This window comes from Dyella sp. EPa41, from assembly GCF_016586165.1.
In the GTDB taxonomy this organism is placed as follows: domain Bacteria; phylum Pseudomonadota; class Gammaproteobacteria; order Xanthomonadales; family Rhodanobacteraceae; genus Dyella.
Genome location: NZ_BCPR01000032.1, coordinates 1 through 52,415 on the forward strand (window position 1 = coordinate 1; position 52,415 = coordinate 52,415).

44 protein-coding genes and 1 pseudogene are annotated in these 52,415 nt (G+C 67.4%); 16 read left to right on the forward strand and 29 right to left on the reverse strand.

The window, feature by feature from the left end:
* Nucleotides 1-165 (forward strand): annotated as a pseudogene (locus tag JMF82_RS11745) (7,8-dihydro-8-oxoguanine triphosphatase); the annotation flags it as partial.
* A complete protein-coding gene (locus JMF82_RS11750) occupies nucleotides 162-569 on the forward strand; it encodes an NUDIX domain-containing protein (RefSeq protein WP_201314767.1) in 408 nt (135 codons plus the stop codon). The pseudogene JMF82_RS11745 and the gene JMF82_RS11750, both read left to right, overlap by 4 nt.
* Nucleotides 570-1,052: 483 nt before the next feature.
* On the opposite strand, the gene JMF82_RS11755 is transcribed toward JMF82_RS11750, so the two are convergent.
* The 4 genes from JMF82_RS11755 to JMF82_RS11770 form a co-directional block, all read right to left on the reverse strand.
* A complete protein-coding gene (locus JMF82_RS11755) occupies nucleotides 1,053-3,137 on the reverse strand; it encodes an FUSC family protein (protein ID WP_201314768.1) in 2,085 nt (694 codons plus the stop codon).
* Nucleotides 3,138-3,218: 81 nt separating this feature from the next.
* Entirely contained in the window at nucleotides 3,219-3,971 is a 753-nt protein-coding gene (locus JMF82_RS11760) for an N-acetylmuramoyl-L-alanine amidase (protein WP_201314769.1), read from the reverse strand.
* A gap of 118 nt (nucleotides 3,972-4,089) precedes the next feature.
* On the reverse strand, nucleotides 4,090-4,653 hold the full coding sequence (gene yeiP, locus JMF82_RS11765) for an elongation factor P-like protein YeiP (RefSeq protein WP_201314770.1): 564 nt from the start codon (nucleotides 4,651-4,653) through the stop codon (nucleotides 4,090-4,092).
* A gap of 101 nt (nucleotides 4,654-4,754) precedes the next feature.
* The gene (locus JMF82_RS11770; RefSeq protein WP_201314771.1) at nucleotides 4,755-5,516 is read right to left on the reverse strand and encodes an SDR family NAD(P)-dependent oxidoreductase; all 762 of its coding nucleotides are present in this window, start codon (nucleotides 5,514-5,516) and stop codon (nucleotides 4,755-4,757) included.
* Between the two features lie 226 nt (nucleotides 5,517-5,742).
* Here JMF82_RS11770 and JMF82_RS11775 point away from each other — a divergent pair, with 226 nt between their 5' ends.
* Complete coding sequence (locus JMF82_RS11775) at nucleotides 5,743-8,940, forward strand: hypothetical protein (RefSeq protein WP_201314772.1); 3,198 nt, start codon at nucleotides 5,743-5,745, stop codon at nucleotides 8,938-8,940.
* A gap of 28 nt (nucleotides 8,941-8,968) precedes the next feature.
* On the opposite strand, the gene JMF82_RS11780 is transcribed toward JMF82_RS11775, so the two are convergent.
* The 15 genes from JMF82_RS11780 to JMF82_RS11850 form a co-directional block, all read right to left on the reverse strand.
* The gene (locus JMF82_RS11780) at nucleotides 8,969-9,535 is read right to left on the reverse strand and encodes a GNAT family N-acetyltransferase (protein WP_201314773.1); all 567 of its coding nucleotides are present in this window, start codon (nucleotides 9,533-9,535) and stop codon (nucleotides 8,969-8,971) included.
* Nucleotides 9,532-9,999 (reverse strand): GNAT family N-acetyltransferase, encoded by a 468-nt coding sequence (locus JMF82_RS11785; protein WP_201314774.1) that lies wholly within the window; start codon nucleotides 9,997-9,999, stop codon nucleotides 9,532-9,534. The genes JMF82_RS11780 and JMF82_RS11785 overlap by 4 nt, the downstream gene beginning before the upstream one ends.
* On the reverse strand, nucleotides 9,993-10,592 hold the full coding sequence (locus JMF82_RS11790) for a YdeI/OmpD-associated family protein (protein ID WP_201314775.1): 600 nt from the start codon (nucleotides 10,590-10,592) through the stop codon (nucleotides 9,993-9,995). Before JMF82_RS11790 ends, JMF82_RS11785 begins: the two co-directional genes overlap by 7 nt.
* Before the next feature lie 9 nt (nucleotides 10,593-10,601).
* Complete coding sequence (locus tag JMF82_RS11795) at nucleotides 10,602-11,087, reverse strand: GNAT family N-acetyltransferase (RefSeq protein ID WP_201314776.1); 486 nt, start codon at nucleotides 11,085-11,087, stop codon at nucleotides 10,602-10,604.
* Nucleotides 11,084-12,403, reverse strand: a complete 1,320-nt coding sequence (locus JMF82_RS11800) for an amidohydrolase family protein (RefSeq protein ID WP_201314777.1) — start codon at nucleotides 12,401-12,403, stop codon at nucleotides 11,084-11,086. Before JMF82_RS11800 ends, JMF82_RS11795 begins: the two co-directional genes overlap by 4 nt.
* Before the next feature lie 64 nt (nucleotides 12,404-12,467).
* Nucleotides 12,468-12,842, reverse strand: coding sequence for a hypothetical protein (locus JMF82_RS11805; protein WP_201314778.1), 375 nt, complete (start codon nucleotides 12,840-12,842; stop codon nucleotides 12,468-12,470).
* 41 nt (nucleotides 12,843-12,883) lie between these two features.
* A complete protein-coding gene (locus JMF82_RS11810; RefSeq protein WP_201314779.1) occupies nucleotides 12,884-13,645 on the reverse strand; it encodes a LytTR family DNA-binding domain-containing protein in 762 nt (253 codons plus the stop codon).
* On the reverse strand, nucleotides 13,642-14,943 hold the full coding sequence (locus JMF82_RS11815; RefSeq protein WP_201314780.1) for a histidine kinase: 1,302 nt from the start codon (nucleotides 14,941-14,943) through the stop codon (nucleotides 13,642-13,644). The genes JMF82_RS11810 and JMF82_RS11815 overlap by 4 nt, the downstream gene beginning before the upstream one ends.
* A gap of 100 nt (nucleotides 14,944-15,043) precedes the next feature.
* A complete protein-coding gene (locus tag JMF82_RS11820; RefSeq protein ID WP_201314781.1) occupies nucleotides 15,044-15,673 on the reverse strand; it encodes a GIY-YIG nuclease family protein in 630 nt (209 codons plus the stop codon).
* 81 nt (nucleotides 15,674-15,754) lie between these two features.
* Nucleotides 15,755-16,654: a hydroxymethylglutaryl-CoA lyase gene (locus JMF82_RS11825; RefSeq protein ID WP_201314782.1), complete on the reverse strand. Its 900-nt coding sequence runs from the start codon at nucleotides 16,652-16,654 to the stop codon at nucleotides 15,755-15,757.
* A 65-nt stretch (nucleotides 16,655-16,719) separates the two neighbouring features.
* Complete coding sequence (locus tag JMF82_RS11830; protein ID WP_201314783.1) at nucleotides 16,720-18,717, reverse strand: biotin carboxylase N-terminal domain-containing protein; 1,998 nt, start codon at nucleotides 18,715-18,717, stop codon at nucleotides 16,720-16,722.
* Between the two features lie 236 nt (nucleotides 18,718-18,953).
* Nucleotides 18,954-19,472, reverse strand: a complete 519-nt coding sequence (locus JMF82_RS11835; protein WP_201314784.1) for a cupin domain-containing protein — start codon at nucleotides 19,470-19,472, stop codon at nucleotides 18,954-18,956.
* 85 nt (nucleotides 19,473-19,557) lie between these two features.
* Nucleotides 19,558-19,950: a VOC family protein gene (locus tag JMF82_RS11840; protein WP_201314785.1), complete on the reverse strand. Its 393-nt coding sequence runs from the start codon at nucleotides 19,948-19,950 to the stop codon at nucleotides 19,558-19,560.
* A gap of 45 nt (nucleotides 19,951-19,995) precedes the next feature.
* The gene (locus tag JMF82_RS11845; RefSeq protein WP_201314786.1) at nucleotides 19,996-20,781 is read right to left on the reverse strand and encodes an enoyl-CoA hydratase-related protein; all 786 of its coding nucleotides are present in this window, start codon (nucleotides 20,779-20,781) and stop codon (nucleotides 19,996-19,998) included.
* A gap of 64 nt (nucleotides 20,782-20,845) precedes the next feature.
* Entirely contained in the window at nucleotides 20,846-21,892 is a 1,047-nt protein-coding gene (locus JMF82_RS11850; RefSeq protein ID WP_201314787.1) for an MBL fold metallo-hydrolase, read from the reverse strand.
* Between the two features lie 324 nt (nucleotides 21,893-22,216).
* Between JMF82_RS11850 and JMF82_RS11855 the strand changes: the two genes are divergently transcribed.
* Genes JMF82_RS11855 through JMF82_RS11865 form a run of 3 tightly spaced genes read left to right on the forward strand, consistent with a single transcriptional unit; the run spans nucleotide 22,217 to nucleotide 24,590 of the window.
* A complete protein-coding gene (locus tag JMF82_RS11855; protein WP_201314788.1) occupies nucleotides 22,217-22,462 on the forward strand; it encodes a FeoA family protein in 246 nt (81 codons plus the stop codon).
* Complete coding sequence (locus JMF82_RS11860) at nucleotides 22,459-24,294, forward strand: ferrous iron transporter B (RefSeq protein WP_201314789.1); 1,836 nt, start codon at nucleotides 22,459-22,461, stop codon at nucleotides 24,292-24,294. Before JMF82_RS11855 ends, JMF82_RS11860 begins: the two co-directional genes overlap by 4 nt.
* A complete protein-coding gene (locus tag JMF82_RS11865; protein ID WP_201314790.1) occupies nucleotides 24,291-24,590 on the forward strand; it encodes a DUF6587 family protein in 300 nt (99 codons plus the stop codon). Before JMF82_RS11860 ends, JMF82_RS11865 begins: the two co-directional genes overlap by 4 nt.
* A gap of 46 nt (nucleotides 24,591-24,636) precedes the next feature.
* Here the strand turns inward: JMF82_RS11865 and JMF82_RS11870 are convergent, their stop codons facing one another.
* From JMF82_RS11870 to JMF82_RS11885, 4 genes are read right to left on the reverse strand one after another with little or no spacing between them, the layout of a single operon-like run.
* Entirely contained in the window at nucleotides 24,637-25,593 is a 957-nt protein-coding gene (locus JMF82_RS11870) for an SRPBCC domain-containing protein (RefSeq protein ID WP_201314791.1), read from the reverse strand.
* Nucleotides 25,590-25,958: a metalloregulator ArsR/SmtB family transcription factor gene (locus JMF82_RS11875; RefSeq protein ID WP_201314792.1), complete on the reverse strand. Its 369-nt coding sequence runs from the start codon at nucleotides 25,956-25,958 to the stop codon at nucleotides 25,590-25,592. The genes JMF82_RS11870 and JMF82_RS11875 overlap by 4 nt, the downstream gene beginning before the upstream one ends.
* Before the next feature lie 54 nt (nucleotides 25,959-26,012).
* Nucleotides 26,013-27,431, reverse strand: a complete 1,419-nt coding sequence (locus JMF82_RS11880; protein WP_201314793.1) for a hypothetical protein — start codon at nucleotides 27,429-27,431, stop codon at nucleotides 26,013-26,015.
* Nucleotides 27,428-29,119 (reverse strand): molecular chaperone HscC, encoded by a 1,692-nt coding sequence (locus JMF82_RS11885; protein WP_201314794.1) that lies wholly within the window; start codon nucleotides 29,117-29,119, stop codon nucleotides 27,428-27,430. Before JMF82_RS11885 ends, JMF82_RS11880 begins: the two co-directional genes overlap by 4 nt.
* Nucleotides 29,120-29,226: 107 nt before the next feature.
* On the opposite strand from JMF82_RS11885, the gene JMF82_RS11890 reads away from it, so the two are divergent.
* Complete coding sequence (locus JMF82_RS11890) at nucleotides 29,227-29,400, forward strand: hypothetical protein (protein WP_201314795.1); 174 nt, start codon at nucleotides 29,227-29,229, stop codon at nucleotides 29,398-29,400.
* Nucleotides 29,401-29,405: 5 nt separating this feature from the next.
* On the opposite strand, the gene agaR is transcribed toward JMF82_RS11890, so the two are convergent.
* The 3 genes from agaR to JMF82_RS11905 are packed head-to-tail and all read right to left on the reverse strand — an operon-like array spanning nucleotide 29,406 to nucleotide 32,397.
* A complete protein-coding gene (gene agaR, locus JMF82_RS11895) occupies nucleotides 29,406-30,209 on the reverse strand; it encodes a transcriptional repressor AgaR (protein ID WP_201314796.1) in 804 nt (267 codons plus the stop codon).
* Nucleotides 30,206-31,465: an amidohydrolase family protein gene (locus JMF82_RS11900; RefSeq protein WP_236585436.1), complete on the reverse strand. Its 1,260-nt coding sequence runs from the start codon at nucleotides 31,463-31,465 to the stop codon at nucleotides 30,206-30,208. The genes agaR and JMF82_RS11900 overlap by 4 nt, the downstream gene beginning before the upstream one ends.
* Before the next feature lie 14 nt (nucleotides 31,466-31,479).
* Complete coding sequence (locus JMF82_RS11905) at nucleotides 31,480-32,397, reverse strand: fructose-bisphosphate aldolase (protein WP_201314797.1); 918 nt, start codon at nucleotides 32,395-32,397, stop codon at nucleotides 31,480-31,482.
* A gap of 94 nt (nucleotides 32,398-32,491) precedes the next feature.
* Between JMF82_RS11905 and JMF82_RS11910 the strand changes: the two genes are divergently transcribed.
* The 8 genes from JMF82_RS11910 to JMF82_RS11945 all read left to right on the forward strand — a co-directional run bounded on the left by JMF82_RS11910 (nucleotide 32,492) and on the right by JMF82_RS11945 (nucleotide 45,825).
* Complete coding sequence (locus tag JMF82_RS11910) at nucleotides 32,492-33,661, forward strand: tagatose-6-phosphate ketose isomerase (protein WP_236585437.1); 1,170 nt, start codon at nucleotides 32,492-32,494, stop codon at nucleotides 33,659-33,661.
* Nucleotides 33,658-34,584, forward strand: a complete 927-nt coding sequence (locus JMF82_RS11915; protein ID WP_201314799.1) for a carbohydrate kinase family protein — start codon at nucleotides 33,658-33,660, stop codon at nucleotides 34,582-34,584. The genes JMF82_RS11910 and JMF82_RS11915 overlap by 4 nt, the downstream gene beginning before the upstream one ends.
* A complete protein-coding gene (locus tag JMF82_RS11920; protein ID WP_201314800.1) occupies nucleotides 34,581-35,546 on the forward strand; it encodes a 1-phosphofructokinase family hexose kinase in 966 nt (321 codons plus the stop codon). Before JMF82_RS11915 ends, JMF82_RS11920 begins: the two co-directional genes overlap by 4 nt.
* Before the next feature lie 70 nt (nucleotides 35,547-35,616).
* Nucleotides 35,617-37,650, forward strand: a complete 2,034-nt coding sequence (locus JMF82_RS11925) for an enterotoxin (protein WP_236585438.1) — start codon at nucleotides 35,617-35,619, stop codon at nucleotides 37,648-37,650.
* Between the two features lie 57 nt (nucleotides 37,651-37,707).
* A complete protein-coding gene (locus tag JMF82_RS11930) occupies nucleotides 37,708-39,204 on the forward strand; it encodes a glycosyl hydrolase family 79 C-terminal domain-containing protein (RefSeq protein WP_201314801.1) in 1,497 nt (498 codons plus the stop codon).
* A 99-nt stretch (nucleotides 39,205-39,303) separates the two neighbouring features.
* Nucleotides 39,304-42,315 (forward strand): TonB-dependent receptor, encoded by a 3,012-nt coding sequence (locus JMF82_RS11935; protein WP_201314802.1) that lies wholly within the window; start codon nucleotides 39,304-39,306, stop codon nucleotides 42,313-42,315.
* Nucleotides 42,316-42,401: 86 nt separating this feature from the next.
* Nucleotides 42,402-43,604 carry a metallophosphoesterase gene (locus JMF82_RS11940; RefSeq protein ID WP_201314803.1) on the forward strand — a complete coding sequence of 401 codons (1,203 nt, stop codon included), beginning with the start codon at nucleotides 42,402-42,404 and terminating at the stop codon, nucleotides 43,602-43,604.
* A gap of 10 nt (nucleotides 43,605-43,614) precedes the next feature.
* Nucleotides 43,615-45,825, forward strand: a complete 2,211-nt coding sequence (locus JMF82_RS11945; RefSeq protein ID WP_236585439.1) for an alpha-N-acetylglucosaminidase — start codon at nucleotides 43,615-43,617, stop codon at nucleotides 45,823-45,825.
* A gap of 69 nt (nucleotides 45,826-45,894) precedes the next feature.
* Here the strand turns inward: JMF82_RS11945 and JMF82_RS11950 are convergent, their stop codons facing one another.
* The 3 genes from JMF82_RS11950 to JMF82_RS11960 form a co-directional block, all read right to left on the reverse strand.
* Nucleotides 45,895-47,502, reverse strand: a complete 1,608-nt coding sequence (locus JMF82_RS11950) for a carboxyl transferase domain-containing protein (RefSeq protein WP_201314805.1) — start codon at nucleotides 47,500-47,502, stop codon at nucleotides 45,895-45,897.
* Between the two features lie 141 nt (nucleotides 47,503-47,643).
* Nucleotides 47,644-47,904: a hypothetical protein gene (locus JMF82_RS11955; protein WP_236585440.1), complete on the reverse strand. Its 261-nt coding sequence runs from the start codon at nucleotides 47,902-47,904 to the stop codon at nucleotides 47,644-47,646.
* 146 nt (nucleotides 47,905-48,050) lie between these two features.
* Nucleotides 48,051-49,235 carry an acetyl-CoA C-acyltransferase gene (locus JMF82_RS11960; protein ID WP_201314806.1) on the reverse strand — a complete coding sequence of 395 codons (1,185 nt, stop codon included), beginning with the start codon at nucleotides 49,233-49,235 and terminating at the stop codon, nucleotides 48,051-48,053.
* A gap of 205 nt (nucleotides 49,236-49,440) precedes the next feature.
* Here JMF82_RS11960 and JMF82_RS11965 point away from each other — a divergent pair, with 205 nt between their 5' ends.
* Complete coding sequence (locus JMF82_RS11965; protein ID WP_201314807.1) at nucleotides 49,441-52,266, forward strand: autotransporter serine protease; 2,826 nt, start codon at nucleotides 49,441-49,443, stop codon at nucleotides 52,264-52,266.
* Nucleotides 52,267-52,415: the final 149 nt, after the last annotated feature.

Below are 52,415 nucleotides of genomic sequence, written 5' to 3' on the forward strand. Positions count from 1 at the left end.
GGCACGCTGGAATGGGTGCCGCTGGACCGCCTGATGGCACTGCCGATGTGGGAGGGCGACCGTCATTTCCTGCCGCTGGTATTCGACGAGGATCCGCGTCCCTTCCACGGCGTGATGCCGTACAAGGACGGCCGCATGCAGTCGTGGGCGTTCTCCCGGTTGTGAGCGCGGCCACCTTGATCCGCATCGTCGCCGCGGTGATCCGCGATGCGGATGGCCGCGTGCTGATGGTGCGCAAGCGTGGTGCCGAGGTGTTGCAACAGCCCGGTGGCAAGCGCGATGCAGGCGACCACGACGACCTGCATACGCTGGCGCGCGAGCTGCACGAGGAATTGGGTTGCACCATGCGGCGCGAGAGCGCGCGCTGGCTGGGACGTTTCAGTGCGCCTGCGGCCAATGAGCCGGGTCACCTGGTGGAGGCCGAGGTGTATCAGGTGTGCATCGAAGGATCGATCGAGGCGCGGGCGGAAATCGAGGAAGTCCGGTGGATCGACCCGGCAATGCCGGGCGATGTGTTGATCGCGCGGTTGAGCGGGGAGCAGATCCTGCCGCTGCTGGTGGATGCATAGTCATTCACCGCCGGGTGAAAGCGGTCATCTGCTCCCGCGCACGCCCCGAATTTCAATGTCGATTTCGCGCTGCCAATCGGCCCGTCAAAAGCCGGCTGACGAGGCGAAAGGTGGGGCCGTAGTCGCGCACAGGGTGCGCTCCCACAACACCAAAGTGCGCCGGTGCTTCGCAGGGCGATGAGCCGCGCAGCGGCTCGAGCCTGTAACGGGCCCCTTATGGCCCGAGCGGTCGGGAGGCGGAATAGCCCGAAGGGTGGCCGGCATGGAGGCCGGCCAGTGGATCGTCAGGGCAGGACGCCCTGTCGATCCACCCCGCCTCCCGGCCGCGCCCCCGAAGGGGCGGGACATCAGGGTCGCCTTTCTCTTGGTGACTTCTCTTTGGCGAGACAAAGAGAAGTTACCCGCTCGCCGGCAGGCGAGCGGAAGCCCGCGGCAGGCGAGCACACTGGCGGAATCATCGGACGGGACGAAGACAACAAACAGTCACACCGTCGCGGCCGACTTATGCCGGTTGCGACCCGTGATATGCGCCAACGTATTCACGTTGTCCACCAATCGATCGGTAATGCGCATCAGCAGGTCGGCCGCCTGCCGGTCCTCCCCCATGTTGAGCAGCGCGGCATACGTGCGTTGCAAGCCGCGCAGGTCGGGCAGGCGCTCGGGCGTGCGCTGCATGCGCAGGGCGGAGGCGATCTCGTGCAGTGCGGAAGATGCATGGTCGACGAAGGCGCACATTTCCGCCGTTTCCGGCAGGTTGTCGTGGTCGTCGATCAAGGCTTCCAGCGTCATCGCGGTGCGCGCCAGGCGATTGCCGTTGGCGAACAGGGCAGTGGCCAGTTCCAGCAGTGGTTGTGGCGTGCCCGGCTCCGAGCGCATGCGGTCCAGCGAGGCCTGCGCGTTGCTGCGGGCCGTGCGTGCCGCGGTGCGCGCCTCGCGGCGGCCATCGCGTCGCTCAGGACGCGCCAGAGCGTGCAGGTAGTCGGCGTACGCATCGAGCATGTCCGACAGCGCGGCGCGGGCGCGGCCGCGTTCCCAGGTGGGCCAGAGCACGTAGGCGAGCAGGGCGAAGCCGCTGCCGAGCGCGGTGTTGATCACGCGGTCGACCACGGCGTCGCTGGAATTCACGCCTTCCAAAGAGAGCAGGATGACCACCGTGCCGGTCAGCGCCGCTACCGCCACGCCATAGTGCGCGGTGGCAAGGTAGCGGAAGGACATGCACAGCACCGCCATCAGCGCGAGATGCGCCCAGGTCTCATGCGGCGTGACGTGCAGCAACGCCGTGGTGAGCACCAGGCCGAGCACGGTGCCGACCACGCGCAACAGGCCGAAGTTGAAGGTGGCCGCGAAGTCCGGGCGCAGCACGATGGCCGCGGTCATCGGCAACCAGTAGCCATGGGGCAGGGCGAGCTGTCGCGCGACGAACAAGGTGGCGCTCAGCGTGATGGCGCTGCGTACCGCATGGCGGAACGCCACCGAATGCGGCGTGAGATTGGCGCGCAGCGTGGCGCGCGCGGAACTGCTGCGCAGTGCGGCGGGCAGTGGGGTTTCGGCGGCGGCCGCGCGAAGTTCGCCGCGGCTGCCGGCCCAGTTCGCATTGCGCACCGCGGCGGCGAGCTGGCCGGATAGGGCATGGATATGCGTGGCCAGCCCGTCCGCGTTGCCACCATCGCCTAGCAAGGCGTTTTCGCTGGCCTGCAGCGTTTGCAGCGCGCGTTCGGCTTGCGTCGGCGGTTCGCCGGTTTCCAGCGCATCGGCGATGGCGGCGAGCACGCGCGCCGCATCGCCACGGAACATCGCGTGGATGGATGCGCTGGCGCGCAGTTCCGCCATCGCGGTGAGCTCCAGGCGAATGCGTTCGGCCAGTTCAAGCAGCACGCCGAACGCTTCCATGGCGCGGCCGCGGGCGTGATGGCGACCGAGCAGCGTGTGCTGCAGCGTGGTCATGGCGTCGGTGAGCGCGGGCACGTCGGCATCGTCGTGCGCCTGCTGTCGCGCCAGCGAGGACAAGCCGCGATACACGGCGGCCAGCGCATGGCGCTCCGGCCGGTAGCGCTGCAGCGGCCAGGCCGCGATGGAGAACATGGCCAGCAGCAGGCCGCCGGCGAAGATCAGGCTGGCCGCGCCGATCGCCTCGCTCCATGGTCGCGGCGTGGCGGCCGTGACCACGAGCAGGATCATGCTCGTCATGCCTACGCGGGTCATGTCCGGGCCGAACACCACCAACAGGCCACCCAGGAAGCCGAACACGGCGGTGGCGACCAGCATCGGCATCAGCTGGTCGCCGATCAGGAAGCCGATCAACGAGGCCAGCCCCGCGGCGAGCGAGGCGAGGAGAAGCCGGGCCAGGCGTTGGCGGTAGGGGCCCGGCTGGTCGGAAAACATGGTGTCGAGCGCACCGGCCGCGATGCCGAGGCCGATGCCCGGATGGCCGCTGGCGAGCCCGACGGCCAGTGGAAGTATCACCGCCGCCGTGTTGCGGACCACCACGCGCACGGGCACGTCCGGCCGCTTGGCCGTCAACAGGCTGTCGACGACCGTGGCGCGCAGGGAATATCCGCTCGTGGACATGACGCTTCGTTCGCTCCTAAACGGACGCCATTGTGCCGTACCATGCCTGAAGCCTGCGCTACGATTCCGGTGGCGGTGGTCTCAATCGGCGCCGGCACCAAGCTGCCGCGACAGCGCGTAGAGCACGCGCAGGTCCTGCGCATCCAGCTCATTGCCGTCCATGCCGCGGAAATGGTGGTGGAACGAGCGCACCGTGGCGGCCCGGTCGTCCAGCGGATAACCGATCAGGCCCAATGCCATCCACGGGTCGAAGCCCGGCGGCGGGTCGGCCAGCACGCCGCGCGGCCACAGGCCAAAGCCGGCGTCGGCCAGCAGCTGCCAGGGGAAGCGCGGTCCCGGGTCGTCCTTGCGTCCGGGGGCGAGATCCTCGTGGCCGATGATCTGGGTGCGCGGGATGCGCAGCCGGTCGGTGAGGTCGGCCAGCAGGCGCAACAGGCTGTCGATCTGCGGCTGGGTGAAAGGCGAGTGCCCGTCGTTGTCGAGCTCGATGCCGATCGATGCCGAGTTGACGTCGGTGATGGTGCCCCAATGCCCCGCACCGGCATGCCAGGCGCGCCTGTCATCGGACACCAGCTGATAGATGCGGCCGTCATGGCCCACCAGGTAATGCGAACTCACCGGGCCGCCGCTGTTCGCCGTGCGCAGCGTATGCAGCGCCTGTTCGGCGGATGCCTCGTCGGTGAAGTGCACCACGATCAGCACCGGGCGCCGCTGGTCGGCATTGGGCGAGGGTACCCATTGCGCGATGGGGTTGCGCACGGGTGCCGGCGCGCAGGCGCACAGCAGGAGCATCAGTGAGGACAGCAGCGCAAGCCGGGCATGGGTCGATGGCATGGCGGTCACGTCGCGACGGGATGGTGCGAAGCTGCCGCACCGCGCTGGCGAGGTCAAGCGAAACGAAAACGGCGCCCGGAACACCGGACGCCGTCGACGCTGCGAAACGAGTGAATGATCAGGCGCGGCCGGCGAATTCGCCCGTCAGCGTGTTCACCCACACCTTCTCGTCGTTGGTGATGTACTCGGGCACCTGGATCTCGACGCCGGTGTTGAGCTTGGCGGGCTTGGTGCGCTTGGTGGCGCTGGCGCCCTTCAGTTCCGGCGCGGTGTCGACCACGGTGAGCGCGACGCTCGTGGGCACCTGCAGGCCGACCGGTGCATCGTCGATCACCTGCACGTAATAGCCTTCGACGCCTTCCACGATGTAGCCGGCGTTGTCGCCCACCAGTTCAGGGCCCAGGGTGTACTGCGTGTAGTCCTCGTTGTCCATGAACACATAGGCGTCGCCGTCCATGTACGAGAAATTGGCCGCGCGGCGCAGCAGGTCCATTTCCTTGAGGTCGTCGTCGGCGCGCAGGCTCAGGTCGAACTTGCGACCGCCGGGAATCGAATACAGCGTGAAGCGGAAGGTGACGTTGCCGCCACGCGCGGTCGGCGAGCTGCGCTCGATGTCACGCACCTGGTACACGGTGCCTTCGTGTTCGATCACGTTGCCTTTCTTGACGTCGGAAGCTTTCATGGGAGTCAGGGAATAGAGAATGGTGAATAGGGAGGAGTAAAAGCAGGGAGCGAGGCACGGGCGGGGCTTTCGCTATTCCCCATTCCCGATTCTCTATTCCCTCACTTCGGCTGCAAACGCACCGCGCCGTCGAGACGGATGGTTTCGCCGTTGATGTAGCGGTTGCCCAGGATGAAGCCCACCGTGTTGGCGAATTCGTCGGGCTTGCCCAGGCGCGAGGGGAACGGGATGGAAGCCGACAGCGATTCCTGCACCTGAGGGGGCATGCCGTCCACCATCGGCGTCCAGAAGATGCCCGGCGCAATGGTCGCCACGCGGATGCCGAAACGCGACAGCTCGCGCGCCATCGGCAGCGTCATGCCGACCACGCCACCCTTGGAGGCGGAGTAGGCGGCCTGGCCGATCTGGCCTTCGAAGGCGGCCACGGAGGCGGTGTTGATGATGACGCCGCGTTCGCCGTCCTCGCCTGCATCGTTGTTCTGCATCAGCGAGGCGCCGGCCTTGGCGACATTGAAGCTGCCCACCAGGTTCACCATCACGGTGGTGGCGAAGGTGCCGAGCGGCATCGGGCCTTCCTTGCCCAGCATGCGGCCGGCACCCAGGATGCCCGCGCAGTTCACCACCACATTGAGGCCACCCATGGCCTCGCGCGCGGCGGCGACATTGGCGCTCACGCCTTCCTCGGAGGTGACGTCGGTGCGATGGAAGTGACCGCCCAGCGCCTTGGCCGCTTCCTGGCCCTTTTCTTCGTTCACATCGAACAGGGCGACCTTGCCGCCGTTGGCGACCAGATACTGCGCCACCGCGTGGCCGAGACCGGAGGCGCCGCCGGTGATGATCGCCTTGACCTGATTGAGCTGCACGGGAAGTCCGTAAAGCGGTTGGAAAACGCCAATGGTAGCCCAGCGGGCACCATCCGGTCCGCAAGGCCGCCGCAGGCGCCCGGGTGGGCGGCCGGCCTATCACCGATAGCCGTACTTAGAGCTTTTGTCGGCGCCGGTTATATCCATTTTCCGGGCTCTTTTTGCAGTGCAGCGGAGTAAAACCCAAAGAGTTGGCTACAGGCGCCGCCACGGGAGGAGGGCTGCCATGGAGCTGGGGGAAGACAAGCCGCGACACGGCAAGGGACTCGCCCGCATCTTGCCGGTGCTGGTCCTGTGGCATGCGCTGTCCGTTGCATGCCTGCTGCCCGCGGGCGTGGCACGGGCGACGGACGCGCCCCCGGGCTATTTCATGACCACCTCGCAATTGGCCGATCCGCTGAAGCCGTTTGCGCATCTGCCCAGCCATGCATCGGTGCGGGTGCAGGCCGCGGTCATCGCACTTCCCGATCCGCTGGAAACGCGCCTGGGGCGCGCCTTCGATGTCGAGGTCGGCGCCGTGATCAGCGCCTTCCAGGCCAGCGGTTACGCGCTGGACGGTTTCGCGCTGGCGTGGTCGCCGCGCAAGCCGGGCGATGGCGACAGCTACCCCGGCAGCGACGGCCCCGCACGCAACCTGCCCGGCGTGCTGTTGTTCCGGCATGACAACTGGCGTGGCTGCCATGCGCCGCCGGACCCCGAGGCCTTCTGCGGTTCGACCTACTACGCCTTGTTCGTGGTCGGCGAAACACCGACGTCCGGCGTGCATCCCGAGGCTTTCGACGTGGCCGCGCGCTGCGTGATGGCCGTGGACGGCATGCAGGACCTGGGGGCGGCTGCCGATGTCGCGTCGCTCGACTGCCACGCCATCGCCAAGGACGCCAAGTCGTCCGACGGGCTGATGAAAACGCTGGGCTGCGGGCGCCGGCTGGATGTCATTGGCCCATCCTTCTCCGGCTCGATGGAGTCGATGGCGGCGGCTCTCGGCAGGGTAGCTGCCGATGCCGCCGCCTGGACCTGCGCGGGTTCCGGGGCCCGCGGGCTCAAGATCCGCCTGGTGTCACCTTCGGCCAGCGTGGACGACAACGAGAACATCAACTCCCACGCGTACCTCAAGGCGGCGGACGTGCCCTCGTTCAAGGTGTCGTTCGAGTACCGCGCGCTGGCCTACAGCGTGGCCGACCAGATGGACACGGTGATGGACTACCTGGAGCCACGCCTCGGGCCCGATGGCAACGTGGTCGTGCTCAGCGAGGAGTCGAGCTTTGGCGAAGGCGCACGCCATCTCGCCACCGATCGTCTCGGCCCCCGCAATGCGATCTGCACGCGGCGCCACGAAGGAGAAAGCAGCGCCGGGCAGCATTGCTGGGGGCATCTGGTCAACGTGCAGTTTCCGCCCAATATCGCGGCGATCCGCGCCGAGCACGTGAAGGCCAGGCAGGACGAAGACGCGCAGCGCAAGCAATTCCTGCCCGATCGCCTGCTCGAACTCGACCTTACCGGCGTGGACAAGAGCGCGGACCAGCCGCCGACCTACCAGCCAAGCCTCACGTCGCGTTCGGACGAGCTCATGCTTTACCAGACGTTCGATGCGCTGAAGAAGTACATTCGTCCCGCCGCGGTGATCATCGTGGCGACCGACGTGCGCGACCGGTTGTTCCTGCTCAGCGAAGTCAGGGACCTGCTGCCGGGGTCGCTGCCCATCGTGCTCGAACAGGACAACCTGCTGGCGCATCCGGATTATCGCGACATCAGTCGCGGCAGCATCACCATGCCCGCCGGACAGAGCCTGATCTGCCTCAACAGCGACAACGAGCCGATGCCGTGCCCGCCGGGCGAAGGGAAACGGAGCCTGTCATCGACTGGCGAGGACACCTGGACATGTCCCCTGGTGCCGCGGCATTTCGCTTTCGCCACCGACTACGCCGCCAACATGTTTCGCGCCGCGGCGCGACTGGCGAGGCTGCAGTATCTGCCGGCGGAGAAGCAGGATACGTTCACCGCGGCCGATGAAACCTGGTTGGCGCCGCCGATGCTGGTGGCCACGCTCGCCGGCTTCCAGTACGTGGATATCCAGAGCAAGCCATCGGACACGGCCATCGCGACAAGTCCCTGCAAGGCGAAGCCGCTGCCGCAGGGGCGGCAGGACATCCTCATCGTGGCCGACGCGCGCATCCAGTTGCAGGAGCCGGTGTACCTGGCGATGACCCTGTTCTTCGCCGTGATGCTCGCGGTGGCTTCGTGGCTCGCATGGAACGGACGCGACGTTTCGCTGGTGGCGTTTCCCGTATGCCGCCACGCTTTGCGATGGATGCGCGTGACGCCGAACGCCGCGGAACCGCTCCGCCACACCTCGTCGGGATGGCTTCTCGCGTGGCTGGCGTTTGCTCTCGCAGGGCTGGTGATTGCCGGTGCCAAGGTCATCACGATGCTGCCGCCGCCTTCCTATGGCGACACCAACCTCGCCCATGGACGTGACCCGTGGGCGTTGCTGGCGTTGTGCCTGGGCTATGGGTGTTTCGTCGCGTTCGCGGCCCTGCGCCTGCTCGACTGGAACGCGCACAGCAACGTGCTCTCCCAGGCCATGGGCGAGGATTCGCGCTTTGGCGTGCGCCTCAGGCAGCAGGGGCATTGGCATGCCGTGGCGGGCGCGCTGATCTTGCTGGTATGCCTGCCGCTGAGCGTCAATGACATGACGCCCACCAACACCGATCACCCCTGGATTTCCGAGTTGAGCGGGATCTTCGCGTTGGGCGGAAGCGCCTTCTTCTTCGTGCTGCTGGGCGAGACCTTCGATCGCTGGCGGCGGACCTGCCTGGAACTGGCCAAGGTGATACCGCTGGTGCGCGAGAAGACGGGCCTGGCCGAGTGGCCCACGCCCTGCCTGCTCGATGAGCGCCCGCGCAGCCCGTTCAACATCGTCATGCGCAGCGACAACTACGATGCATGGCGCAGGCAACCGCAGTCGGCGTGGGCAGCGCAGACGCGAAGCCTGCTCGACCACGCGTGGCCGTTCGGCGCCGGTGGGCCGTCGTTCCCTGTCTGGCAGGCGCAACTGGTGTCGGAGATGAAACTGGCCGCGGCCGCCGTGCGTACATGCGCATGGTGCGCCGTGCTGGGCGCCACGCTGGCGTTGATGCTCATGCAGGTCTACCCGCCGGTCTACCCGCGGCTGCAGACCACCGCGGCCACCATCCTGCTGGGCCTGTCCTTCGCGGCCATCGTGTATGCCGTGCTGCAGTTGGAAAAGGACGCACTGCTGGGGCGCATGTTCACCGCCGACAAGGATCACCTCACGCTGGGCGGGGCGTTGTCGGCGTTGTGGCCCAAGCTGCTGGCCTTCGGCTCCATCCTGGTGATGGTCTTCCTTCCCAGCGCATGGGACTGGGTGGGCGGACTGGTGAAGGCGATCAATTCGCTGCATTGAGCCGTCGCGCATGGCGACGGCCGGCGCTTCATCGCGCGAGCCATTCGCGAAAGGCCTGCGTCCCGGCGAGCTCGGGGAAGGGCGTCACGGGTCGTGGCGGATGCTCCGGCGCCTGCAGCTGCTTCTGCCACACGCCCACGTCCCACCATTGGCCGAGCTTGTAACCGCAGCTGCGCCAGACACCCGCCGGGGTGAACCCCATGGCGTCGTGCATCGCCACGCTGCTTTCGCCGGGCAGGGTGATCACGCCCACGGCCTGGTTGATGCCCTGCAGCCGCATCACGTCAAGCAAGGCAGCATAAAGCCGGCGCGCGATGCCGCGGCGGCGCGCATCGGCATGGACGTAGATGGACGTCTCGGCGATCCAGTCGTAGGCGGCGCGCTCGCGAAAACGACTGGCATAGGCGTAGGCCAGCACGCGGCCGTCCTCCTCCCAGACCAGCCATGGATATTGCCGAAGCCGCGTCACGATGCGCTCGCGCATCGCATCGGCGCCGGGCAGGTCGGTCTCGAAGGTCTCCACGCCGCGCAGTACCGAGGGCGTGTAGATGTCGTGGACGGCCGCGGCGTCGTCGGGGCGGGCGGTGCGGATCATGCGAGCGACTTCTCCATGCAGATGCTGAGAGGGTTGGCGCGATGGTCGCCAAAGGGCGCGCAGCGGCGATAGCCCGCGCGTTCGTAGAGCTCGAGCGCTTCGGCCTGCGCCGTACCGGTTTCCAGGCGGACCACCGTGTTTCCGCTGCGCCGCACTTCGCGCTCCAGGGCCTCGAGCAGTTGTTTGCCCAGGCCGAGGCCGCGACAGGCGGGCAGCACGTACATGCGCTTCACTTCCACGTAGTCGTCGTGGCGCACGCAGGCGCCGCAGGCCACCGGCGTGCCGTCGACGCGCGCCGTGAGAAAGGTCACATTCGGCTGCGTGAGTTCGTCGACCGACACCGGATGGATGTTGCCGGTGGGATACAGCTCGGCGAGATAGCCGTCCAGTTGCTGGATCAGTGGCGCGACATCCACGGCCGTCGGGTCGTCGACTTCGAATTGCAGCACAGGCGGTTTCAGCATGATTCGTACTTCCAGTTGCGGCGCTTGCCTTCGGCCAGCCATTCCAGCGTGGTGGCCAGGCGCTTCTGGCGCGTGGCGTCCGTCTTCGCCTCGTTGATCCAGTCGATGTACTCGCGCTGGGCGCCCGGCGGAAGGCCTTCGAAGGCCTTGCGTGACGCTGCGTGCCCGCGCTGCGCAAAGGCCGCGGCGAGGTCATCGGGCACCACCGCCGGCGCCTTGGCCGATGCCGCGCGCTTTGGTTTCACGCCGCCGTCGACCAGTGCCATGGCCTTCTTCACGTGCGCGACCAGGGTCTTCTTCGCGGGCAGGTCCTTCAACGTGGCGATCTTGCCGAACTGGCCCATGCCGTCGTCGCCCGCCTCGCCCACCACGTCCTTGTGCAGCCAGAAGCCGAAGCTGCAGTGCTGCTTGAAAGCGGCCATGTTGCACAGGAGCGAGCCCTTGTAGCTGAAGAAGGGCATGCTCCACTTCAGGCCTTCCTCCACCTCGGGGCAAGCCTCGTGCACGACCTTGCGCAGATGCTCCAGGATCGGCTGCGCGAAGGGCGCCGCCTTGGCGATATAGGCATCGACGCGTGGATCATGGCTGGCCATGATGAAACCTCACAACTCGCGTAGATAGAACTGGTCGCAACTGAAATGACCGGTGCCGCCCATGGGAGCACACAAGGTGGTAAAGCCGTGTTTGCGATAGAGCGCCTGGGCCGCGTCCATGCCGGTCAGCGTTTCCAGATAGCAGCGGCGGAAGCCGTGCGCGCGTGCCGCGTCGAGACAGCGCAGCATCATCGCGCTGCCGGCGCCGATGCCGCGCGCCTCGGGCAGGAAATACATCTTGCGCAGCTCGCAGACGCCTTCGTCGCCGCCTTCCAGCGGCGCCACGCCGCCACCGCCGATGACCGCGCCGTCCCGTTCCACCACGAAATAGGCGCTGCGCGGTCGCGCGTACGCTTCGTACATGGTGTCCACTTCGGCGTCGTGGATGGCGAAACCCGGGCCGTCGGCGCCGAATTCAGGCATCACGGCGCGGATGATGCGGGCCATGGCGGCGTTGTCGCGCGCCTCGATGGGGCGTATCAGGTAAGGGCTCATGGCGTGTTCTGCGGGGTGCGGTAGACGGTGCCGTCCTTCATCACGAAGGCGGCCTGCTTGAGGTCGTCGATATGCGTGCTGGGGTCGCCGGTAAACGCGGCCAGGTCGGCACGCAAGCCCGGGGCGATACGGCCGAACTTGTCCTGCTGGCGCAGGATGCGCGCGGCCACGTCGGTGGCGGCATGCAGGGCCTGCGCCGCGCTCATGCCATCGCGCACCATGTTGGCCGGTTCGCGCCAGTTGTCGCCGTGGGTGAACACGCCCACGTCGCTGCCGTTGCCGATGGTGACGCCCAGCTTGAGCGCGGTGCGGAAGGCGCGCTCCGCTTCGCGCATGCGCGCGGTCGGCTCGCCCTGGCCCGGAACGTAGTGCTCGAAATACTGTGCGGTGGCTTCCACCGCGGTGAGCGTGGGCTCATACGCCACGCCGCGCTGCTTCATCAGGCGGAAGGTGGCCTCGCTGGCGCCGTAGCCGTGCTCGATGCTGTCCACGCCCGCTTCCACGGCCAGGCGCACGCCTTCGTCGCTGGAGGCATGCGCGGCCACCGGGCGCCCGGACAGGTGTGCGGTGTCGACTATGGCCTTCATTTCCGCCAGCGACAGCGTCGGTTGCGTGCTGCCGTCGGCACCGACGCGATAATCGGCGTAGAGCTTGATCCAGTCGGCGCCGTGGCCCGCCTGTTCGCGCGTGGCGCGGATCGCTTCATCCACGCCGCTCACTTCCTGGGCGCCACCGGGAAGATCGATATCGGGGCGGAACCCGCGCGGGCCCGGTCCATAGCTTGCCGTCGCCACGATCGCGCGTGTCGCCACGAACAGGCGTGGCCCGGGAATCATGCCTTCGTCGATGGCGCGCTTGACCGAGACATCGGCGAAACCCGCGCCCTCGGTGCCAAGGTCGCGCAGCGTGGTGAAGCCGGCCATGAGCGTGGCGCGCGCATGCGCGGCGGCCTCGAGCGTGCGGTAATCCTGCGGCTCCTTCAGTACCTGATCGTTCCACAAGGTTTCGTTGTAGGGATGCAGGAACACGTGGGAATGCAGGTCGATCAGGCCCGGCGTCAGCGTGGTGCCGGGGAGGGCGATGCGTTGGGCGCTGGCCGGGGCGTTGATGGTGCCGAGCGGACCGACGGCGGCAATCGCGCCGTCATGCACCAGTACGGCCCAGCCCGCATGGGCCGCATCGCCTTCAGCCGTCCAAACGCGGTCGGGAACCAGCAGGACGTCGCCCTTGGCGGTTGCCGCCGTGGCCGCCGCCGATCCCGCCAACAGCACGGTGGCCAGCGCGCCACGCCACACTTTCCAACGATTCCACCGCATCACGGGTCCCCATGCGTCGAAGGCCCGATTCTAGCCAGATGGGGTGGGACGGAGCGAGGTGACTTCAGGGGGAGGCGCTGGCGATGGCGGCGGCAAGGGGCGCGCAATCGCCATCGGGCGCCGCCGTGGCGGCCACGCAGCTGCGGAACCCGGACGGCAGCGAAGTGAAGCTCATGGTGTTGCCTTCGGCGACGGTGAAGCGCCTGGGCGGCGAGGGGCAGGCCGTGCTGGCCGGCGCGCAGTCGTCGGCGACGACGGTGTAGTGGCATTGGCCGGTTTCGCTGCGCAGGCAGCGGAAGGTGGCGAGCTGGCCGATGACGTTCACCTGGCTGTAGACCACGTCGTGGCCGTTGGCCATGGCGTGCACGACGACGGTGCGTCCTCGTTCGCAGCCGGTGAGGCAAAGCAGCAGGCAGATCGATGCAATGAACTTGTTCATGATCATCTCGTGCGCGGTGGGGTGCGCGTCGTGGACGGGGCTTACATGTTCCGGAACAAAGCCATGAACGGCTGGCTCACCACCAGCGTCTCGGGCCGCTGCTTGAGCCGCAGCGTGCCCTTGCCCGTGTCGTCGCGCACGATGGACGCCACGGCGCGCAGGTTGACGATGGTGGAGCGGTGAATCTGCTTGAACGTGTTGGGGTCGAGCACGCCGGCCAGCTCGCGGATCGGCGTGCGCAGCAGCGCTTCGCCATCGGCGGTCATGGCAACGGTGTACTTGTTGTCGGCGCGGAAATAAGCCACGTCGTCCACCATGATCAGGCGCGTTTCGCGGCCGTTGCTGGCGGTGATCCAGGTGAGCGGGGGGCGCCCCGGGCCACCGCCGGCGCTGAGGTCGCGCAGCAGTGCGGCGAGCGTCGCGGCGTCCGGTACGGGCGTGGCGCGTGCCTTGATGCGTTGCACGGTGGCGGCCAGGCGTTCCGCCGTGATGGGCTTGAGCAGGTAGTCGATCGCACCGCGTTCGAACGCGTCCACGGCGTACTGGTCGTAGGCCGTGGTGAACACCACCTGCGTACCCGGGCTGGCCTCGCCCGCGGCGGCGGCGACTTCCAGTCCGCTCAGGCCCGGCATGCGGATGTCGAGGAAGGCGATGTCGGGGCGATGCAGGTCGATGGCTTCGAGCGCGCTGGCGCCGTCTTCGCATTCGGCGACGATCTCCAGCTCGGGCCAGGTCGTCGTGAGCAGTTCGCGCAACGCCGTGCGCAACAGCACTTCGTCTTCGGCGATGAGGGCCGTGGTCATGACGTGGCCTCCGTGCTGTCCTTGGCGACGCGCACCGGCACGACGATGGTGCTGGCCACGCCTTCGGGCGCGTTGCTCACGACCGACAGCGAGGCTTCGGGGCCGTAGATCAGGCGCAGGCGTTCGCGCACGTTCTTAAGGCCGATGCCGGTGCCGCCACTGGCGCCGGTGAAGCCCAGGCCGTCATCCGCCACGGTGATCGCCACCTTGCCGTCGTCGCGGCGCGCGCGAATCCATACCGTGCCGCCACCGGGCTTGCGTTCCAGGCCGTGCTTGATCGAGTTCTCCACCAAGGTCTGCAGCATCATTGGCGGCAGCGAAATGGGGCGCAGCACGTCGGCCACGTCGATCTCCAGCGACAGGCGCGGGCCCATGCGCAGCTTCATGATCTCCAGATAGGCCCGCGTGCGTTCCAGTTCGTCGCCCACGGTCGACAACGCATCTTCGGTCAGCGGCAGCGAGTGGCGCAGGTAGTGGATCAAGTGGCCCAGCATCTGGTCGGCCTGGGCGGGGTCGGTGCGCGTGAGGTATTGCGCGCTGGCCAGCGTGTTGTAGAGGAAGTGCGGCTCGACCTGGGCGTGCAGCAGGTTCAGGCGGGCGACGGTGCGTTCCTTTTCGCTTTCCGACTGCGCGGCGCGCGCCTTCTCGTGGCGGCGCTTCTCGGCCACGCGGCGCGTGATGGCACGGGTGATCGCCTCGGCATTCTCCAGATTGGTGCCGTCGTCCACGCGGAACCAGTCGCTCCATGCGCCGGCTTCCGGCTCGCAGATGAGCGTCACGCTGCTGCTGCCGTCGCCCGGCGTCACCGTGGCGAAGATCTGGTTGCGCAGATGGCCGAACCAGGTGCCGGGATCCAGCTTTCCGAACGAACGATGGCCATAGGTGATCGGGCGCTGCACCTTGGCGCGGATCTGCAGGCTGTCGCGCGCGCTTTCCACTTCTTCCGTCCGTGGCAGTTCGCGGATGGCCGCGTCGAGCAGGTCGAACGACTCGTCGGCATCGAAGGGGATTTCCACGCGGCGGCGCTGGCGGTTGCCCAGCGTGTCGTCATCGACGCGGCCTGCCACCAGGCGTACGCGGCGCAGGTGCGATACCGCGCCGGTGGCCACCATCAACAGCGCGATGAAGATCAGCAGTACGACCATGCCGCCCACATCGTGATGGCGGAACGGCGGGCTGTCGGCGAGCACGAGGGCCACGAACAGGAGCACCAGGAACCACGCCACGACCAGTCGGGCAACGAATAGCAGGCTCTTCAACACGACACGACCCTGTGGAATGGTGTTGGGGTGGAGCATACCCAGCCTCGTCGCCACCGGAAGCCGTCTGGCGATGAAACGGGCCTCCGGGCGACGAAAGCGGGAAACGCCGGGACGAAATCCCCCGCGGGAAAGGGCGTTACGGACCGTAAAGCCCGCGGTGCGGGCCGTAGCGATACCACTCGGCGACGGCTTCAGGCAGCCGTTCGTCCAGGGGCAGGCCGATGGCTTCGCACATCGCCAGCGTGTCCAGCAGCGCAAGCTCCAGCGGGCCTTGCCCCGGCAAACCGGCATGTTCGCGCTCGAGCATCGCCTCGGCCAGCATCCGCTCGCTCCAGTCGTAAAGCGCGTCGGCCCGCTGGGACAGCTCGGCGACAAGCCAGGGGCGCAGCGGGTGATGGAGCACCAGGCCTTCGTCCTGCGCAAGCCGGCGTGCCAGCGCGGTGACTTCCGCGCCGATGCCGCGATACCACTCGGTATGTCCGGCGGCCGATGCAGGCACCACCAGCGGCGCGGGCGCGCGCTGGTCGATCCACGAGGTGAGAAACAGGCGTTCGATACGGCGTGCCTGCGCCACGCGATCCACTTCGATCAACAGTCCGCGTTCAAGGTCGAAGAACTCGAAGAAGCGGCGGTGCAGCGTGCGAAAGCGTTGCAGCGGTTCGCGCGAGAAGCCGATCTTCAGCAGGTCTTCGTCGCGGCAGGGAAGCACGTAGACATACGCGCGTCCACGCGGGGCGAAGCGCGGCTCGATGAATTCCTCATCCATGGCAGGGGGCGGAGCAGTCGTCGCGAGGCGCCGGCGAGGGCAGGATGAGCCCATGCCGTCTCATCGCACCGGACTCGCCCATCAGGCGGCAGTGCGGGCGCGCGTCACGCGGCTCGCCGTCTCCTTGTGCAATTGCCCGGCCAGCCACGCGCCGGTGGCGATCAGGATGTCCAGGTCGATGCCGGTGTGCAGTCCCAAGCCGTGCAGCATGTACACCACGTCTTCGCTGGCGACATTGCCGGTGGCGCCCTTGGCGTACGGACAACCACCGGTACCGGATACCGCGCTGTCCACCACGCGCACGCCTTCCTCGAGACAGGCAAGGATATTGGCGAGCGCCTGGCCGTAGGTGTCGTGGAAGTGCACGGCCAGCGCGGCCATCGGCACTTCCTGCGCCACGGCATGCAGCATCGCGCGCGCCTTGGCCGGCGTGCCGACGCCGATGGTGTCGCCCAGCGAGATCTCATGGCAGCCGAGCTCATGCAGGCGGCGCGCCACGCGCACCACGTCGTCCACCGGCACCTCGCCCTGGTAAGGGCAGCCAAGCACGGTGGAGACATAGCCACGCACTTTCACGCCGTCTTTCTTCGCGCGGTCGAGCACGGGCATGAAGCGCTCGATCGACTCGTCGATCGAAGCGTTGATGTTCTTGCGATTGAACGCTTCGGAGGCCGCGGTGAACACGGCGACTTCCGTCACGCCCACCGCCCGCGCCCGTTCGTAGCCCTGCTCGTTGGGCACCAGCACGGGAAAGCTCACGCCGAGCACCTTGCGGATGCCCAGGTAGACCTGTGCGGCGTCCGCCATCTGCGGCACCCATTTGGGGCTCACGAAGCTGGTGGCCTCGATGGAGCTGAGGCCGGTACTGGAGAGACGGTCGATCAACGCGATCTTCACGTCCGTCGGCAGCAGCGTCTTCTCGTTCTGCAGGCCGTCGCGTGCGCCGACTTCGACGATGCGTACGTGGTTGCTCGTGTTCATGGTCGGAGCCTAGCGCGTTGGAGGTGCTGACAATGTTGAGGGGGTGTGGACAGCAACGGCGAAACTCAGTCCGCGAACCGTACCAGCACGGCATCCGCTTCGACGAAATCTCCCTGCGCCGCGCCGATGCGGGCGATGGTGCCGGCGCGCGGTGCCTTGAGCGCCAGTTCCATCTTCATCGCTTCCATCACCAGCAGTTCCTGGCCTTCTTCCACCGCGTCGCCCGTGTTGGCCTTCACCAGCACGATGCGGCCGGGCATGGGCGCTACCACCTGGTTGCCGCCGCCGCTTTCCTTCGACTGCCAGGCAAAGGCGGGCGCACGTTCGAACGCGTGGCGGTTGCCGTCGGCGTCGTGCACGGTGATGCGCGAGGCATCGACGCGCACCTGCACGCGCAGCGATTCACCATCGAAACGCGCGCTGAGCGCCGCGTCGTCGCGGCGAGCACCGCGGACCTCGGCGGTGTCTTCGCCATGGCGGAGACGATAGTCGCCATCGTGGCCGTAAGCCTCGACTTCATGGCGCTGGCCGTGCAGCGACAACGCGACGATGCGCTTGCCGGCGTGCCCGACGCGCCAGGCATCCGCGCGTGCCCAGGGCGAATGCGGATCGACGCCGTGGGCGGAGCCGGCAACGACGGCCTGTTCCTCGTCCATCAGCGCGGACACCGCCGCGGCGAAAAGCACGCGCGCATCCGGCGTGGCATCGCCAGCGAGGAATTCCGCGAGATGGCGATCGAGGTAGCCGGTGTCGATGCGTCCTTCGACCACCACCGGGTGACGGGACAGCCGTTCGAGGAAGGCAATGTTGGATTTCGGTCCGACGATTTCGCTGGCCATCAGCGCATCGCGCAGGCGCTGCAGGGCCTGTGGGCGATCCTGGTCCCACACGATCAGCTTGGCGATCATCGGGTCGTAGAAGATCGTCACGGTATCGCCTTCGATCACGCCGCCGTCGATGCGCACGTGGCGCGACGATGCGGGGAGGCGAAGCTTCAGCAACTTGCCGGAACCGGGCAGAAAATTCTGGTCGGGATCTTCCGCGTACAGGCGCACTTCGATCGCGTGCCCGCGTGCCTGGATCTGCTCCTGCGCGAGCGGAAGCGCCTCGCCCGCGGCGATGCGCAGCTGCCATTCGACGAGATCGAGGCCGAGCGTTTCCTCGGTGACCGGATGCTCCACCTGCAGGCGGGTGTTCATCTCCATGAAGAAGAACTCGCCGTCCTGCCCCACGATGAATTCCACCGTGCCCGCGCCGACGTAATCCACGGCCTTGGCGGCGGCGACGGCGGCGGCGCCCATCGCCGCGCGGCGCGCATCATCGAGGAAAGGCGAGGGCGTTTCCTCCAGCACCTTCTGGTAGCGGCGCTGCGCCGAGCACTCGCGCTCGTTGAGATGGATGACGTTGCCGTGCGTGTCGCCGAATACCTGGAATTCGATATGGCGCGGATGATCCACGTAGCGCTCCAGGATCACGCGCGTGTCGCCGAAGGCGCTGGCCGCTTCGCGCTGCGCGGAGGCAAGGGCTTCGGCGAAGTCCTTTTCGCCGCGCACGATGCGCATGCCCTTGCCGCCGCCGCCTGCGGCGGCCTTGATCATCAGCGGGAAGCCGGTGCGACGCGCCTGCTCGGCGAGCACGTCGGCCGACTGGTCCTCGCCGTGGTAACCCGGCACCAGCGGCACGTCGTGCCGTTCCATCAGCGCCTTGGCAGCCGCCTTTGAACCCATCGCATCGATGCTTTCCGGGCGCGGGCCGATGAAGGCGATGCCGGCGTCGGTGCATGCACGCGCGAACGCGGTGTTTTCGGAAAGAAAGCCGTAACCGGGATGGATGGCCTGCGCGCCGCTCTTGCGCGCCACCTCGAGGATGGCATCGCCGCGCAGGTACGACTCGGTAGGGCGCGGGCCGCCGATGGGCCATGCTTCGTCCGCCAGGCGCACGTGCTGCGCGCCGGCGTCGGCCTCCGAATACACCGCGATGGTGTGGATGCCCAGGCGCCGGCAGGTGCGGATCACGCGGCAGGCGATCTCGCCGCGGTTGGCAATGAGTACGCGCTGGAACATGCGGCTTCCGGGGTGGATGCGAAGCTGCCAAAACTAGCAGATTGGCGTGCCGTAGCCGATGCGCGGCGCAGCATGACAAGCCGCTTTTCCTGTGGGAGCGCACCCTGTGCGCGACTGCGGCGAGGCGTAATTCAGCAGGGGCTGTCCAAAGCTCGGCCACCGGGGTACTGACGGCACGCCGCGGTCGCGCACAGGGTGCGCTCCCACAGAAGGGGAGAGGTCGGAGAGAGGATGGCTTACTCGCCCTCCCAATACCCCACCGCGAGCTCCGCCTTGCTCACGTGGCGAAAACCTTGCGGCTTGCCGTCGGCGGCCGGTGGGTATTCGGCCATGATGCCGAATTTGCCGGTATCGGGGTATTCGCAGATTTCCGGGGATTGCTTGGTACTGACGGCGAGATAACGCATTTCGGTGTCGCCGGTGTTGATGATCTGGTGCGCCGCCTCCGGGCCGCCCGGTGGGCAGGCGATCACGTCGCCTGCGCGGATGGCGTGGCGTTCCTCGCCGATGCGCACTTCGCCGGTGCCTTCGAGGATGAAGAACATCTCCTCGTTCACGCGATGGCAATGCAGCGGAAAGGCGCGCTTGCCCGGCGGCACGGCGGTGATGTTGTAGCCGAGTTTCTGTGCGCCGATCTGCGTGGAGAAGCGGCCCATGCGTGCTTCAAAGCGCTCGGCGGTCTCGCCCGTCGGGCCCATGCCGGGCGGAAAGGGCTGCAGTTCGACGTCGGCGATGTTCATGATCGGGCGTGGCATGGCGGATGTCCTCGGGGTGGGATCGCCAGTATCCCCCCAACGCGTCGAGGTTGCCGGTGCGGGAAGCCACGGGCTCCCGCACGCTTCATTCAGGACGGTGGCAGACCGCTTCGACGTTGTGGCCATCGGGATCGAGTACGAAGGCGCCGTAGTAGTGCTCGTGATAATGCGGTCGCAGGCCCGGCGCGCCGTTGTCCTTGGCGCCCGCCGCGAGGGCGATGCGATGGAAGGCGTCCACCGAGGCGCGATCGGGTGCCGTGAAGGCGACATGCACGGGGCTTGCCGGATGACCGTTATGCGAGGTGCCGATCCAGAAGCTCGGCTTGCCATCGGAGCCGAAGCCCGCATGATCGCCATCGCCGGTCTGTTCGGACGTCACTTCCATCACCAGCGTGGCGCCCAGGGGTTCCAGCACCTTTCGGTAGAACTCGCGGCTGCGTTCGAAGCCGGAAACATGCAGGCCGATGTGGTCAAGCATGGCGTCACTCCTTATGGGCGATCGAAGCGCAAAGCCGGGTTCCTCTCAGCACCAGCGCGGCGCGCGCTTGCCAAGGAAGGCGCCGAGGCCCTCCTGGCCTTCGTCCGAAACACGCAGGCGTGCGATCAGCGCGGCATTGTCGCGATCGATGCGTTCGGCGTCTTCCTCGGTGGCGCCCGCCATGCGCAGGGCCAGCTGCTTGGCTTCGGCCTGGGCAGCCGGGCCGGCCTTGGCGAGCAGGGCGAGCGTGGCATGGACGGTTTCGTCCAACTGCTCGACGGGCACGCAACGATGCAGCAGGCCGATCGCCTGTGCGGTGGCGGCATCGAACAACTCGCCGGTGAGGAACAGGCGGCGCGCGTGGCGCAAGCCGATCGCATGGATGACGTAAGGCGAGATGACGGCGGGCACCAGTCCCAGCTTCACCTCGGTAAGACCGAAGCGCGCGCTGTCCACGCCAATGGCGATATCACAGCAGGCGATGAGCCCCACGCCGCCGCCGTAGGCCGCGCCATTGACGCGCGCGATGGTCGGCTTGGGAAGAAATTGCAGCGTGCGCATGAGGCTGGCGAGCCGCAGCGAGTCTTCGCGATTCTCCGCTTCGCCGGCCGAGGCCATGCCGCGCATCCAGTTGAGATCGGCGCCTGCCGAGAAGCTGGCGCCCTCGCCGCTGAGCACCACGGCGCGTACCGCCGCGTCCTTGCCCGCGGCGGCCAGCGCATCGGAGAGTTCCGCGATCAGCGCGTCGTCGAACGCGTTGTGCACCTGCGGGCGGTTCAGGGTGATGCGGCGGACACCGGCGTGGTCGGCGATAAGGATGTTGTCGGTCATGGGGCCTCCATCGAATGACAACATCTTAGGGCCGAACCGCTCCCGGCGTGATCACCGCGATCCGTCAGTCCTTCGCGGGAAGCACCAGGAATTCAGCGGCTTCCAACGCGGAGCCCTGCCAGTGGCCTGGAGCCACTTCGCGCCACCACGGCTGCACGCTTTCGACGCGCACCGGTTCGATCGCTTCGCCGAGTCGCGGCATCAACAGGCCTTCCGGTGCCTTGGCCAGCAGCACTTCCGCCGGTTCCGCCCACGGATGCATGGCGAGATTGAAGGTGCCCCAATGCACCGGCAGCAAGCGTCCGCTGCCAAGCTGGCGCCATGCGTCGATGGCGTTGTCGGGACCCAGGTGCACGCTGCCCCAGGACGGATGGAACGCGCCCACTTCGATCATCACCAGGTCAAACGGACCCAGTCGCCGGCCGATCTCGGCGAAGTGCGGCGAGAGCCCGGTGTCACCGCTGAAGAACACGGCATGCCGCTCGCCGCGCAACACGAAGGACGACCACAGCGTGGCATTGCGATCGCCCAGGCTGCGACCGGAAAAGTGGTGCGAGGGCGCGGCCGTGATGGTGAGCCCGCGCGGCAGCGCAACGTGCTCCCACCAGTCGAGTTCGGTAATGCGCTCCGGCGGCACGCCCCAGGCTTCCAGGTGCACGCCGACGCCGAGCGAGGTGATGAAGGGCACGCGCAGCTTCGCCAGTTCACGAATGCTCGGGTAATCCAGGTGATCGTAGTGATCATGCGAGATCAGCACCGCATCGAGCGGCGGCAGCGCGCGGATGTCCACCGGCACGGGCTGGAAACGCTTGGGCCCGAGGAAAGAGAAGGGCGAGGCGCGTTCGCCCCACACGGGATCGGTGAGGATGCGCACGCCATCGATTTCCAGCAGCACGGTGGAATGGCCGAGCCAGGTGGCGCGCAGGCCGGTTTCGACCGGACGCGTCCAGGCGTTGCGTGGATCGAGCGCGGGCAACGGCCGGGCCGGCGTGCGTCCCTCGCCGCGGAACACGAAATCGACCAGCGACGGCTGCTCGTCCGTTGCACGGGGCGTGCTGGCGGGATACGTATTGACGAAGCCGCCGCCGGCGTATTGCGCGGAAGCCTGCATGCGTTCAAGTCGGAGACCTGTCGCGTGTCGGGAAAACCAAGCCATCGAAAGACCTCGTCGAGCGGAGGGGAGCCGGAGTCCGGCCGGACCATACGTGCGGAGCACGCCATGTCCCGGTACTGCGGCGGGGATGGTTCTGCTATCGGGGCCGCGCGGGGCTTTCCCAAGGCGTCGCCGCCATTACCGTGTCGTTGGTTGGGTTTGGCCCGGGCGCAAGTCGCTGCGCCAGCAGCCTGGCCCCGGAATCCAGCGGCAACCGGCCGCGCTGCGTTCGGTGGGCGACTCGGATACAATGCGAACCATTCTTATTTGAATGGGTGGCCAGTGCGCCTGTCCGACTTGCCGAAAGGGGCTACTGCCGTGGTGGACCGAGTGGACGATGCTCATGCTTCCGACCCGATCGCGCAGCGCCTGCGCGACCTGGGGTTCGTGGCGGGGGAGCCGGTGCGCCTGGTGGCGGTCGGCCCCATGGGCGCCGACCCGCTGCTGATCCAGATCGGCTCGACGCGTTTCGCGCTGCGCCGCAATGAAGCGGCGCGCGTGTGGGTGAGCGTGGAGGCCGCGGCATGAGCGCGGGTACGCTGCGCATCGCCCTGGTGGGCAATCCCAATTGCGGCAAGACGGCGTTGTTCAACCAGCTCACCGGCGGTCGCCAGAAGGTGGCGAACTATGCCGGCGTCACCGTCGAGCGCAAGGAAGGCCGCTTCACCGCGCCTTCGGGCCGCGTGCTGCAGGTGCTGGACCTGCCCGGCACCTACAGTTTCGACGCTGCCAGCCCGGACGAGCAGATCACCCGCGACGTGCTGGAAGGCAACTACCCGGGCGAAACGGCGCCGGACCTCATCGTCTGCGTGGCCGACGCCACCAACCTGCGCCTGCACCTGCGCTTCGTGCTCGAAGTGAAGCGGCTGGGCAGGCCGATCGTGCTGGCGCTGAACATGATGGATGCCGCGCGTCGTCGCGGCGTGGTCATTGATGTGCCCGAGCTGTCGCGCCGCCTGGGCATGCCGGTGGTGGAAACGGTGGCGGTGAAGCGCGATGGCGTGAAGGCCCTGATCGCTCGCGTGGACGGCGAGATTCCCGACGCCGCGCCGGCCCAGCCGGACGACCCCGCCAGCCGTGCCGACCTGCATGCGCAGGTGCGCGAACTGCTCGCCGCCACGGTGACCATGCCGCGCGCCACCGCCGAGCTCGACGACGCGCTGGACCATTGGGCGCTGCATCCGGTGTTCGGCCTGGCGATCCTGTCGGTGGTGATGTTCCTGGTATTCCAGGCGGTGTACGCGGCCGGCAAGCCGATGACCGACCTGATCGGCGACGGCTTCGGCTGGCTGGGCGAGCACGCCACCGCGTGGATGCCGGCCGGTCCGCTGCAGAGCCTGATCGTCGATGGCGTGTTCGGTGGCCTCGGCACGGTGGTGGGCTTTTTGCCGGAAATCCTGGTGCTGTTCTTCTTCATCCTCGTGCTGGAGGAATCGGGCTACCTGCCGCGCGCGGCGTTTTTGCTCGATCGGCTGATGGTGTCGGTGGGGCTTACCGGGCGTTCCTTCATCCCGTTGCTGTCCAGCTTCGCCTGCGCCATTCCCGGCATCATGGGCACGCGCAGCATCACCGATCCGCGCGACCGCCTCGCCACCATCCTGGTCGCGCCGCTGATGACGTGTTCGGCGCGCCTGCCGGTGTATGCGTTGCTGATCGGCGCGTTCATTCCCACGCGCAAGGTGTTCGGCATCTTCAACATGCAGGGCCTGGTGCTGTTCGCGCTGTATGCCGCGGGCATCATCGGCGCGATGGCCGTGGCCTGGGTGATGAAGAAGCTGCGTCGCGATCGCAGCGAGCACGCGCTGCTGATGGAGCTGCCGTCCTATCGCCTGCCCAAGGTGCGCGACGTCGCGATCGGCCTGTGGGAGCGCGGCATGATCTTCCTCAGGCGCCTCACCGGCATCATCCTGGGGCTGACCATCCTGATGTGGTTCCTCTCCACCTTTCCGGCGGCGCCGCAGGGTGCGACGGGCCCGGCCATCGACTACAGCGCGGCGGGCTACATCGGGCGCGGCCTGCAATACGTCTTTGCGCCGCTGGGCTTCAACTGGCAGATCTGCGTATCGCTGATTCCGGCGTTCGCCGCGCGCGAAACGGCCGTCGCCGCGCTCGCCACGGTGTATGCGGTGGGCGGCGAGGGCACCGGCCTGGAGCAGGCGCTGGCCGCCAACTTTTCGCTGGCCAGCGCGCTGTCGCTGCTGGTGTGGTTCGCGTTCGCGCCGCAGTGCATGTCCACGCTCGCGGTGATCCGCCGCGAGACCAACAGCTGGCGCAACGTGGGCATCTCGTTCGGCTACATGTTCGCGGTGGCGTACGCGGCCTCGTTCCTCACCTACCAGATCACGAGCCTGCTCACATGAGTACCGGGCTGCTCGTCCAATACGTGATCGTCGGCGTGGTCGTGCTTTGCGGCGCGCTGATCAGCTTGCGCAAGCTGGCGCCGCAGCTCACCAGCCGCTGGCTAGCATCGCTCGCATTGCACTTCGACCGCGCGGATCGTTCCGCCTGGCAGCGCTCGCTGGGCCGTCGCCTGCAACCGAAGCAGGCCACCGGTCATTGCAGCGATGGCTGCAGCACCTGCGGTGCCTGCGGTCCCAAGCCGCCGGCCGCCGCGCACGCTGCGCAGCCGCTGGAGTTCCGCCCGCGCGCCAAGTGATCCGCAGGGCGCCGCATGGCGCCTGCGTTTGCCGTTGCGGCGGGGATCAGGCGTCGCCGGCCTGTTCGTAGCGCGCGAGATGGCGGCTGAAGATCGGCCAGAACGGCTGCGGCTGCCGTCCCGCCAGTCGATCGGCCAGCACGTCCAGGTGCGTATGCCAGCCGCCGCTGGTGGTTGCCATGTCGCCTGGCTGCAGACGGCTGTGGGTAACCACGAGGCGTACCTCGTCGCCCTGCGGCGTCAGCTCGAAGCGGACTTCGGAAGGCTGCGCCGGATTGCCCCAGGTAAAGCCGAGCAGTCGCGGCGGATCGCATGCGGTGACCTGGTGCTGCGATGTCACCCCATCCGCGTGATCCTTGAAGCGCGCCGGTGCCGGCACCGGCGTGCGCGACAGCTGGATGTGGTGGAAATGCAGCTCGAACCGGCTGCCCACGCCGAGCTCCATCGCGCCGCTGGACAGCCACTGGCCCCGCTTTTCCGACTCGGTCAGGTAGGCCCAGACGCGTTCGATCGGTCCGGGCAGCAGGCGTTCGAAGCGCAGCGTGTCCGGCGCCACGAGCTGGCGGGTCGGCTGCTGGTGCAGGTTTTCCTCGAGGTGGCCAAGGATCATGCCCCAGCCCTGCTGCGAGGCATCGGCCCAATCCGGCAGCACGTCCTCGTGGGTCAGCACGAGCTCGCAGCCTTTGCCGACCGGCGTGATGTCGATGGTCACGCGGGTGACGGCGGGATCGAATTTCGGCACGGCGAAGGTGAACACCAGGCGGCGCGGACGATCGATCTCAAGGTATTCACCGACATGCTCCACATCCTCGCCATCGCGACGGGTAAAGCTGAAACGTCCGCCGACGCGGGGATCGATGTCCACCTTGACCATCTCGCCGCCGTCGGTGGCGAACAGCCATCGTCCGGCGGTGGAGGGATCGAGCCAGGCGTCGAAGACGCGCTCGGCGCTGGCGTCGAAGCGGCGCGTGAGGCGAAGGGAGCGGAGGGCTGTGGCGTTCATCGCGGCTTACCTTGGCTTGGAAGTGGGGGCTGGGCGAGATCCTCGGCCTTGAGCAGGGCGTCGAGTGCATCGAGCCGGCGGTTCCAGAACTGCTCGTAGAAGCGCAGCCATTCGTCGGCGGCTGCGAGTGGCGTGGGGTCCAGCCGGCAGACATGGGTGCGGCCGCGCACGGCACGCCGTACGAGGCCTGCGCGTTCCAGCACCTTCACGTGCTTGGAAGCGGCGGCCAGCGACATGTCGAAGGGCGCGGCCAGTTCGCCGATGTTGCGGTCGCCCGCCGCCAGGCTGCGCAGCATGGCGCGCCGGGTGGGATCGGTGAGGGCCTGGAAGACGGCGTCGAGGGCGGGAGCGGAAGATTCAACCATAAGGTTGAATATCTGCCCATCATGGTGAATTGTCAACCTTTTGGTTAAGCGTTCTCAGGCAGGCCGCCGATCGGCAATGCGAAGCACGGCGCGCTGGCGCCACAGGTCCCAGCACCAGGGGACCATCGCCAGCGCCAGCAGGAACGGGAGGGTCACGTCCTGCTGCACCACGGTGCGCAGCAGCGGCACCAAGAGAAAGATCCCGACGCGGAACACGTTGGGCGATACCCAGTCGCCGGTCGCCGAACGGCGCCAGAACCGCCGCAGGGCGAGCCAGGCGGCCGGCACCAGCGGCAGCAGGAAGACCAGGCTGTCGGGCTGCCATAGCTTGATGGCCGCGCCGGTCGCGCAGAGCAACGGCACCATCAACAGGTTCAGCCAGGGCCAGCGCACCGGCACGTGCTCAGGATGGCCGTGCCAGGCATCCAGCGGCAGGTACAGCATCCACAGTGCCCAGAGCAGTCCCGGGGCGAGCGCAAGGCCCAGCAGCACGAACAACGGCGTGAGATCGAACGATGCGGCCTGCCCGGTGAGGTCGTTGCCGTTGGCCGGCGCGATGGCGATCAGCAGGCCGACGATCGCCGCGACCAGCAGCGCGCTCAGCCAGCGCGTCGCGCCAAGCGCCAGTCGCGCACGCGTCACGCCGCCCTGCGTGGCATCGAGCCAGAACTGGACGCGACGGCGGTCGAAAGAGGCGGGCAGGTCGTTGAACTGCCCCTGGCAGAGGCGGGTGAGGAACCGGGCGCGCCGATGCACGGCCGATGGCATGAATCCCGCCATGAGCACCGACGGCCACGAGAACGGCTGCGAGCTTTCGCCCAGCAGCGAGCGGATCTTCCTCACCGTGAAAGACTCGATGCCCACGCGGCGGCGCAGCGTTTCGTGATGCGCCCGCTGCAGTTCCCACGCCAGCTGCATGCGCCGCGAAAGACGCGCGAGCGACGCGGCGTCGATGCGCGACTGCACGCGATCGAGGTCGAAGAAGCCGAGCAGCGCCTCCTGGGCATCGACCGGCATCGGCGGCACTTCCTGGAACAGGCGTTCCACGCAGCGCCAGCCGGTTCTTGCCTTTGCCTGCAGCGACCACAGCGCCGGCTGCGTGCGCAGCCATGCCAGCAAGGCATCGGCGTCGCCCTTCATGGCGAGTGCAATCGCTTCCTGCGCGATCGCATCGACGGCTTCCTGCGAGAGCAGCGGCTCGATCAGCGCGTTCTGCGCGGTGTCCTGCCCGTCTTCCTGCAGCGTGACGGGCTGCAGCGTTACGGGGGCATCCTGCTCCAGCGGGAACGCGGGTGCCTGACCGCCCTGCGAGCGGCACTGCGCCAGCGCGCGCTGGTACATCGCGTGCAGTTGCTGGAAACCTTCCGGATCCTCGTCGGGGCGCGTCGCGCGCAATCGCTGCGCGTAGGCCCGCTTGAGCGCGCGCTCGTCGGCGTCGCCCGCCAGGCCGAACCATTCCAGCGGTGAACTCACAGCGACTTCTCCAGGAGATCCATCGCATCGCCGAACAGGCGGCGATGCTCGCGTATCTGCAATTCATCCTGGCTGTCCAGCACGCTGCGGAACTGCATGATCCATTGCTGCAGCTGCTGGCGTGCCGATACGTATTCTTCGTACAGGCGCTCCGCACGCGCCAGCACGGCGAGGTTCTCCTGCTTGTCGCGCGGATGGATCTTGATGGCGTCGAGCGCCGCGAGGCGCGCGCGGATCTCGGTGGGATCGAGCACGCCGGGGTTCTGTTCCAGCACCAGTTCGTGGCGCGCACCGGTGGCCTGCAAGGTGGCTTCCACCTGCAGCACGCCGTTGATGTCGTAGGTGAAGCGCACTTCCACCGCATTCTCGATGGCGGTGCGTCGCGCCGGCAGGGTGATGTTGAGCGAGCCGAGCTTGATGTTGCGCTCGACCATCGGGTTCTCGCCCTGGTAGACGTTGAGTTCCAGCTGCGTCTGGTGGTCCTGCACCGGCTGGAAGCTCTCCGCGCGGCTCACCGGCACGGTGCTGTTGCGGTGGATGATGGGCGCGAAGTATCCCTGCTGGCGGCCGCCGGCCTCGTCGCGCCGCGATACTTCGATGCCGAGTGTGTAGGGACACACGTCGGTGAGGATGATTTCGTCCAGCCGTGCGTCGCGCGCCTTCAGCCCCGACGCCACGCAGGCGCCGAGCGCGATCGCCTCGTCGGGGTTCACGTGCCGCAAGGGCAGGCGGCCGAACATGCGCGAGACCAGGCGCGCCACCAGCGGCATGCGGCTGGCGCCGCCGACCAGCACGATCTCGTCCAGTTGCGCGGGTTGCAGGTTGGCGTCGCGCATCGCGCGTTCCAGCGGCGCGCGCAGGCGGTGCACCAACGGTTCGCTCAGGCGCGCGAAGCGTTCCTCGTCGATATCCCAGGCGATGGCCTGTTCGCCATGCTGCCATTCGATGCTCGTGGCGCCACCGTTGCCCAGCTGGCGCTTGGCGACTTCCAGGCGACGGCGGAGCTGGCCGCGCTCCTGCGGCGACAGCTTGGCCTGGTCGATCTGCCGTTCGCTGCAGACGGCCATTTCCAGCACGTCGAGGAAATCCTCGCCACCGAGGAAGTTGTCGCCCGCGCTGGCATGCACTTCCACCACGCCTTCGAACATCTCCAGCACCGACACGTCGAAGGTGCCGCCGCCGAGATCGAACACGAGGAAGCGCGAACCATCGGGTTTTTCCTGCAGGCCGTAGGCCAGGGCGGCGGCGGTGGGTTCGTTGATCAACCGTTCCACGCGGATGCCCGCGAGCTCGCCCGCCGCGCGCGTGGCCTTGCGTTGCGCATCGGAGAAGTAGGCGGGAACGCTGATGACCGCCTCGGTCACCGTCTCGCCGCTGGCGGCCTCGGCGTCCGCGATCAAGGCGCGAAGGATCAGCGCCGACAGTTCCTCCGGGCGAAACACGTGCGGGCCCAGTCGTGTTTCGCGCGGCGTGCCCATCCAGCGCTTGAAGGTGGCCACGCTGGCGGTGGGATGGCTCACCATCCGGTCGCGCGCGGCCTGACCCACGATCACGTGTCCGGCGTCGTCCACGCTCACCGCGGAAGGCGTGAGGTAGCCGCCCAGGGCATTGGGAAAGAGCACGGGGCCGTGTTCCCCATAGGTGCCGATGAGCGAATGCGTGGTGCCGAGATCGATGCCGACGATCATCCCTGACAGTTCCCCCTGTAGGTACGGGCCCAGTGTACCCAAGGTTCCGTCGCCTACACCGCGAGACGACAACGCCGATAGAATCTGCCGGTCCCCAAGGAGCCGCCATGCACCCGACCACGCCCGTCGACCCCTCCCTGCCCGCCGATGACGCCACGGCGAAGCACCCGCTGCGCCACCCGGCGGGCCACGGCCTGCTGAACAACGAAGAGGTCGCGGCGCAGGACGAGCTGCAGCACGAGGCGGCCTTGCGCGATTCGACCTTGCGCGTTCCGCGCTGACGCCGTTACACCAGCTGCGTCTTCACGCCCTTGGCGTCCAGCGCCTGCACGTATTCGGCGGGCGCGGCGGTATCGCTGATCACCAGATCCAGGTCGCTGACCGGCGCGATGACCGACAGGCTGCGCTGGCCGAACTTGCTCGCATCCAGCACCGCGACGGTCTGGCGCGAGACGCGGATCATCAGCGCATTGAGCGAGGCTTCCAGCGGATCGGGCGTGGTCACGCCCACGTCCGGGTCCAGGCCGTCCACGCCCAGGAACAGGCGATCGGCGGACAGCCGTGACAGCGCCTGCTCGGCGTCGGGGCCGGCCAGCGAATAGGAGGTCTGGCGCAACAGGCCGCCGAGCATCATCACGCGCACCGACGGCAGCGCGGAAAGCTCCATCGCGATGTTCAGCGCGTTGGTGATCACCGTGAGCGAGGTCCACTTCTGCTGGCGGATCTGCCGCGCGATTTCCACCGTGGTGGAGCCGGAGTCGAGGATGATGGTGTCGCCGTCCTCGATCAGTCGCGCGGCGGCCTGGCCGATGCGGCGCTTCTGCGCGTGGTGGCGCGTTTCCTTGATGTTGAGCGGCGTGTCCAGCGTGGTGGACGCGGCGGGCAGGGCGCCGCCGTGCGAACGGCTGATGGCGCCCGCGCGATCAAGCGCCTCCAGGTCGGCGCGGATGGTGACGGCGGAAATGTCGAACAGTGCCACCAGCTCGTCCACCGTGACGCGGCCGTGCTGGTTCACCATCTCCACGATGCGACGGCGACGCTCTTCCACCAGCAGTTTGGGCGGTGGTGCAGCCTTGCGTCGGGTCGTCATGGGTCCATTCCTAGGAGACGGGCGGCGTTGTCGTGGTACAGCTTGCGCAGGATCTCGCGCGGCAGGCCGACGCCGTAGATCGACCAGCGCCCCTGCGGCGGTACGGCGGCAGGAGCGTAATCGAAATATTCGTCTTCTGTCTCCAGGAAGCGGTAGTAGATCTCGTAGAGCTCATCGCCCAGCAGCTGCTGGGGCACGTCGTTGCCATAGGGCGCGGGCACGGCGTCGGTACCGAACAGGATGCGGTCCTGGTAGCGCTCGAAGAAGCGGCGCGCCATGCGCGGCTGGCGCCCCAGTTCGCTGATGCGCGCGCTGATGTCCACGTGCACGTTGGGATGGCGGTCCATGCAGGCGGCGATGGCGGCGAGGTCTTCCGCCTGGTTGCCAACATGCATCAGCACGAAGGTGGTGCCCGGGTGGCGCGCGATCACTCGGTCGCGCGCCCTGAGCAGGTCGCGGTGGCTGGGGTATTCGGGGCCATAGAACGACCAGTCCGGATGTTTCGAAAGCTCTTCGTAGCGCTCGTTGGTGCTGTCGCCCGGCAGGAAGAAGGCCTCCGGGTCGGAGGTGTGGATGAACACCGGCATCCGCAGCGCCGCGCAGGTTTCCCACATGGGATCGAAGCGCGCATCGTCCACGCCCACCCGTTCGCCCTGGTCGATGCCTTCGCGCAGGTACAGGCCCAGCGTCTTCAGCAGCTTCAGCCCGGCGGCGCCGATGCGATGGGCGTGCTCGATCGCTTCGGCCTGCAGGCGCGGGTAGTCCGCTTCGGCGAACAGCGCGAACGACGGTTCCGTCATGGTGCGGAAGCGGCCGGGCGCCACGGCGTCGAAGCGGGCGATGGTTTCCTCCAGCCCGCGGCCGGTGCCGCCGGTGAGGTTGACCATGGTGCGGATGCCCTTGCGATCCATCAGCGGCAGCAGCTCGGCGGGGTCGGCGAAATAGCTCATCGCCTCGCCCAGCGACACGCCGCTGCGCGTTTCGCTCATCCAGCTCAGGTGGGTGTGCACGTCGATCACCGGAAAGGCCGGCTTCTCCACCCGCGTCACCGGCACGTGCAGCATGCTGCGCGGCTGGAAGTCGCTGAGCGGGAGCTGCTCGCCCCGCGGAGCGGCGGCGGTCTGCAGCGGATTCTTGCCGCTGCCGCCGGCCAGCATCGGCGGCGCGCAACAACCACAACCGGTGCGCGTGGTGGTGAGGGTGCGGCGGCGCTCGGGGTCGAGGCGCCGCCGGTCGCGTGGGGTCGCGCGCAACATCGTCACGTCCTGCGTCAGCGCGGGTAGCGCGCCATGATCTCGTGCGCCTGGCGCGTCAACGCCACCGCCTGGTCGAACGGACGCAGCCACATGTTGCGGCCGAACATCACGCCGCTGGCGCCGCTCTGCATGTAGAACTCCACCTTGCGCAGCACGGCCTCGTCGTCGTCGTTCTTCTCGCCGCCGGAGAACAGCACCATGGTGCGGCCGGCCGAGCGCACCACGCGTGCGCAGCGCGCGCCGGCGTCTTCCTGCAGCTTGTCGTACGGCGCGGGCACGCTGGCCACGCTGTCATTGGGCTCGTGCAGCTTCACGATGTCGGCCCCCAGTTCCAGCGCCACGCGCGCGGCGTAGTCCTGCGCATACAGCGTATTGGTGCCGCCCTTGGCGTTCACCGCGCTGCCGCGCGGGTACGACCACAGCACCAGCGGCATGCCGAAGCGCTCGCAATCCTGGCGCACCTTCTCGAACTGGCGGAACTCGTCGTGCTGGCGCGGCGAGCCCACGTACATGGTGTAGCCCACCGCATCGGCGCCCAGGCGCACCGCATCTTCCACGGACGCGAACAGCGGCGAGGTCGCTTCCGCATCGCTGGGGATATTGGTCTTGCCGTTGAGCTTGAGGATCAGCGGCACGCGGCCGCAGTACTCGGTCATGTACTTCTCGGCCAGGCCGATGCCCAGCGCGATGGCGGAAAAGCCGCCGGCCGCCGCGAGCTCGAACTGGTAGCCCGGATCGACGGCCGGCGGGTGGGGGAAAAAGTCGGTCGGGCCGTGTTCCAGGCCCTGGTCCAGCGGCAGCACCAACAGCGAACCGTTACGCGGGCCGCTGCCGTACAGCAGGCGCCACAGGCGGGTGCGCTTGCCATGCGAAAGGGGCAGCGAAGCCAGCTGGGTTGACGAAAACGAAGGTGCTTGCAAGTTGTGTTTCATTTCGAATACCGTGATATTGAGGTTTCGTTAGATTTCGTTTTACATCATATTTCATCAGATGACCATGCCTGTCAAACCCGCCGCGAGTGTCTCGATGTTGGATTCCCTGCAAGCCGCCCCTGTCGCCGAACAGCAGAGGCGTGGCTACACCGACACGCTGCGCGAGATCCTCCAGCAGCCCGTTACCTGGCGTGATACGGCCGCGCGGCTCGCCGATACCGGCACGCGCTCGATGCTGACCTCGCTGCTCGCCGCGCAGCCCGCGCACATCGTGCTGACCGGTTCGGGCAGCTCGGTCTACGTGGGCGAGTGCGTGGCGCCGGTACTGCAGGCGGCGCTGGGCATTCCCTGCATGGCGATTCCCGCCGGCACGCTGCTGACCTCGCGCCGCGGCGTGCTGCCGGGCGGGCGCGGCCTGCTGGTGTCGATCGCGCGCTCGGGCGACAGCCCGGAAAGCACCGGCGTGGTCGACCAGGTGCTGGCGGCGGAGCCCGGCTATGCGCACCTCGCCGTGACCTGCAATGCGCGGGGCAAGCTGGCGACGCGCTACCGCGACGAGCCGCGCATGCATGTGCTGCAGCTGGACGAGCGCACCAACGACCGCAGCCTGGTGATGACCAGCAGCTTCACCAATCTGCTGCTGGGTTGCAGCGGACTGCGCCATGGCGCTTCGAGCGAAGGCGACGTGCGGCTGGCCGATGCCGCCGCGGCCGTTGCCGCCCAGCTGTTCGCGCGCTACGGCGATGCGCTGGGGCATGCCGCGGAACAGGCCGTGCCGGCAGCCGTCTATCTCGGCAGCGGCGCGGCGCTGGGTGCGGCGCGCGAATCGGCATTGAAGATGCTGGAGATGTCCGGCGGTGCCGTGCGCGTGTTGTCCGAAACCTTCCTCGGCCTGCGCCATGGCCCGATGTCGTGGCTCGACGAGCACTGCCTCGTCGTCGCGTTCCTCTCGGGCGAGCCCGGCGTGCGCGGTTACGAATACGACCTGCTGCGCGAGCTCCAGCGCAAGGGCCTGGGCGGCGCGCGCGTGGTGGTCGGCGAATCGATACCCGCGGACGTGGTCGGCCCCGGCGGCATCGCCATCGAATTGCCGGGGCTCTACGCGCTGGAGGAAGCACAGCAGCAGATGATCCACGTCGTCGTGGGTCAATTGCTGGCGTTCTTCCGCTGCCTGGCGCTGGACCAGCGCCCCGACGCGCCCTCGCAGGGCGTGCTCACGCGCGTGGTGGAGTCCTTCGCCATCCACGCGGAGGGCGGCGCATGAAATCCGTGCTGGTCGCCGGCGAGATCAATGCCGACCTGGTGTTCACCGGGTGCAACGAACTGCCGGCGTTCGGTCGCGAAGTGCTGGTGGAGGGCTTCCGGCAAGGGCCGGGCAGCTCGTCGATGATCTGCGCGATGGGCTTGGCGAAGCTGGGCGACGGCGTGCTGTTTGCCGGTGTCGCCGGGCAGGACGGCTGGGGCGATTACTGCATCGACGCACTGCGCGGTGCGGGCATCGATACCCAGGCCGTGCGCCGCGATGCAACCCTGCGAACGGGCCTCACGGTGGCACTGTCGGCGGCGCATGACCGCGCGCTGGTGACTTATCCCGGCGCGATCGATGCCTTGCGTGCCGAAGACATCGGTGACGATCTGCTGGACCGGGCAGGTCACCTGCATGTGTCCTCGTATTACCTGCAGCGGAGCCTGCAATCCGGACTGGGCGCCTTGCTCGCCCGCGCCCGCGACCGTGGCGTCACCACCTCGCTCGATCCCGGTTTCGACCCGGCGCGGCACTGGGGTAGCGCGCTGCGCGAACTGCTGCCGTTGCTGGACGTGTTCCTGCCCAATGCCCTGGAAGCCTGCGCGATCAGCGGCGCAGCCGCGCCGCGACAGGCCTTGCGAAACTTCGCCAACGGCGTGACTCGCACGGTGATCAAGTGCGGCGCGGAGGGTGCCATCACGCTGGGTGACGATGGCGCTGTCCTCTCCGTGCCGGCGATCCGCGTCGATGCGGCCGACAGCACCGGCGCGGGCGATTCCTTCGATGCCGGCTTCCTGCATGCGTGGCGGCGCGGACTGCCACTGCATGAATGCCTGCGCTGGGGCGCCGCGTGCGGCGGCCTCTCCACGCGAGGCGTCGGCGGCACCGCCACGCAGGCGGACGAAGCCGAAGTACGGCGGCTGCTGGCGGGCACGCCATGATCACGGTCGCCGGGTTCAACACCGCGATCGATCATCTGTTCCTGCTCGATGCCCTGGTGCCCGGCGCCGTCCAGCGCGCTTCGCGCGCGGAGCTGTATCCCGGCGGCAAAGGCTTGCATGTGGCGCAGACCATCGCGGCGCTGGGCGAACGCGTGCAGCTGGTGGGGCTTACCGATGCCGCGCATCGCAACCTGATCGCCCGCCGCATGGCGGAGCGCGGCGTGCTGTTCCATGGCGTCGAGATCGACCAGCCGCTGCGCACCTGCATGGCGGTGCGTGAGCGCGAGGGGCGCTTCACCGAGTTGCTCAGCCCGGGGCCGGAGATATCCACGTCCACGCGCGAGCAGTTGCTGCGCACGTGGTGGCGTTGCGCCGAGGAGAGCGAGCTGCTGGTGATGTCGGGCAGCCTGCCACGCGGTTTTGGCCCCGATACCTATGCGCTGATGGTGCGACAGGCGACCGCGGCGGGCCTGCCCAGCCTGGTGGATGCCAGCGGCGAGGCCCTGCAGCACGCGGCCGATTCCGGCGCGCACCTGTTGAAACCCAATCGGGACGAAGCCTCCGGCCTCGCGAGTGGCCCGGTGCGCACGCTTCGCGACGCGGCCGGGGTGGCGCGCGCGCTGCATGTGCGTGGCATCGCGCAGCCGGTGGTGACGATGGGCGCGGAAGGCGCGGTGGCCTTCGATGGCCACCAGGCCTGGCATGCCTCGATCGCCCTGGCGCACAGCGCGAACACCGTGGGTTCGGGCGATTGCCTGCTGGCGGGCTTGGCGGTCGCGCTCAAGCGCGGCGAGCCGATGGACGTGGCGCTGCGCCTGGGCGTGGCCTGCGGCGCGGCGAACGCGCTGGACGAGGAAACCGGCTACGTGCGGCGGGAGTGCGTCGATGCGCTGCTGGGCCAGGTGCAGGTGCGAAGGCTGGAAGGCTGGGGCGACGGCGGATCAAACCAAGGCCGCGGCTGATCCGCGGCATATCGATGATTTTCGTGCTGCGGTGCAGGCAGCAGGCAACGCGACAAGCGAGGTGGATGGCATGAACGAAGTGCTTGGGGAAGGCCGCGACAGCGGCGTCATGCAGGGCAGGCGCGCACGGAAACTGTCGTCGCGTGCGCGCCTTGGCGTTGTCCTGGCATCCGCACTCGGCGTGGCTGCCGGGGTCGCATCAGCCGCACCGGCAGGCACGAGCTTCGGCAACGCCTCCATCGGCGTGCGCTGGAACCTCGCCGACGGCAAGCTCGCCGACATGGTCGTAAGCGACCGCATCAATACGCTGGACATCCCGGTCAGCCAGCCGTTCGTGCTCACCTATCGCGATGGCCGCAAGCTCGACACCACGCAGCTGAAGCTGTTGTCGGCGCCGAAGGAGGGCAGGCTCAAGGCCGACCCCAAGGCATCGCGCGAAGCGGAACGCGTGCCAGGCCGCGCCATCAGCGCCACCTTCGGCGACGCCGAAGGTCGCCTGCGCATCGAATGGCAGTGGGTGCAGCGCGAGGGTTCGGACTACCTGCGCGAGATCGTGACGGTCACCGCGCTCAAGCAGGACGAGGACATCGCCCGCGTCGACCTGCTGCAGGCGAAGGCCGAGAGCACCGAAGTGGTGGGCTCGGTCTCCGGTTCGCCGGTGGTGGCCGGTCCCGACTACTTCGGCTTCGAGCATCCGCTCTCCTCCAGCGAGGCGTGGGGCAACCGCGTCAAGCTGTGGATCGACCGTGGCCTGCCGCTGCCCAAGGGCCAGTCGGTGACCTATTCGGCGGTGGTGGGCGCCACGCACGGCAACCAGCTGCGTCGCGACTTCCTTGCCTACGTGGAACGCGAGCGCGCGCACCCGTACCGCACCTTCCTGCACTACAACTCCTGGTACGACATCGGCTACTTCACGCCGTACACCGAGGCGCAGGCGCTGGAGCGCATCCATGCGTTCGGCGAGGAGCTGTCGGTCAAGCGCGGCGTGAAGCTCGATTCGTTCCTGTTCGACGATGGCTGGGACGACCGCAGCGGCAGCTGGAACTTCAGCAAGGACTTCCCGCACGGCTTCGCCCCGTTGCGCGACGCCGCCGCGAAATACGGCGCGGCACCGGGCATGTGGCTGTCGCCATGGGGCGGCTACGGCGCGCCGAAGCAGGAGCGCGTCAAGAGCGGCCAGGCCAACGGCTATGAAATCATCGATGGCGGCCTCGCGCTTTCCGGCCCCAAGTACTACCAGCGCTTCCACGACGTGACGCTGGACCTGGTGCGCAACGACGGCGTCAACCAGTTCAAGTTCGATGGCACCGGCAATGCGGACAAGGTATTCCCCGGCAGCCGCTTCAGCAGCGACTTCGATGCCGCCATCGCGTTGATCGACGACCTGCGCAAGGCCAGGCCTGATCTCTACATCAACCTCACCACGGGCACATTGGCGTCGCCGTTCTGGCTGCGCTACGCCGATTCGATCTGGCGCGACGGCGAAGACGACTGGCATGCCGGCGTGGGCACCGAGCGCGAGCGCTGGATCACCTATCGCGACCGCGAGACGTACCGCAACATCGTGGTGAAAGGCCCGCTGTTTCCGCTCAATTCGCTGATGCTCCACGGCATCATCTATGCGAAGGAGAACAAGCGCCTCAACACCGACCCGGGACATGACTTCGCCAACGAGGTGCATTCGTACTTCGGTGCCGGCACGCAGCTGCAGGAGCTGTACATCACGCCGTCGCTGCTCAGCAGCGCCGACTGGGACATGCTGGCCGAGACGGCCAAGTGGTCGCGCGCCCATGCGCAGGTGTTGAAGGACACGCATTGGGTCGGCGGTGATCCGGGACGTCTGGACGTCTATGGCTGGGCCGCGTGGACGCCGGCCAAGGCGATCCTCACGCTGCGCAACCCCAGCGACCGTCCCCAACTGGCGGTGATCGACCTGGCCAGGCAGCTCGAATTGCCGCAAGGCGGTGTGCGCCGGTTCCAGGCCCGCAGCCCCTGGCAGGCGGATGCGTCGCAGCCACCGCGCGAACTGGACGCGGATCGGGCCCAGGCCATCGAGCTCGCGCCGTTCCAGGTGCTGACGCTGGAGCTGACGCCCAACCACTGAGCCACGCCGTCCGCCGGCGCGTGCCGCCGGCGGACCTGACACCCTGGGGAGGAAGCGATGTCCACCTTCGATCCGACGCGACGCCAACTGCTGAAAGCCGCTGCCTGGCTGCCGCTGGCATCGGCCTGCGGACGCCTGGCGTTCGCGGGCGATGTTTCTCCGCCGGGCGCCGCGCAGGTGTCGCTCGTCGTGCATCCGGAACGCCTGGGCCGCGTCGTCAGCGACTCGCTGGCCGGGTTCAGCTACGAGACCCAGCAGTTGGAGAACCCGGCATTCTTCTCCGCGGACAACCACGCGCTGGTGCGCCTGTTCCGCGATCTCAGCCCGCGCGGCGTACTGCGCATCGGCGGCAATAGCAGCGACTACACCGTGTGGACCGCGTATCGCGGTGAAGTGCCGGCGCAACGCACGCACAAGGGCGGACCGCAGCGACCGGTGCTGTTGAAGCCGGAAGCCTTGCACACCCTGGCTGGCTTCCTGCGCGCCACGGGCTGGAAGCTGGTGTTCGGCGTCAATCTCAAGATCGGCGTGCCGGCGATGGCGGTGGAGCTTGCGCAGGCGGTGCGGCAGATCGTCGGCGAGAACCTCATCGCCATCCAGATCGGCAACGAAGCGAACAACTACGAAGCGGACTACGGCGCGTTCGATCAGGCCTGGACACCTTATGCGAAGGCCATCCGCGATGCCGGCGTGCCCATTGCCGGCCCCGATACCGGCGCGAACACCGACTGGGTGATCGAATATGCCAAGCGGCATGCGGGCGAGAACGTCTTCCTCAGCCGCCACTACTACAAGGAGGCCGCGCCGCGCGGTTCCATCGCGGATCTGCTGGCGGGCGACGCCGGTTTCCATGCCGAGGTCGAGCAGGCCATGCAGGCCGCCGACATCAGCCATCGGCCGTTTCGCCTCACCGAAGCCAACTCGTACTACCTCGGCGGCCGCGACGGTGTCAGCAACGTGTTCGCCTCCGCGCTGTGGGGTGCCGACTTCATGCTCGCCATGGCGCAGCGCGGCGTGGCCGGCGTTCATTTCCATGGCGGCACGCTCGACTCGATCGAAGCGTCGCTCGGGCGTACGGCCGACGCCTCGGCGACGGCCACCGACCAGGCGGCACGCCGCGATGCGGTGACTTCGCGCTATTCGGCCATTGCCGGCGACGCCACGCTCGGCTTCCAGGCTCGCCCGCTGTACTACGGCATGCAATTGGCGCAGCAGTTCGCTGGCGCGCAGATGGTGGCTGCCGACCTCGATGCGGCCGGCGTCAACCTGACAGCGTACGCGGCAATGCGTGGGCACGCGCTTCTCATCGCCTTGATCAACAAGGACGCCGGTCGCGACGCCACGGTGTCGTTGAACGGCCTGCGCGCCCGCGGCGAGGGGCGGCTCATGCGGCTGCGCGCGCCGGCGCTCGACAGCCGCAGCGGCTTGGTTTTCGAGGAGGGCGCCGATGCGGCGCATGCGGGACGCGAGGTGACCGTCGATGCGCGCGGCCGCTGCAGCGTCGTGCTGCCCCGCGGCAGCGCGGCCTTGCTACGTCTGGATCGTTTTGTCTGAAGACCTTCAGGGGACACCGCATCCGGCATGGCCGGCAGGTGGGCGTGGGTCTTGCGGAATCAGTGCGATGTCAATCCGAACAACGGGGAGAGTTGTTACATGAGCAAGCATGAGTTGATGAGCAGGAGCAGGCTGAGCCTGTTGATCGCAATGGCGCTGGCCAGTGGCGGCGTCTATGCGCAGTCCACGACCGGCAGCATTGTGGGGCAGGTGCCGACGGGCATGGGAGACACCGTCACGGTGCAGAGCGACAACGGCCTGCAGCGTGACGTGGCTGTCGACAATCGCGGCCGTTACGCGGCCAACCAGCTGCCGCTGGGCAATTACAAGGTGACCCTCAAGCACAACGGCGAGGTCGTGCAGACCCGCGACAACGTATCGTTGCGCGTGGGCGTGTCCACCGATGTGTCCTTCGCCGGGGCGGCGGGCAACGCGAGGGAGCTGGAAGGCGTGAAGGTGACGGCCAATGCCCTGCCCGCCATCGACGTCACCAGTGTCGACTCGCGCACGGTAATCACCGCCGATCAACTGGCCCGCTTGCCGTTGAGCTTTTCGGCCGAAGCCGTGGCGCAACTCGCGCCCGGCGTGGTGAACAACTCCGGTGGTTTCACCAGCGCCACGGGTGGTTCGCTGGTGAGCTTCGGCGGTTCGGGAGCCAACGAGAACGCGTACTACATCAACGGCTTCAACACGACCGATCCTTTGAAGTCCGAGGGTGGCATCACCTTGCCGTACGGCTCGATCGACCAGGAAGAGGTCTACACCGGCGGCTACAGCGCGCAGTACGGCCGCTCCGACGGCGGCGTGCTGAACATGGTCGGCAAGCGCGGCACCAACGAATGGCATTTCGGCGGCATGGCGAGCTGGGAACCGGCATCGACGCGTTCCTCCGCCAGGAACTGGTACTACCAGAACGGCCAGCCGGATCCGCCGCTGCCCACCGGCACGCTGTATGACCCGCGCGAGCAGAACGAGTACTGGGTGACCACGTACGACGCCTACGTGGGCGGGCCGCTGATCAAGGACAAGCTGTTCTTCTTCGCATCGGCCGAGATGGCGAAGAAGGAGGGCTCGTCGGTTGGCCCGGTCACGGGCTCGTCGCCTTATTCCGATTACAGCTATCACATGCCCAAGTGGTACGCGAAGCTGGACTGGAACATCAACGACAGCAACATCCTCGAGGTCACCGGCGCGTCCAACAAGCAGTCGTACGGCGCCGACCTGTACCGCTACGACTTCCAGAACATGGCGCCCGGAAAATTCGTGAGCCATGCGGACGGCACCAAGAACGGTGGCGACCTGTGGTCGGGCAAGTACACCGGCTACCTCACCGACAGCCTCACGCTGACCGCGCTGTACGGCAAGATGCGCACGACGGCGTTCCAGCAGCCGGTGGGCTATGACCCGGGTCTTGCCTACGTGGCGGGCATCACCGCACAGAATCCGGCCATCGTCGGCAGCCAGCCGCGCTACAACAACCAGACGACGTCCCAGCTCTACGATCCTTCGCGCGGCAACAGCGTGTCGAACCTGCGCATCAGCCTGGAATACAAGCTGGGTGATCACACGCTCACGGCGGGTATCGACAACCTGACGGCCGAAGCGCTCAACCAGGGCAAGGTTTCGTCGGGTCCGGGTTACACCTGGTCGTACGCGCATTCCAATTTTCCGCAGAATCCGATCGACCCGGGCCTGGGCGTGGGCGCGCCGGCCGACTTCGCCAATGGCCAGACGGGTTACTACGTGAAGAAGCTGGTCAACAGCCAGCTGGCCAACGTGAAGACGGTAGAGCACGCGCAGTACATCGAGGACAACTGGCAGGCGACCGACAAGCTGCTGCTCTCGCTGGGCATCCGCAACGACCAGTTCACCAACTACAACGCCGACGCGCAGCCGTACATCAAGCAGACCGCGCAGTGGGCGCCACGGCTCGGCTTCGCGTGGGACGTCAACGGCGATTCCAGCTTCAAGGTTTACGGCAACGTCGGCCGCTACTTCCTGGCCTCGCCGCTGGAGCCGGCGCTGAGCGCCGCCGGCGCCAGCCTCAGCACCACGCAGTACTTCACCTATAGCGGCATCAATCCGGATGGCACGCCCACCGGTCTCACCCAGATGTCGCCCCCGGTGTCGGCCAACAACAACTTCGGCATCCTGCCCGATCCCAAGACGGTGACCGCCAAGGACCTGAAGTCGATGTACCAGGACGAGTACATCCTGGGCTTCACCAAGATGCTCGGCACGTCATGGCTGTATGGTGCGAAGGCGACGCGACGCGTCCTGCGCAGCACCATCGACGACTTCTGCGACGTCGACCTGATCACCGAGAAGGCGCAGGCGCTGGGCTACAGCGTCAGTTCGGTCAACAGCTGCTACCTCATCAATGCCGGCCGCGCCAATACCTTCGTGGTGGTGGACGACGCGGGCCAGCATCACGACGTGAAGTTGAGCCGCGAGGAACTGGGCTTTCCGCCGGCCAAGCGCAAGTACTACGAGCTGGAAGCGTTCCTCGAGCATCCGTTCGATGGCACCTGGTACGGCAAGATCGACTACGTGTTCTCGCGCAGCTACGGCAACACCGAAGGCATGACGCAGTCGGACGTGCAGTCCGACGGTCCGAACGAATCGGCCGACTGGGACAACGCGCCGATCATGGTCTACAGCAATGGCGACCAGGGCAACGATCATCGCCACCAGGTGAAGTTCAACGGCTACTACCAGGTCACGCCGGAGTGGCTGGTGTCGGGCAACTTCTCGTACATCTCCGGCGGCCCGAAGGTATGCCTGGGTCTGTTTCCGGGCGACAACCCGGACCCGGCCGGCTATGGCTCGTCGTACCACTTCTGCAACTTCGTGCCGGTGACCCCGGGCAGCATCGGCCGCCTGCCGGCCCAGAAGCAGCTCGACGTGGGCGTGAAGTACACGCCGGCCTTCGCGGCGCAGCGCCTGGGCTTCCATCTGGACGTGTTCAACGTGTTCAACAACCAGGCGGTGGTCAACACCACACCGGCGCTGTATTCCAGCTCCGATGGCACGCCCAATCCGCTGTACGGTACGCCCAGGGTGATGCAGGCACCGCGTTACCTGCGCGTGTCGGTCACCTACGACTACTGATACGCCGCGTGCCGTCGTGCATCGCTCCTCGTGGTCATCCACGGGGAGCGATGGTCCATTCGGCGCGAGCGTCACGAGGAGCAGGCATGAAGCATGGGTTGTTCGCGATGATGGTGTTGTGCGCGGGCCTGGTCCCGGGTGCCGGCGCCGTGGAAGCTGCACGCGCGAAGGCGGCATCGGATGACGATCCGAATGTTCCCTATCGCACGTTCGACAGCACGCCGGCCATCACGATGGGGCCATTGCTGCTGGACATGTCCGATACCTCGGTGATCGTCGAATGGATGACCGATGCGCCCAGCGACGGCAGGGTGAGTTACGGCGAAGGCAAGCTCGATCACGAGGCGGTCCCCCAGGTGGATGGCATGGTGCCGGTGGGAACGATGCACCGCGTGGTCATCGACGGCCTGGCGCCGGGAAGCCATTACCAATACCGCGTTGCATCGCGAAGGGTGGTGGCGCTGAAGCCCTATTGGCCCGACATGGGGAAGACGGTGGAGAGCGCGACCGGCAGCTTCACCACCTTCGATGCCACGAAGAAAACCACGCGCTTGGCAACCATCACCGATACGCACGAGAACGTGGAACGCATCCGGGCATTGATGGGCCTGATCCACCAGGCGCCGGTCGATTTCGTCGTGCATACCGGCGACAGCCTCAACTATGTCGTCAGCGAAAACCAGATCAAGGACCGCTTCCTCGACCCGATGGCGAGCGGCCTGCAGGCGAAGACGCCGCTGCTCTACGTGCGTGGCAACCATGACTATCGCGGCGAGATGGCGCGCTCGTTCGGCGACTACCTGCACGCGCAGGACGGCCGCTATGTCTACACGCGTGACGACGGGCCGCTGCACATGGTGATGGTCGATACCGGTGAGGACAAGCCGGACGGCACGAAGGTCTACGCCGGACTCAACAACCTGGGCGATTACCGCAGGCAGGAACTGGCATGGTTTCGCCATGTGCTCGCCGATGAGCCGCGCACGAGGGCTGCTCCGTTCACCGTCGTGTTCGGCCACGATCCGGGTTGGGGCTGGGTCGATGGCCAGAACGATCGGTGGACGCAGGCGGCCAACCAGGCAAGGATCGACCTGTTCATTGCAGGGCATGAGCACCATTTCCAGCACATCAAGCCTGGCGAGCGCGGCAACGACTTTCCCATCCTGGTGGTAGGGCAGGACCAGGTGGCGCGCGTGGAAGCGAGCGATACCGAGCTCACCGTCAAGGTAGTGGACCGCACGGGCAAGCTGGTCGATGCTTTCATCCTGCGCCGCAAGCCCAAGTCGTGAGGTCGGCATCGTGAACCCGAATCCCGTGCATCGTCGTGGCCGCCTGGCCCTCCTTGCGGCCTTGTGCCTGGTGGCAAGCAGCGCGTTTGCCGGATTCGACACGGTGCCTGCACGGAACGCCCTGCAACGGCTGCTCCCGCGACACCAGGCGCAGTTCACGCTGGTCGCGCTGGAGGGCAAGGGGGCGGATCGCTTCGAGATCAGCGGCACCCCGGGTCACATCGTGGTGGCGGGAACGTCGCCGGCGACACTGCTGACGGGCGTGGAAACCTATCTGGAGCAGGTCACCCATACCAGCTTCGGCTGGCCCGGCGACAGCGTGGATCGCCTGCCTGTGATCTTGCCGGCACCCCCGTCGCCGATCAGCCGCATGTCGAAGGTGCCGGACCGCTTCGCGCTCAACGACGTCGACGATGGCTACTCCGATGCTTATCTCGACTGGCCCGGTTGGGAACACAAGCTCGACCTGCTGGCCTTGCACGGCATCAACGAAGTCTTCATGCCCATCGGCACGGAAGAGGTGTATCGGCGTACGTTGCGCGAGTTCGGCTACGACGACGCCCAGGTCCGCGCCTGGATTCCCGCGGCGGCGCACCAGCCCTGGTGGTTGCTGCAGAACATGTCGGCCTTCGGCGGGCCGATGTCGACGACGCAGTTCGCGCGTCGTACCGAACTGGCCAGGAAGATCGTGGCGCGCCTGCGCGAACTGGGCATGACGGCGGTGATGCCCGGCTACTTCGGCACGGTGCCGGCGGGCTTTGCCGAGCGCCACGCCGGCGTGCACGTGGTGGCACAGGGCGAGTGGGCCGGATTCACGCGGCCCGACTGGCTCGATCCGCGCGATCCGATGTATGCGCGCGTCGCCGCTGCCTTCTATCGCCACCAGCGCGAGCTGTTCGGCGACAGCACCCTGTACAAGATGGATCTGCTCCACGAAGGCGGCCGCGCCGGCGACGTGCCGGTGAACCTGGCCGCGCAGCATGTGATGCAGGCACTGCAGGCGGCCCATCCCGGCGCACGTTGGGTCATGCTCGGCTGGCAGCGCAACCCGCCCATCGCGGTGATCGACGCGGTGGATCACCAGCGGCTGCTGATCGTCGATGGCCTTTCCGATCGCCACGAAGGCCTGGACCGCGAACGTGACTGGCATGGCGCGCCCTACGCGTTCGGCGCGATCAGCAACTTCGGCGGACACACCACGCTTGGCGCCAATACCGGCGTCTGGTTGTCGCGATTCCCCGCGTGGCGCGACAAGCACGACAGTGCATTGCGTGGCATCGCCTATATGCCCGAAGGCACCGGTACCGATCCGGCGGCCTTTGCCCTGTTCACCGCATTGGCATGGCAGGCCTTGCCGGCAGAACCGGCGCCTTGGTTCGCCGACTACGCTGTCTATCGCTACGGCGGGCCCGACGAACACGCATCGGCTGCATGGCGGGTGCTTGCGGCAACGGCTTACGCGATGCCCTCGAATGGCTGGTCCGAGCCGCAGGACAGCCTGTTCAATGCGCGTCCCGATCTGGCCGTGCGCACGGCGGCGCGCTGGTCGCCGGAAAGCATGCGCTACGACGGCGCGCGCTTCGGCCAGGCCGTCTGCGAACTGCTGCAGGTGGAGCCAGCCTTGCGAAGCACCAGCGCGTACCGCTACGACCTGGTCGATGTGGCGCGCCAGGCGCTCGCCAATCAGGCGCGCGTGCTGCTGCCGCAGATCGGTGCGGCCTATGCATCCAAGGACGCCCCGCGATTCCGCACGCTCACCACGCAATGGTTGGGCGACATGGCCTTGCTCGACCGCCTGCTCGCCAGCGAACCGCATTTCCTGCTCGGAAGCTGGCTGGCGCACGCACGCGACGCCGCCGGCAATGATGAGGAGGCGGCCCAGCTGGAATACGACCAGCGCTCCCTCATCACCAGCTGGGGCGATCGCTCCGGCGCCGATCGCGGCGAACTGCACGACTATGCCAACCGCGAACTCTCGGGGCTCGTCAACGGGTTGTATGCGCCCCGCTGGCAGCGCTACTTCGATTCCTTGGCGGGCGCCTTGGACAAGGGGGCACCACCTGCGCCCATCGACTGGTTTGCCATGGAGCAGGCCTGGGCCCATGCGCGCGACGCGCAGCGAACGACGCCGCAGGGCGATGCCTGGCAGCTCGCGACCGAGGTCGCGACCCGGCTCGACCTCTGTCCGCGCGGCAGTCCATCGGGAGCGGGCTCACACTGACGGCGGCAGGCAGGGGCACGGCCTGATCATCCATGCATGCGCGGGCGCCGCCATCGCCGGTTCGATGGCTTACATGCGGAACACGCCGTAGCGCTGCGCTTCGATCGGCGCATTGAGCGAAGCGGAAATCGCCAGCCCCAGCACGCGGCGCGTGTCGGCCGGATCGATGATGCCGTCGTCCCACAGGCGTGCGCTGGCGTAATAGGGGTGTCCCTGGCGCTCGTACTGCTCGCGGATCGGCGCCTTGAAGGCTTCCTCGTCCCCGGCGCTCCACGTCTTGCCGCTGGCTTCGATACCGTCGCGACGCACGGTGGCCAGCACCGACGCGGCCTGCTCGCCGCCCATTACGCTGATGCGCGAGTTGGGCCACATCCACAGGAAGCGTGCGCCATAGGCGCGGCCGCACATGGCATAGTTGCCCGCGCCGAAGCTGCCGCCGATGACCACGGTGAACTTCGGCACGTGCGAGCACGCCACGGCGGTCACCATCTTGGCGCCGTCCTTGGCGATGCCGGCGTTCTCGTACTTCTTGCCGACCATGAAACCCGTGATGTTCTGCAGGAACACCAGCGGCACGTTGCGCTGGTTGCACAGCTCGATGAAGTGCGCGCCCTTGAGCGCGGACTCGGAGAACAGGATGCCGTTGTTGGCGATGATGCCGACCGGGTAGCCGTGGATATGCGCGAAGCCGCACACCAGCGTCTTGCCGTAGCGCGCCTTGAACTCGTGGAACTCCGAGCCGTCGACGATGCGCGCAATCACCTCGCGGATGTCGAACGGCCGGCGCGTGTCCTGCGGGATCACGCCGTACAGCTCCTCGGCCGGATACAGCGGCTCGCTCGGCGCCTTCAAGGCGAGCGGCATTGGCTTGCTGCGGTTGAGGCTGGCGACGATGTCGCGCGCAATGGACAGCGCATGCGCATCGTTCTCGGCAAAATGGTCGGCCACGCCCGACACGGACGTATGGACGTCCGCGCCACCGAGGGCCTCGGCATCGACCACTTCGCCGGTGGCGGCCTTCACCAGCGGCGGGCCGCCCAGGAAAATGGTGCCCTGTTCGCGCACGATGATGGTCTCGTCGCTCATCGCCGGCACATAGGCGCCGCCCGCGGTGCACGACCCCATCACCACCGCGATCTGCGGAATACCCAGGCCCGACATGCGCGCCTGGTTGTAGAAGATGCGGCCGAAGTGTTCCTTGTCGGGGAACACTTCGTCCTGCAGGGGCAGGAAGGCGCCGCCGGAGTCGACCAGGTAGATGCACGGCAGCCGGTTCTCCAGAGCCACTTCCTGTGCGCGCAGGTGCTTCTTGACCGTCATCGGGAAATAGGTGCCGCCCTTCACCGTGGCGTCGTTGGCGACCACCACGACCTCGGTGCCGTTTACCCGCCCGATGCCGGTGATGATGCCGGCGGCGGGCGCCGCATCGTCGTACATGCCGTGGGCGGCCAGCGGTGACAGTTCGAGGAACGGCGAGCCGGGATCGAGCAGGGCCCGGATGCGCTCGCGCGGCAGCAGCTTGCCGCGTGCGCTGTGCTTCTCGCGCGCCTTCTCGCCGCCGCCTTCGGCGCTGCGGGCGAGTTCCCGCTGCAGCTCCTCCACGAGGCCGCGCAGCTGCTTGCTGCTGGCCTGGAACTCGGGAGAACGGGGATCGATCTGCGACGGGATGACACTCATGGGGGAAGGGCTGCCGTTCGAAGGTAGCCTCACATGATAGTGGCCGGCGTCGTCCGGCTAAATCGGCGTCGCAGCATGGCGAACGCGCACAAAAAAACCGGCCGCACGAGGCGGCCGGTTTTTCAGAAGTACACGAGGTACTTAGTGACCCGCGGTCGTGGCCGGAGCCGGAGCAGCGGCCGTCGAAGCCGGAGCCGGGGCCGGCTGTTCGGCCGGAGCAGCAGCGGTCGAAGCCGGAGCAGCAGCCGGAGCTTCGGCAGCAGCCTTCTGAGCCTGTTCAGCGGAGCTCTGAGCCTGGTCAGCCGACTTCTGGGCGTCCTGCGCGGAATCCTGCGCGCCGTTGCTGCAAGCCGCCAGCAGCGCGACGAGCGCAGAGGCGAGAAGGGTACGCGTGAACTTCATGTTGAATCTCCTTTGCCGTGGAATGCCGTTTGGCGGGCGTATTAATAGCGCTTTCGCGGAAAATGCGCCACATCTTTGTGTAAAGAGGGGAAAACGGTTAACCCCGCTTTCATCGGCGACCGTAGGCCCGATCGCCGTAATCACCTTTAATCAAGGAGTTCCACCGCAACGGCGGTGGCTTCGCCGCCACCGATGCACAGCGACGCCACGCCGCGCTTGAGGCCGCGGGTTTTGAGCGCGTTGAGCAGGGTGACCACCAGGCGGGCGCCGCTCGCGCCGATCGGGTGGCCAAGCGCGCAAGCGCCGCCATTGACGTTGATCTTGTCGCGCGGGATGTCCAGTTCGCGCATGGCCGCCATGGCCACCACGGCGAAGGCTTCGTTGACTTCGAACAGGTCCACGTCGGAGACCTTCCAGCCGGCCTTTTCCAGCACCTTGTGCAGCGCACCCACCGGCGCGGTGGTGAACCACTCCGGCTCCTGCGAATGGGTGGCATGGGCCACGATGCGGGCCAGGGGGGCAAGGCCGCGGGCCTTGGCATCGTCCGCGGAGAGCAGCACCACGGCGGCGGCGCCATCGGAGATGCTGGAGGAGCTGGCGGCGGTGATGGTGCCGTTTTCCTTGCGGAACGCGGGCTTGAGCGTCGGGATCTTGCTGACGTCGGAGCGGCCCGGCTGCTCGTCGGTGTCGACCTGTACTTCACCCTTGCGGCTGGCCACGGTGACCGGAACGATCTCTCCGGCGAAGGCGCCGGACTGCTGCGCGGCCTTGGCACGCTCCACCGATTCGGTGGAGAACTTGTCCTGCTCTTCGCGGGTGAAGTGGTACTTGTCGGCGCACAGCTCGCCGAACACGCCCATCGCCTTGCCGTCGTAGGGATTGGTGAGGCCGTCCCACGCCATGTGGTCGACCAGGGTGCCGTCGCCGTAACGGATGCCGGTACGGGCGTTGACCATGTGCGGCGCGTTGGTCATCGATTCCATGCCGCCGGCCACCACGATGGCGGCCGAGCCGGCCTTGATCAGGTCATGGCCCAGCATGATGGCCTTCATGCCCGAACCACAGACCTTGTTGACCGTGGTGCAGCCGGCGGATACCGGCAGGCCGGCGCCGATCGACGCCTGTCGGGCCGGGGCCTGGCCGAGGTTGGCCGGCAGCACGCAGCCCATGATCACTTCGCTCACGTCGGTCGGCGCCAGGCCCGACTGTTCCAGGGCCGCGCGGATCGCAGTGGCGCCCAGGGTGGGCGTGGGAACGCCGGTGAACTGGCCGAGGAAGGAGCCAATGGCGGTGCGCTTGGCACCGGCGATGACGACGCTGACATCCGACATGGAAATCTCCGCAAGTACTTGATGGGGCTGAAAGTGCCCAAGGGGTAGCCGTGGAATTATCGCAGTCCGCGGCGGGCGGGGGCAAACCGGGCCGATTTGGTGCAGCCACGGGATCTTGCGCCCGTTTGGTTGCGATTTCGTTGTGCGACTATTCGACCCGACGTGCGTTGGTGGGACAGGGGACGTCATCGACGGGGTGAGGGCGATGAAGACGGGTACTCGAGCATGGCCATGCCGGCGCACCGCCGTGCTGGCGGGATTGGCCCTTGGCCTCACGGCCTGCGGCGGTGGCGGCGGGGGCAACAGCAACACGCGTCCGGCGCCTGCACCTGCGCCAGCGCCGGCACCTGCGCCGCCACCCTCCAGCAGCGTGGCGCAACCGCCGATCGACGCCCAACTGGGCATTACCAGCACCTATGCCGCGCACGCCGCCGGCTACACCGGCTCCGGGGTCACCATCGGCATCGTCGACACGGGCGTGATGTCCACTCACCCGGCACTGTCCGGAAGAGTCGTCAAGGAACTGGTCTACGTCGATCCGAGCACCAACAACCTGAAGGTCGACGACGTCAACGGGCACGGCACCTTCGTGGCCGAGATCGCTGCAGGAACGCCGTTCGGCCAATTTGCCGGCGGCATCGCGCCGGGATCGAGCATCGTCTCGGCGCGCATCATCGACGACAACGCGCCGGACGATAACGGTTCGACGCCTCCGGCACCGGTCAGTTCGTCGGATGCCATTCCGCTGGGGCAGGTCAACGCGGACCTCATCAACAGCGGCGTGAAGGTGATGAACAACTCCTGGGGCGGCATCAGCTGGAGCGCGAGCGACGGCGCGACGACCAAGGGTTTCCACGATGCCTACAGCCCCTTCATCAATACGTGGGGCGGCCTGGTGGTGTTCGCCGCGGGCAACGATTCGCAAGCCAACCCGAGCACGATCGCCGCCTTGCCCAGCCTCGCGCCGGATCTGGCAAAGGGCTGGCTTACCGTCGTCGCGGTCGACAGCAACGCCCCGGGCAAGCTGGCGAGCTATTCGAACCAGTGCGGCATCGCGATGAGCTATTGCCTTGCCGCGCCCGGCAGCGTGATCGTCAGCGGCAAGGGCGACACCACGACCGCCAACGAAACCTACTGGATCGTCGCCGGCACGTCGCTGGCGGCACCGCAGGTATCGGGCGCGGCGGCGCTGGTGTGGCAGGCCTTTCCGTATTTCAGCAATGACCTCGTGCGGCAGACGCTGCTCGGTACGGCCGACCCGTTGGGTGGCTCGCAACCCAACGCTACCTTCGGCTATGGCGAACTGGATGTCGCCCGAGCCGTGAAAGGGCCAGCCCAGTTCAACTGGGGCGATGTCACCGTCAACTTCAGCGGCAGTTCCACCTGGTCCAACCCGATTTCGGGTGCGGGCGGCCTGATCAAGCAGGGCACGGGCACGCTGACGCTGACCTACCCGGCGAGCTACACCGGCTTGACGCAGGTGCAGGGCGGCATGCTGGCCGCGGCGTCGCTGGCATCCAGCGTCAACATCGGCGCGCAGGGCGTGCTGACCAACACGGCCTCCGTCGGCGGCTCGGTGACGAATGCCGGCGTGCTGGCCCTGAACGCCACCGACATGACGATCCTCGGCAACTACACGCAGCAGGGCAACGGTCGTCTCGCGATGCCGCTGGGGGCGATCTTCCACGTCGCCGGCACGGCCAGCCTCACCGGCGGCGATCTCTACATCACGGGTGTGCGGCAGGGTTATCAGGTCAACGCGCATACCGACGTATTGACGACCGGCGGTGGACTGACCGGCACGTTCTCCGCGCTGGACGTCGCCACCGGCGTGCTGCTGTCCGCATCGCTCAACTACGACGCCACCGAGGCATGGTTGAACGTGAGCCAGGTGCAGGCAACCAACGTCACGGGCGTGACCTATACGCCGGCGTCCTACGGCGCGGCGCAGCGCGTGGACGGCGCGTTTGCGCAAATCAACGGCCAGGTGGCGCAGGGCACCGTCAGCGGATCGCCGACGACATCGGCGTTCGTCAACGGAGCGGCGTCGCTGCAGCAGGTCGCCACGGCCAGCGCCTTGCAGCAGTCGCTGGAAAGCCTGTCCGGCCAGTTGCACGCCGCCAGTGCGGCGATGACGTTCGAGGCCATGGACGCGGGCACGCGCGCGCTGTCCGGTCGCTTCGACCAGCTGACCGACGCCACGCGCGCCGGCGGCTGGACACAGGCGCTGGATGGCTACGGAAGCCTGAGCCGCAGCGGCTTCGCGAATGTCGGCTATGACCTCAACGGTTGGATGGTCGGCCAGGACCGGCGCCTGGGCGCGAACGGCGTCGTCGGTTTTGCCGTGAGCCAGAGCCAGAACCTGGGTCGTCTCGATGAATTCGCCGACCAGGGCGCGAGCCACGCGGTCGAAGGCATGTTCTACGGCGGCGTGGTGGGCAACCAGTGGTACGCGATGGGGCGATTGGGCGTCGGCACGTATCGCGAAGACATGCGCCGCCACATCGAGCTCGGCAGCGAGGTGCAGAACGTCGCCAGCGACACCCACGGCCGCTATGGCGTGGCCTATGGCGAAAGCGGGTTTCGTTTCTTGCTGGGCGCCATGCATGTGACGCCCTATGTCGACCTGCAGTACGCGGACATCCGGACCGATGGCTTCAACGAGGTCGGTGGCGACGGCTTCGGCCTCAAGGCAGGCTCGCAGACCATCGAACGATGGCAGGGCGGCGCGGGCGTGCGCGCCGGACGCGATTGGCCGCTGGCTGGCGGCGGCCAGCTCAGCCTGCAGGGTCATCTGCTCTGGCAGCGGGCTTTCAGCATGCGCGGCGCCATCCCTGACGCCAGCTTCGCCGCGCTCGACCAGTGGGCTCCCGTGGGTGGCATCGGTCTGTCCCGCTACGGCGGCGATGCCGGCCTGAGCCTGGACTGGATGATGTCGCCGCGATCCCGGCTGTCGCTGGGCTTCGACCGGTTCGTGGCCGAGTACGATCGGGGGCAGACGGAGACGCTGAGTTACCGTCTGTCGTTCTGACCATCCGCAACGGCCTTTTCCCACACGAGTACTGTCCTGCGCGGTAGCCGGGCGCAGGAACTTTCTGCGCAAGGTTGTGCGAATATGGAAAGAGGAGGTGCTGGCGGAGTCCAGTCGATCAAGGACCGCCGCGCTTGGATGGCACGGTT

What these genes read in the sequence shown, in the direction of transcription:
- JMF82_RS11885 (WP_201314794.1), bottom strand. Translation starts at nt 29,119, where the DNA reads ATGATCGTCGGCATCGATCTCGGCACCACGCATTCGCTCATCGGCACC.
- JMF82_RS11815 (WP_201314780.1), bottom strand. Translation starts at nt 14,943, where the DNA reads ATGCTCCACCCCAACACCATTCCACAGGGTCGTGTCGTGTTGAAGAGC.
- JMF82_RS11930 (WP_201314801.1), top strand. Translation starts at nt 37,708, where the DNA reads ATGTCCACCTTCGATCCGACGCGACGCCAACTGCTGAAAGCCGCTGCC.
- JMF82_RS11865 (WP_201314790.1), top strand. Translation starts at nt 24,291, where the DNA reads ATGAGTACCGGGCTGCTCGTCCAATACGTGATCGTCGGCGTGGTCGTG.
- JMF82_RS11950 (WP_201314805.1), bottom strand. Translation starts at nt 47,502, where the DNA reads ATGAGTGTCATCCCGTCGCAGATCGATCCCCGTTCTCCCGAGTTCCAG.
- JMF82_RS11800 (WP_201314777.1), bottom strand. Translation starts at nt 12,403, where the DNA reads ATGCGGTGGAATCGTTGGAAAGTGTGGCGTGGCGCGCTGGCCACCGTG.
- JMF82_RS11805 (WP_201314778.1), bottom strand. Translation starts at nt 12,842, where the DNA reads ATGAACAAGTTCATTGCATCGATCTGCCTGCTGCTTTGCCTCACCGGC.
- agaR (WP_201314796.1), bottom strand. Translation starts at nt 30,209, where the DNA reads ATGACGACCCGACGCAAGGCTGCACCACCGCCCAAACTGCTGGTGGAA.
- JMF82_RS11790 (WP_201314775.1), bottom strand. Translation starts at nt 10,592, where the DNA reads ATGGCCAGCCATGATCCACGCGTCGATGCCTATATCGCCAAGGCGGCG.
- JMF82_RS11830 (WP_201314783.1), bottom strand. Translation starts at nt 18,717, where the DNA reads ATGTTCCAGCGCGTACTCATTGCCAACCGCGGCGAGATCGCCTGCCGC.
- JMF82_RS11960 (WP_201314806.1), bottom strand. Translation starts at nt 49,235, where the DNA reads ATGTCGGATGTCAGCGTCGTCATCGCCGGTGCCAAGCGCACCGCCATT.
- JMF82_RS11915 (WP_201314799.1), top strand. Translation starts at nt 33,658, where the DNA reads ATGAAATCCGTGCTGGTCGCCGGCGAGATCAATGCCGACCTGGTGTTC.
- JMF82_RS11905 (WP_201314797.1), bottom strand. Translation starts at nt 32,397, where the DNA reads ATGAAACACAACTTGCAAGCACCTTCGTTTTCGTCAACCCAGCTGGCT.
- JMF82_RS11965 (WP_201314807.1), top strand. Translation starts at nt 49,441, where the DNA reads ATGAAGACGGGTACTCGAGCATGGCCATGCCGGCGCACCGCCGTGCTG.
- JMF82_RS11840 (WP_201314785.1), bottom strand. Translation starts at nt 19,950, where the DNA reads ATGCTTGACCACATCGGCCTGCATGTTTCCGGCTTCGAACGCAGCCGC.
- JMF82_RS11825 (WP_201314782.1), bottom strand. Translation starts at nt 16,654, where the DNA reads ATGAACACGAGCAACCACGTACGCATCGTCGAAGTCGGCGCACGCGAC.
- JMF82_RS11875 (WP_201314792.1), bottom strand. Translation starts at nt 25,958, where the DNA reads ATGGTTGAATCTTCCGCTCCCGCCCTCGACGCCGTCTTCCAGGCCCTC.
- JMF82_RS11820 (WP_201314781.1), bottom strand. Translation starts at nt 15,673, where the DNA reads ATGGATGAGGAATTCATCGAGCCGCGCTTCGCCCCGCGTGGACGCGCG.
- JMF82_RS11920 (WP_201314800.1), top strand. Translation starts at nt 34,581, where the DNA reads ATGATCACGGTCGCCGGGTTCAACACCGCGATCGATCATCTGTTCCTG.
- JMF82_RS11775 (WP_201314772.1), top strand. Translation starts at nt 5,743, where the DNA reads ATGGAGCTGGGGGAAGACAAGCCGCGACACGGCAAGGGACTCGCCCGC.
- JMF82_RS11850 (WP_201314787.1), bottom strand. Translation starts at nt 21,892, where the DNA reads ATGCAGGCTTCCGCGCAATACGCCGGCGGCGGCTTCGTCAATACGTAT.
- JMF82_RS11940 (WP_201314803.1), top strand. Translation starts at nt 42,402, where the DNA reads ATGAAGCATGGGTTGTTCGCGATGATGGTGTTGTGCGCGGGCCTGGTC.
- JMF82_RS11785 (WP_201314774.1), bottom strand. Translation starts at nt 9,999, where the DNA reads ATGCTGAAACCGCCTGTGCTGCAATTCGAAGTCGACGACCCGACGGCC.
- JMF82_RS11890 (WP_201314795.1), top strand. Translation starts at nt 29,227, where the DNA reads ATGCACCCGACCACGCCCGTCGACCCCTCCCTGCCCGCCGATGACGCC.
- JMF82_RS11845 (WP_201314786.1), bottom strand. Translation starts at nt 20,781, where the DNA reads ATGACCGACAACATCCTTATCGCCGACCACGCCGGTGTCCGCCGCATC.
- JMF82_RS11810 (WP_201314779.1), bottom strand. Translation starts at nt 13,645, where the DNA reads ATGACCACGGCCCTCATCGCCGAAGACGAAGTGCTGTTGCGCACGGCG.
- JMF82_RS11910 (WP_236585437.1), top strand. Translation starts at nt 32,492, where the DNA reads ATGTTGGATTCCCTGCAAGCCGCCCCTGTCGCCGAACAGCAGAGGCGT.
- JMF82_RS11870 (WP_201314791.1), bottom strand. Translation starts at nt 25,593, where the DNA reads ATGAACGCCACAGCCCTCCGCTCCCTTCGCCTCACGCGCCGCTTCGAC.
- JMF82_RS11760 (WP_201314769.1), bottom strand. Translation starts at nt 3,971, where the DNA reads ATGCCATCGACCCATGCCCGGCTTGCGCTGCTGTCCTCACTGATGCTC.
- JMF82_RS11955 (WP_236585440.1), bottom strand. Translation starts at nt 47,904, where the DNA reads ATGAAGTTCACGCGTACCCTTCTCGCCTCTGCGCTCGTCGCGCTGCTG.
- JMF82_RS11795 (WP_201314776.1), bottom strand. Translation starts at nt 11,087, where the DNA reads ATGAGCCCTTACCTGATACGCCCCATCGAGGCGCGCGACAACGCCGCC.
- JMF82_RS11935 (WP_201314802.1), top strand. Translation starts at nt 39,304, where the DNA reads ATGAGCAAGCATGAGTTGATGAGCAGGAGCAGGCTGAGCCTGTTGATC.
- JMF82_RS11780 (WP_201314773.1), bottom strand. Translation starts at nt 9,535, where the DNA reads ATGATCCGCACCGCCCGCCCCGACGACGCCGCGGCCGTCCACGACATC.
- yeiP (WP_201314770.1), bottom strand. Translation starts at nt 4,653, where the DNA reads ATGAAAGCTTCCGACGTCAAGAAAGGCAACGTGATCGAACACGAAGGC.
- JMF82_RS11860 (WP_201314789.1), top strand. Translation starts at nt 22,459, where the DNA reads ATGAGCGCGGGTACGCTGCGCATCGCCCTGGTGGGCAATCCCAATTGC.
- JMF82_RS11925 (WP_236585438.1), top strand. Translation starts at nt 35,617, where the DNA reads ATGAACGAAGTGCTTGGGGAAGGCCGCGACAGCGGCGTCATGCAGGGC.
- JMF82_RS11835 (WP_201314784.1), bottom strand. Translation starts at nt 19,472, where the DNA reads ATGCCACGCCCGATCATGAACATCGCCGACGTCGAACTGCAGCCCTTT.
- JMF82_RS11755 (WP_201314768.1), bottom strand. Translation starts at nt 3,137, where the DNA reads ATGTCCACGAGCGGATATTCCCTGCGCGCCACGGTCGTCGACAGCCTG.
- JMF82_RS11900 (WP_236585436.1), bottom strand. Translation starts at nt 31,465, where the DNA reads ATGTTGCGCGCGACCCCACGCGACCGGCGGCGCCTCGACCCCGAGCGC.